The following is a 57,671-nucleotide window of genomic DNA, read 5'->3' as shown; positions in this document are numbered from 1 at the left end:
ACCTTCTGCATGAAACTTGTTAGGTTTAATGGATCCCACCCAGTGTGCGATGGATGCGAGATGAATAATCCGTGCTTGCGGAGATTGTTGTAAAACTGGAAGTAATTTTTGAGTTAGTAAAAAATGGCCTAAATAATTAACACCAAATTGCTGTTCGAAACCATCGACAGTCAGTTGTTTGGTTTTGGCAAATAACCCTGCATTGTTAATGAGTACATCAAGGCTACCATAGCGATCTGCAATCTCGTTGGCTGTCTTTCGAGTTAATTCAAGACTGTTTAGATCGAGAGAAACTAAATCGACTTGTCCTTGGTTGAGTGAGCGTAATTTATTTTGTGCAGCTTGAGCTTTTTCTGGATTTCGACACGCTAAAATAACATGTTGCCCTTGTTTAACGAGTTGTTCTGCTGTGGCAAAGCCAATCCCTGTGTTGGCGCCCGTAATTAATATTCTCACTTTCTGTGCTCCGGTTATGCTATTTATTGGTGAGGACTTCAAGAGTTTGTATATTGCTGTAAATTTGACAATTTGTCATGTCAAATTTAGGTAAGACCGACGATCAGTTCTTATATAACTAAAGCCAAAGAGTTAATTCGAATGTTTTTTTGATACTGAGGGTGTGAAATGATTACTGGAAATCAAAAAAGTCATACGCGAGAAATTCATGGCAGAACAAAGTGTCCTTGTGAAAGCGGGAGAACATACGCGCAGTGTTGTAAACAAACTGATCTAAAGTGGTGTGTTAATGATAATGGGGTGGTATTGAAAAAAATTCCATTAATAGACGAGGCAATAAAACTTTTACGACAAGCTGAAGAACACTTCTTGCAAGTATTTGAGAGAAAGCCTCACAAAAATGATCCAGTATTTCTTGCTAAATATCTGCTGTCAGATGTTGATATACAGCGTGAAATGGTTAGGGGTATGGAGGAGGCTAAAATAGCACCTGAATTCATTTACGCATATCAAAAGACTGATGGGCTTTTATTGACAGAGGAAAATGAAAAGCTAGCAACAGGCAAGGATTTAGAGGATTGGAATAATGCAATTGATGAGTATTTTAGTGGAGTTTCAAAAAAATTAAGTAAATTAGAGGTTTTATTCCAGTCTTTTACTGAGGAGGTTTCCGCTTGTATTATTTGTATTGGTTATATTTTGGAAAATGAAATATTAAAGTCAGCAATAAAAGAAAAAAGTTCGAGTAAATTTTTTACTGTGGATGACTATGTGCTTTTACATGTAACACAGACTGCAAATGCTCTTCGAGCTATTGATGTATTACTAAATGAAAGAATGAGTAGTAATAGTCTGCCTTTGGTAAGACATATATATGAAAATTATATCCATATTGTTTTTGCAGTGAATTGTCCTGATCAACTTATAAATTTAATTGATGTGCCTGTGGGGTTGTCTCAGGGATTGTATGTATATGCTAAAAATAATAAGGGAGATGAGGATAAAAGAGTAATTATTAGGAAGTCTGATGGAAAGAAATTTAAGGGATATATTTCGAATTATTCAATGTTAAATAGTAGTAGGTATGAAGAAGATATTTTACTATTTGATTCTTTATATAAGTTTTTATCAGATTATACACATCCATCATTAACTAACCTTTCTTTAAGAATGGAAAAAGATGGTCGGATGGATCATTTGAAAAATGGTTTGGAAGGGGAGGCTAGATTCTATTCGATATGCATCTCTGGAATGGTTTTGGATCAAATGAGAAGCTTGAATTGTGTTTCAAAAAGAGCAAAAAAAGATATTAGGGTGATCGCTGGTAGAATTTCTAGAAAAGCTAATGAGTTGTTAGATCTACTATATGTTGAAGAAAAACCTGAGCATATCAATATACTACAAACTAGAATATCGAAATTGGGGTCTGGCTCTCCTTTTTAATTCTTATAACTAGCAAATAAATAAAAAAAGCGGCTCAAAAGAGCCGCTTTTTTTAAAAGCAAAATTTTAAGCAACCGACTCTGGAGCGGTACGCCATAAGCTTTCTAAATCGTAGAATTTACGAGCTGTTGGTAGCATCACATGTACTACAACAAAGCCGAGATCAATCAAGATCCATTCTGCATCTCGTTCACCTTCAACGCCAATCGGGCGGAAACCGGCTTTTCGAGCTTCTTCTGCAACATTGTCAGCGAGTGCTTTGACATGGCGAGTAGAAGTACCACTTGCAATTACAATAGCATCAGAGACATTGCTAATTGAGCTAACATCTAACTGGAGAATATCTTTTGCTTTTACATCAACTAAAGCGTCATGAACAACTTTGAGACAAGTCTGTACGTCTTTATTTGAGGTGTTCATTGCGAAATCGTGAGAATTAGACACGCTGGGCGATGGTTCTAAATTCATATAGGGTACATTTTCCTGACAATTACTCACTATCTAATATAGTGGTTTTCGCGCTAAATTTCAATCAGAAGTCGTAACAGTTTATATATTTACATCATCCGAAAAATACTTTTTCTTCCAGGTAAATGACTGATTTGAAGTATTTTCAGGCTTATATTCTGCTGCAATATAGTTTTGATAAGAGCTTTGCTTTAACCAAGAAAATATTTGTTCATAAGGGATTTGGGCTGTATCTGGTTCATGACGGCCCGGACAGTCCGCAAATTGAATATGTCCAATTAAGTTAATATTTTCTTGCAAACCCTCAAGTACATCTTCGCCCATCATCGCCATGTGATAGCAGTCATATTGCATTTTTAGGGCAGGGTGATTGACCGCTTCTAGCATTTCTTGTCCCTGCGCAATGTTCTGCACCAAAAAGCGTGGCATATCTGTACCGTTAATCATTTCAAAAACGGGTTCTATACCGTGTTCACTAAGTAAGTTACAGGCAAGTTTTAAATTAGCTGCTAATGTTTTCAAACAAGGGAGTAGGTCGGCATCTAGAGGCTGTTTCCCTGCCAAAATGTTAACACGGGGAACTTTTAAAGCAGTGGCATAGCTAATCGCTAATTCTAAAGCTTCACGAAAAGCTGTTTCTTGACCGGGTACGCCAGCTAAACCATTTCCGCCTTGCATAAGATCACCAGCAGGCACATTGATTAGGCAGAGGCTAAGGTTGTAGCGTTCGAGTTGAGTTTGAATATCTGAAATAGCCAATTCATAAGGAAATTGAATTTCTACATATTCAAAGCCCTGTGCATGCGCCAGAGCAAAGCGTTCAATTAAAGGAACTTCGGTAAAAATCATGGATAAATTGACTGCAAGACGACCCATACTCAAACTCCGTTTATTTTTGCTCTATTAATTGAATCATAGTAGCTAAATCTTTCTCAGCAAAGCCATTTTTTTGGTGAGTTTGTAGCTGTAGTAGAGCTTTTTGTGCAACTGGGATGTCTAAATTAACATTGTTAGCCAATGTTACTGCGTTGTTAAGATCCTTGGATAATGTTTGAACTTTCCACTGAACTGGTTCAAAGGTATGAGTTGCCATGCGTGGAGTTAGAATTTGAAAGGGTTTGGAGTCAGCAAATCCACCAGCTAGAGCAGGAGCAAGCAAAGTTGTATCTACACCAGCTCGATCTGCAAGTGCGACAGCCTCTGCAATAAGAGCGCTGTTTGCTGCAACAATAAGTTGATTACAAATTTTGGTGGCTTGGCCAGTTCCTGTATCTCCCATGCGAGTCACACGTTGGGATAGAACATTATAAATAGGAGTTAATTCTGTAATGGTTTGAGCATCACCGCCTGCAAAAATGACAAGTGTGCCTTGTTCTGCACCTGCTGTTCCACCTGATACAGGTGAGTCAATCCATGTGACCTCATGGGTAGCAGCTGCTTGAGCAAGAGTTTTCGTTGCGGCAACAGATAAACTCGAGAAATCAACAATAACCTGTTTAGCTTTTAAGTTAGGCTGAATTTGCTCAAATACTGCTTCTACTGCTTTGTCATCTGCCAGACAGATTAAAATAACTGGATACTCACCAATATTTGAAAGTTCTAAAGGTTGTGCACCGATATCAATAAGTTCGTCACATGCAGAGACGGTTCGATTCCAAACAGCAACTTGAAAGCCAGCTTGAATAAGGCGGGTTGCCATCCGACTTCCCATAAGCCCTATGCCTAAAAAAGCAATAGGGGTGTTGCGATCAAAATTCATAATCTAAGCTCTTATTTATATTGGCGTGGTAAAAAATTAACTTCCGGATGTTTGTCTTTTTTACGAGCAAGTTTGCTATTTTTACCAAGTAATAATTTAAGTTGCCAGATTTTTTCTAGACGTAATGACTTTTCTGGTTGATGTTCCATTGCGTCAAGTACACGTTTTGCCGCAGTGAGGGCATCAGGTGAGCGCTGCAACATTTCAGATGCAATCTCATTTGCTCTCTCTAAAGGAGAATCACTTAAATGAGTTACAAGACCAATTTCTTTTGCATAGTTTCCATCAAAAACACGGGCAGTTAAGGTGAGTTCTTTTGCAAGGTCAACGCTAATTAAACCTTTTAATGAGCGAGTAAGTCCCATATCAGGAACTAAACCCCAGCGGCTTTCCATAATCGACATTTTTGTTTCTGGATGAGAAATTCGAATGTCAGCAGCCAAGGCGAGTTGCATACCAGCGCCGAAACAATATCCTTCTAGTGCCGCAATAACAGGTACAGGTAAATTCTGCCAAGTCAGAAATGCTTTTTGAAAAAGACTTTGTCCTGGTTTTACAAGTTCCCAAATGGCAAAAGCAGAGTTTTTAGGATTGTTGAGGTCAGATAAATCAATGCCAGCACTAAACACATTTCCTTCGCCTGTCAAAATAACACAGCGAATATCTCTATCCTTTTTAATTGCTTTTGCAGTTGAAACTAATTCTTTTAATAAGGCAAAACTCATCGCATTGCGTTTGTCTGGACGGTTTAAATATACCGTTGCAATGCCATTATTTTTTTCAATACGTAAGAGTGCCATGAGATTCCCGCTTCTTTTTTTATAGATGAACGGAGCATAACATGGCTGTAATCTGGAAACATGACAGCTCAGTCATGCCTATTTGGTAGATATGTTAGTCAGGTATCACCAAGATCTGGTGAGCAGCACTTTCTACCTCTTTAACGACAAGACCTAATTCATCAAAGCGCTGTATAACTTCTTCAGTGAAGCCTTCATCTGCTATACGGCGTTCTTTACGTAACGTTGAAATAAATTGTTCAAAGTCACCTGTAACTTGCTGTAGTTTCGGGACACCTACATAGCGAGTGGCACCATACAGGCGATGTAAAACATGCTCAAGTTGAGGGAAGTCTTCAAGCTCAATGAGCTGCTGCATTTCGTCTAGCTCAGTTGGAAAACTATCAACTAACATTTTGAGTAGATCTTGTGCTAAGTCTTCTTTATTTGCTGCAAGTTGCAAACTTTGTTGCCAGTTTAAAATTTGCGGGTCTAAAGCTTCTGCAACTACGTGGTGGTCTTTATCTATGGCTTTTGCTGTAAAGTTGTTTTTAGTCCATTGCGTTAAGATCTGGATGATTTGCTCCATTTGAATTGGCTTGGTGACATAGTCATTCATGCCTACTTTAAGAAGCTTTTGCTTTTCATCGGCAAGGGCATGGGCCGTTAACGCAATAATTGGAAGCTGCATTTCTCCATCGAGCGTTGACTCTAAAGAACGGATAGCACGTGTGGTATCAATGCCCGACATAACCGGCATTTGGATATCCATAAATACCAAATCAAATGGTTTAAGTTTTTGGTCAATTCGTTCTTGAATAAGGTTAAGCGCTTCTTGACCACTTAACGCTTTAGTTGTTTTAACGTTTAATTCACCCAACAAAGCTTCTAAAACAATTAAGTTTGGTAAATGGTCATCTACTGCCAGAATGTGTAAACCCTGACCATTAAAATCTTGTTGTTCTTCTTCAAAAATAGGTTGGTTGCTTAATAATTGAATGAGTCCACTACGGCTTAATGGTTGATATAGAGGACGAGCACGATATTCACTGAGCATGTTTGGCTCAAGCGTCATTTGATAGCCATAGACGGCTAAATTGCCTTGATAACGGCTACGGATTTCTTTTAATAACGCTTCGGTATCACCGCTATGATCAACGATAAGCCACGTATTATCTTTTTGATCGAGATGTTTTAAACGACTAAACAAGTCCAGAATCGATTGTGTTTCGATATGAGGAACATGGTAGTTTTCAAGGTAATAACGTAAAACACTTGCTGTAGCAGGGTGAGCAAGATAAGACACCACTTGTAAATGCTCAAAGTGCGGATGTTCGATTTCGTAATCTTCATCTACCACAAATTGTGCGGTAAACCAGAACGTAGAGCCTTTTTCTGTCGGTGCACGTTCTTGATTGTCCTCAAAACCAATTTGACCATGCATCAGATGAACAAGCTGTTTAGAAATGGCAAGGCCTAAACCAGTACCTCCAAATTGACGTGTAACTGATGCATCACCTTGCGAGAATGATTCAAATAATTTTTTACGATCTGTACCACTTAAGCCAATACCACTATCTTGAACACTAAAATGAAGCAGACATTGCCCAATATCATCATGTTCCATACGAACACGAACAATAATCTCACCATCTGGAGTGAACTTGATTGCATTAGAAATCAAGTTGGTCAGAATTTGCTTGAAGCGTAAAGCATCACCAATCACTTGTTGTGGAATATTGTCGGCATAGTAAAAAGCCATGGCGATATGTTTTTGAGCAGCCAAAGGAGACAGCATATCCATGACATCAAAAATGGCTTCTTCTAAGTCAAATGGCGCTGTTTCAAGCTCTAACTTACCTGCATCAATTTTTGAGAAATCTAATACATCGTTAATTAATGCCAATAAATGGGCAGATGACTTGCGAATGGTTTGTAAATAAAGATTTTGTTCATTATTTAAATTTTGCTGACGAAGCAATAAATGAATAAAACCATCAATACTGTTGAGAGGCGTTCGAAGCTCATGACTAATATTGGCAAGGAAAACTGACTTTGCCTGATTTGATGAAATCGCTTGGTCACGTGCTTGGCGATAGGTAATGTTTTGGACTTCTAAGGTATCTAATGTTCTGCGTAAGTCTTCTTCTGTCTGTTCAGTGTGTTCTTTTAATTCTAAAAAGCTAAAGTGCAATCGCTTAACAACGTTTGCGATGTCTCGCTGTAGTAAGCGTAGTTCCCCAGTACTATTAATGACTAGGTGCTGGTCTAGAGTATCTGCATTTAGACGTTGTAACTGCATGCGAATTTCATACATCGGCGCAATCCAGCGACGAGAATAAAAATTCAAGCAAAGTAAAAGTAACAGTAAGGTCATTAATCCAGTAATGACGAGAGCAATCATAATGCGATAACGTGCCAACTCTAGGGGCTGGTTATCCATTTCAATCACTAACCAGACAGGCGCTTTTCCAGCTTTATTACTAATCTGTAGGCCATAAATATTGTTGTGGTTATAAGAGATTGGACCAAAAAAACTATTACTACTGGGAAAGCTAGGCCAATAACGATTATCACGGTAACCAATACTTAAATAAGTCTGTCCGTTGTTATCGATGAGTACTGCGCGTTTAAGATTTTTTTCGCTAAACATGCTTTGCATGATGTGCTGAGCATGATCGTATTCATCGGGCTGTAGTTCGACCAGCGTATACAAATCTTTCGCAATTTGATTGTAGCGAGCTAAAATTGCTGAGGCATGATGTAGCTGTTGTTGTTTTACCGAATGTGACGTTTCAGTTAAAACCAGAAAAGCACCGACCCCTGTTAAAATCATAATCGGCACAAAAATTAGAGCAATCAATTGCCCATATGCATGATTCAGACGTAAGCGTTTCGATAAGGTTTTATTGAAATTAGACATGGCTACATCAGATTTATCTCTCTGTACGGCATCTTATCACGCTTTATTTTAAAACAGACGGCATTTTATAAATGACCGCGCTTTAATCGCTTTCATGAAAAAGCATATTGAAATGGGTGCAGTACCGAGCATTTTTTCATACAATAGGCCCACCTCGATATAGGTGTTGATCATGAGTAATACACAACCTGACTTTTTAGCTGACGAATTTTTGTTAGATCACTATGTAGGTAAGACACCTCTAGTTCGTTTGCAGCGATTGGCTTCTCATACGCAAGCGACGGTTTTAGCAAAATTGGAAGGTAATAATCCGGCAGGTTCTGTAAAAGACCGTCCTGCATATAACATGATTATGCAGGCAGAAAAACGTGGTCAAATTAAGCCAGGTGACACTTTGATTGAGGCAACCAGTGGTAACACGGGTATTGCTTTGGCAATGGTTGCTGCAATGCGTGGCTATAAAATGAAACTTATTATGCCAAACAACATGAGTCAGGAGCGTAAAGATGCGATGCTGGCTTATGGTGCAGAGCTGATTGAAGTAACACCGCAGCAAGGCATGGAAGGTGCACGTGATTTAGCCTTGCAAATGGAAAAAGAAGGTAAAGGTCATGTTTTAAATCAGTTTGGTAATCCCGACAATGTTGAAGCTCATTACTTAACGACTGGTCCTGAAATTTGGAAACAAACAGGTGGGAAAATTACCCATTTTGTAAGCTCAATGGGTACGACTGGTACCATCATGGGTGTTTCTAAATATTTAAAAGAACAAAATCCAGATATTCAGATTGTTGGTTTACAACCAGCGGATGGATCAAGTATTGCTGGTATTCGCCGTTGGCCAAAAGAATATTTACCTACTATTTTTGATAGTAGCCGTGTGGATCGTACCATTGATATCCCACAAATTGATGCTGAAAAAACCATGCGTAAATTAGCACGTATGGAAGGCATCAGTGCGGGTACATCCTCAGGTGGTGCGGTATGGGCATCCATCAAAATTGCAGAAGAAAATCCAGATGCTGTTATTGTTTGCATTATCTGTGACCGTGGCGACCGCTACTTGTCTACAGGACTGTTTTCAGTACAGGACGATAACTCATAATTGAGAGAAATAATGCGTTTCCCAACCTTAGTTTTTGATATTGAAACTTTAACTGATTTAAAAGCGGGAGCGCATTTATATCATCTTGATTTGCCAGAGGCTGATGTAGAGCAAGCATTGACTAAACTGCGCCGTCAAGAATCTGGCATGGATTTTCAGCGCTTACCATTGCACGAAATTGTTTGTATTTCTGGTCTATGGATTGATGAGTCTGGTTTTAGATTGTTTTCTTTTAGTCGGGAAAACTATTCTGAAGCCGAGATTTTGCAGAAATTCTTGTCAATTTTTGATAAGCGTCATCCGACTTTAGTGAGTTGGAACGGCTCACAATTTGATTTACCCGTTATTCTATTTCGCGCAATGTATCATGGGCTTTCTGCACCGGGCTTGTTTGATCAAGGTGAGATTGATAGCCAGAAGCGTTTTAATAATTACCAAAACCGTTATCACCATCGTCACATTGATTTAATGGACGTGATGGCAATGTTTAATGGGCGTAATTTCCAAAAACTTGATGATATTGCCTGCATTTTAGGTTTGCCGGGTAAGCGCGGCGAGTCGGGTTATCATGTGCCGGAATATGTCCGTACGCAGCAGTGGTTAAAACTGACCAGCTATTGTGAAGGAGATGTACTTAATACATGGTTCGTCTATGTACGTTGGTTGTTATTAAAAGGACAATTAACTGTAGATGAGCATAATGATTGGGTAAACTCTAGTATTGATTATTTGAAAAATATTCCTCAGCAAGCAGATTTTCTTGAAGTATGGGAACGTACCTCAAAACATACTGAATTTACTTCACATTATTTTAATCCTTTAGATTTTTAGGTTCATCCTTTGAAACAACAAGCCAAATCTCGCAAGCCCCAACAACCTGAATATATTTTTCAGGTTGAAACACTTTCTCATGAGGGGCGGGGAATTGCGCATTATGGTTCTCATCCTGATCATCCCGCAGATAAGCATGGCAAGAAAGTTTTTATTCGTTATGCATTGCCCGGAGAAACTGTAAAGGCCAAGATTACCCATCAAGCAAAGCGTCTTGAAGAAGCTGAGATGGTGCAGTTGTTAGGAGAACCGTCAACTCATCGTATAGATGCAATTTGTCCTCATTATGGTATTTGCGGTGGCTGTAGCATGCAGCATATCCATCCTGATGAACAAATCCGTTTAAAGCAAAGTGTACTCCAATCACATTTACAGCATTTTGCAGGTATTCAACCTGAACAGTGGCTAGAACCGATTCGGTCTTTACAAAGTGATTATCGCCGCCGAGCACGAATTGGTGTGCGATATTTGCCGAAGTCAGATCGCTTAATTATGGGGTTTCGTGAACATCATAGTAATCGCTTAACTTCTATCCATAGTTGTAGCGTTTTGGATAAAAATTTATCAAATAGTTTGCCTGAGTTACGCACTTTACTCCAAAGTCTAAAAGGCAAAGCGCATATTGGTCATGTAGAATTAGCAAAAGGTGATCATGAAATTTCTTTATTGGTTCGTCATGTAGAAAAATTAAACAATTCTGATGTCAACCAATTAAAGCAATTTGCGTTAGAAAAAGGGTGGCAGTTGTATTTGCAACCTAAGGGCCCTGAAAGTATTCATCGTATTGATGATGAAAAAGGCGCTTCACGTTTACATTATGCTTTAGAGAGGTTTAATGTAAATTTTGCTTTTTCGCCATTGGATTTTACGCAGGTCAATGCCACAGTAAATGAACAAATGGTTCAATTGGCATGTGAATTGCTTCAATTGCAATCAGGTGAAAAAGTACTTGATCTATTTTGTGGTTTAGGCAATTTCTCACTCCCGTTAGCACGATGTGTTGGTGAGAGTGGACAGGTTGTTGGTGTGGAAGGGAGTGAAGAAATGGTGAAGCGAGCAACAGCTAATGCAAAATGCAATAGTTTGGTGCAGGCAACCTTCTTTTCACAAGATTTAACAAAAGATTTTTCGCATCATTCTTGGGCAAATCAAGGATTTGATGCATTATTGATTGATCCTCCTCGTGCTGGTGCATATGAAATTATGCAGTATGTATCAAATTTTGGAGCAAAAAGAATCGTTTATGTGTCATGTAATCCAGCTACACTGGCAAGGGATGCAGGTGTTTTGGTCCAATATGGTTACCAGTTAAAAAAAGCAGCGGTGATGGACATGTTTACGCACACAGAACATGTTGAATCCATTGCACTATTTGAAAAAATTCAAGAGATAAACGATTAAAAACATGAGTTACATATTGAGGAGAATGGTATGGTCACAGTACGTGAACAGTTACCTGAACAACTAACTGAGTTGTCCGAGGAAACGACTGTAGAGCATGCCGCCGAAACGCAAATCGGTTTAGCCTCATGGTTGGATCGGGTGCGTGAAATATTAGATGGGGCGAAGCTTGAACAGCTTGAAAAAGTTGCGAATGAAACCCTGCAAAAAGAGTTAGCATCAACGGTTAATCATCGGTCCAATACTTTCGCTACTGGCGTTGGAATGGCCGACATTTTGGCACATCTCCATGTAGATGAAGATACTCTATCGGCAGCTATGCTCTATCGTAGTGTGCGTGAAGACATTACTGATATAGAAGAAGTAAAAAAGAAATTTGGAGATCAGGTCTATAACCTTGTCAAAGGCGCTTTGGCAATGGGTAAACTCTCGGAACTCATTGAAAAAAATAAGCGGTTAGAAGACCACTTCAATAACAATCAACGAGAACATTTAAGTGGCATTTATAAAATGCTGATTTCGGTCACCGAAGATGTTCGTGTTGTTTTAATTAAACTTGCTGAACGTACCTATTCTTTACGAGAGCTGGCAAATTCCTCTCGTGAACGTCAAGAACGTGTAGCACGTGAAATTCTTACTATTTATTCGCCATTGGCACATCGACTCGGTATTGCTCAGCTTAAATGGGAACTTGAAGATCTCGCTTTTCGCTATTTAGCTCCAGATCGTTATAAAGAAATTGCGTCATTACTGAATGAAAAACGTTTAGAGCGTGAACATTATATTCAGTTCGTGATTGATCGTTTAAAAAATGAGTTGGCGTCTTACGGAATCGAGTCAGAAATCACAGGTCGGGCAAAGCACATTTATTCGATTTATCGAAAAATGAAAAGCAAAAACCTGAGTTTTGATCAGCTCTATGATATTCGTGCCCTACGTGTGTTGGTTAATAGTGTCCCAGAGTGTTACCACTCTTTGGGTATTGTTCATCAAATCTGGCGTCATATTCCTCATCAGTTTGATGACTATATTACCAACCCAAAAGCAAATGGTTATCGCTCTTTGCATACTGCTGTAATTGCTGAAAATAAATCGCTTGAAGTACAAATTCGTACTCATGAGATGCATGACGAAGCAGAGTTGGGTGTATGTTCGCACTTTAACTATAAAGAAGGTTCAAAGAATACCGACCATTCCTTTAACCATCGTTTGCATTCATTGCGTGCCGTTCTAGAACACTACCAAGAACGCAATGAAACGACAGTACATCAAAACGAAGATGAAACAGAAGGCTTTGATCAACTACAAGATTTTGAAGGTTTTGAGAAGATTTATGTTTTCAGTCGTGATGGTGATATTAAGGAATTGCCTCGTGGCTCGACAGTTTTAGATTTTGCTTATCATGTGCATACGGAAGTAGGGAACAAGTGTTACGCAGCGCGAGTTAACCAGCGTTATGTGCCATTAACCTATACTTTAAAAACTGGCGAACAGGTTGAGATTTTAACTAAAAAAGATCGTGATCCAAACCGAGATTGGTTGGTGAATTCTTTAGGTTATATTAAGACCTCTCGTGCTCGTGACAAGTTGCGTCATTGGTTTAGACAGCAAGATCGTAGTAAAAATCTTGAAGTAGGCCGTGAACTTCTTAATAAAGAGTTAGCTCGTCTAGCGATTCACCCAAAAAGTATCGACCTAAATGATTATTCATCACATTTTAATGTAAAAACAGGTGATGACATTTTGGTGAGTCTGGTAAGCGGTGATATTAGCTTACATGCCTTGATTAATCAGGTGAACCGCCAAATGCATCTAGATCAGGATGAACCTGAACTAGTGCTTAAACCAGCATTAAATCCACGTGCTAGCCATACGTTGTCGGCTCATGGAATTTTAATTGATGGTTTAGACAATGTAGAGTTGCACATCGCTCAGTGCTGTCAGCCCGTGCATGGTGAGTCAATCGCTGGATATATTACTTTGAACCGTGGTGTCAGTATCCACAAAGTCATTTGTTCAGATTATCAGCGTATGATTAAGCAGGAACCAGAGCGTGCTGTTGAAGCCGATTGGGAAATGCAGCCAACACGTGGTCAAAGCGTTCAAATTGTGGTGGAAGCTTATGATCGTCGTGGTCTGCTTAAAGACTTAACTCAAGTGATTTTCTCTGACCAAATCAATATTCGTCAGGTTAATACAATTTCTGAGGCAGATGGTATTGCCAATATGAAGTTGTTAATTGAGGTTAAGGGTTTAGCACAGCTTTCTCGCTTATTGGCACGCTTAGAGCAGCAACCTGGGATTATTAGTGCGCGACGCATGATTCAAGGTGTTTAAATAAATTGAGTAAAAAGGCTGTCAAATGACAGCCTTTTTAATTCGAATTACTTTCTTGATAAATAAATGTTAGTGAGTCGATTTAAAAACTGTGGGCTTAAAGTCGAAAGTTGATAAAGTAGTTTGGTTTTTATGCCAACTGGAGTGTGAGTTGGCGTCCAGAAATGAGCCTTTTTCTCTACAAGCGTAAGCACCTGCTGAGCAATATCATTTGGAGTTAAATCTATCCCCATATTTTGAATAGTGCCTGCATCCATATTGTTAACCATTGCAGTTTGTACGAATAGCGGCATCACATCTAAAACACGAATACCGTATTTCTTCCATTCCACATCTAAGCCTTCAGTAATTCCGCGAACAGCAAATTTACTAGCTGAATAAGAAATCAAATCGGCCTGCCCATAAATTGCAGAAGCTGAAGAGAGATTGATGACTCGTGCAAAAGAAGCTTGCTTTAAATAGGGGAGTGCAGCATGACAGCCATTGATGACACCGTTTACATTAATATTTATTGTTCTTTGGTGGGATTTAATATCAGTCGTTTCAAATGCACCAGAATATAAAATACCGGCGTTATTTACCAAGATGTTAAGTTCACCAGCCCAGTCAGTAAACTCTTTTAATATGTGTTGCCATTGGTTGTAATCACTTACATCTAGATAGCCAGCACATGCATTTGGCCCTAAGTCACTTGCAAGTTTTTGAGCAAGCGACTCATTAATATCATAAATGCCTACTTTATATCCCTGTTGGTAAAATACACGTGCAATTTCTGCCCCAATACCTTGAGCGGCACCACTAATCAGAATACTGTGTCTCATCTTTTTTCTCTTTGTCAGTACAATAGTGCGACTGATTTAATCGCTTTGATTTTGATCATAACAAATTAAAATCTTAGTTTTACTGACCGACTTTTTAAACTTGAGGGTTACCATGGATAAATTGCTTAAAATCATGCAAGAGTTACGAGAAAAATGTCCGTGGGATCAAGAACAAACCCCAATGTCACTGACTAAATATGCGATTGAAGAAGCATATGAAGTTGAGGCTGCTGTCCGTCAGGGTAATATCGATGAAATCAGAAATGAGCTAGGCGATTTGTTATTACAAGTCGTGTTTCAATCACAAATGTTTAGTGAGCAAGATGCTTTTAACTTTCAAGATGTTGTTGAGGCAATAAGTGAAAAGTTAATTCGCCGCCATCCACATGTTTTTCAGGCAGATCAATTTAATAACTTAACGCCAGAGCAAGTAAGTGAGCTTTGGAAACAAATTAAACGGCAAGAAAAACAAGGCAAGCCGCAATCAAGATTAGATGAAATAAAGCATGGACCAGCCCTATTGCAGGCACAAGAAATTCAAGAAAATGTAGCAAAAGTTGGGTTCGACTTTGAAACCGTAGAAGATGCTTATGGAAAACTAGAAGAAGAGCTAGACGAGTTCAAACAGGCACTAAGAAATCAAAATATTGATGAAATTCAAGATGAGTTTGGAGATTGCCTGTTTTCATTAGTCAATGTTGGACGTAAACTTGCAATTTCAAGTGAAACATCACTTTTATCAACAATACATAAATTTAGAAGCCGTTTTGCTTTTATTGAAGATCAAGCGAAAAAACAGCAAAGAACATTAGAAGACATGACCTTGTCTGAAATGGATGAATTGTGGAATCAGGCAAAGCGGCAGTTAAAGTTAGGGGAAAAAACACATGCAGCTCAGCATGAATCTTTGGAAGAGTAAGTATTATATTTTTATTGTTTTATTTTGGAGCCTGATTTCATCGACACTGATTCAGGCCCAATCTTTCGATCAAAATTTTAAGGAGTGGAAAGCTAAACAGCAGATGTATGATCAGAAGTTAAGTACGCAACACTCATCTCATTCTAATGTCTCAAAAAGTTCAACAATGACTGATTCTTCAGGGCAAGTTCACTTGAATCAAGCCAATATTGATGAGCTTCAAAAGCTAAAAGGGATTGGTGAGAAAAAGGCTCAGGCGATTGTAGAATACCGCCAAAAGAATGGCGGTTTTAAAAATATTGATGAATTTAAAAACGTAAAGGGCATTGGTCCAGCCATTTTTGAAAAGAATAAAACACGGTTGAGTTTATAAATCATCTGTTTGTCAATTGTCATTTCATGCGCAAACTACAGAGAATCAAATTGCCCTTTGTGTGCGTTAGAGCTATGATTAGCGACAACTTGTTATTTACGTCCTGACGTAGGAGACAGCGTCTTTTGCAAACCTTGCGAGCGTCAAAATGTGGTTTGTCCACAGCCCAACTTCCTTCTTCGATTTTAGATGTGATCGATAGCCTGACTAAAGCTGGCTATGAAGCTTATATTGTTGGGGGTGGTGTCCGTGATTTAATGCTAGGGTTTAATCCTAAAGATTTCGATGCAGTCACCAATGCGACACCTGCTCAAATTAAAGAAGTTTTTGGCCGACGTTGCCGAATCATTGGTCGTCGATTTGAATTGGCACATGTCTATTCAGGGCGTGAGCTGATTGAAGTTGCAACATTCCGTGCCCCTCCTAAAAAAGCAGTTACGAGTGCCTCAGGCATGATTTTACGTGACAATAACTGGGGTACCATCGAACAAGACTTTGCTCGACGTGACTTTTCTATCAATACCTTATATTACCAACCGCGTAAGGCTATTGTGCTCGATTTCTGCAAAGCAATTGACGATGTTAAAAACAAAACTTTGCGTTTATTGGGTGATCCAACACAGCGTTTTGAAGAAGACCCTGTGCGTATGCTGCGAACTCTACGCTTTGCAGCCAAGTTAAATTTCAAAATTGATTCAAATATTCTCGATATATTTGATGCCGAAATGACGCAATTATTGCGTGATGTCTCGCCGCATCGTTTATATGATGAATCTCAGAAGTTGTTCACAATGGGACATTTGGCGCGTGTTCTGCCAATGTTGATTGAGTTCGGTGTCTGGAAGCAACTTTTTGCCGATATTCAGCCTAATCTCACTGCATTTATTTTAAGAGCAGCAAAGAATACAGATCAACGTATACAAGTGGGTAAAACAATTAACCCTGCATTTTTCTATGCGGTTTTATTGTGGCAACCGTTTTTAGAGCGTTGTGAATTTTATTTATCTAAAGGTATTGTGCCAGCCGAAGCGCGTGCACAGGCTGGTTTAGATGTTTTAAAACGTCAAGCGACACGCACAGTTATTCCACGTTTTGCAGAAACTTTTATTCGTGAAGTTTGGGAAATGCAGACTCGTTTGCTCAATCCAAAACCACAGCAAATAGAAGCATTGGCAGGGCATGCTCGCTTCCGTGCGGGTTTTGACTTCCTATTACTCCGTGAAAAGTCAGGTGATGACACAACACAAGGAATGGGAAGCTGGTGGGAATCCTACCAAGAAATGTCAAATGACGAAAAAGAAGCTGCTATTAGCCAATATAATCGTCAGAAAGCTAGAAACCGTCGTAAAGCTGCTGCTGAGCCTATTGAAAATAATAAAGTTGAGACGGAAATTGAACCTTTGGTTGATATTCCGGAACCGCGCACTCGCCGTGGGAAAAAAGAACGTACTAGACAAGATCAGGCAGTAAGCCGATTTGTTGAAAAAGCGACTGCTTTGGACGCAGGCGTGATGGGCGATCATCCAATTTTAAAACGTAAGCGGGTACAACGCGATTTAAGCCAAGTTGTTTTTGGGCCAACGCAATGACAATAACCACTTATATTGGTTTAGGAAGTAATTTAGGCGATTCCCGTCAAATTTTATCTGAAGCCATTGCCAAGCTTAAAACCTTAGGAATGGTTAAAGTTTCTAGACTTTATCAAAGTCCACCTATGGGGCCTCAAGACCAGCCAAATTATTTAAATGCAGTTGCAGAATTAAATACGGATCTTGCGCCTTTAGATTTGCTAGATCATTTACAACGTTTTGAGCAAGAAGCTGGTCGTGTACGACTTCGTCGTTGGGGTGAGCGAACCTTAGATCTGGATTTGCTTATTTATGGCAATGAAAAAATTCACAATGAGCGCTTAACTGTGCCGCACATAGGCATTCTACAACGAGATTTTGTTGTAATTCCCTTATTAGATTTAGATGCTGATTTACGGATTAATGATCAGCCACTTAAAAATTTAGAACTGATACAGCAGCCAACGCTGACTGTACTTGCGGATGAGTCTTGGGCTTAAGCTCTCGATTCATTATGTTCTGCAAACTCCTGTAGAGGATATCATCATGATTAGTCTAAGTGACTTAAGAAAATTTAAAGCCGAAGGACGTAAGTTCTCTTGTCTAACTTGTTACGATGCAAGCATGGCAAAAGCAATGGAACTTGCTGAAATTGATACAATCTTAATTGGTGATTCTCTTGGAATGGCAATTCAAGGGCGAGATTCAACTTTGCCAGTAACCGTTGAAGATATGGCTTATCATACGGCAGCGGTACGCCGTGGTAATCAGCATGCCTTGATTATGACCGACTTACCATTCATGAGTTATGCAACCTTAAATGATGCTTTGCAGAACTCAAGAACAGTCATGCAGGCTGGCGCTCAAATGGTGAAAATCGAAGGCGGTGCATGGTTAAGTGAAATCGTGCAGGTTTTAACCCGTAATGGCGTGCCTGTTTGTGTACATTTAGGCTTAACACCTCAATCTGTACATGTATTTGGTGGCTATAAATTACAAGCTAGAACACGTGAAGCGGCAGATCAACTCATTGCTGATTGTACAGCAGTGGTTGAGGCGGGCGCAGCGGTATTGTTACTTGAATGTGTTCCTGCTCAGTTGGGTCAAGAAATTGCTGAATTATTCCCAAATACGCCTGTAATTGGTATTGGCGCAGGTAATGCAACCGATGGTCAAGTATTGGTTGTACAAGATATGTTGGGTTTAACTTTTGGTCGAGTTGCGCGTTTTGTACGTAATTTTATGAAAGAGCAATCAGGTGAAACTGCCATTTTAGATGCCTTTAAAGCTTTCCATGCTGCTGTGCAGGATCAGTCATTCCCTGCCAAAGAACATACTTTTCACGTTGAGCTGTAATTCATGAAAACAGAAACCACCATACAAGGTCTTGCAGCCTCTTTAAATCCTGCTAGAGCTGCACGTAAAATTATTGGTTTTGTCCCAACAATGGGAAATCTACATGAAGGACATCTCACACTTGTTCGTGAAGCGAAAAAGCTATGTGATGTTGTGGTTGTGAGCATTTTCGTAAATCCGACTCAATTTGGTCCAGGCGAAGATTTTGACAACTATCCTCGTACTTTAGAACAAGATAGTCGTCTGCTTGCCGATGTAGGCTGTGACATTATTTTTGCACCATCAGTTGAGCAAATGTACGGTACACAACCGCGTTTAACAAACATAAGTGTAAACCAGATTACAGATGCTTTATGTGGTAGTTCACGTCCGGGACACTTTGATGGTGTAGCTTTGGTGGTAACTAAGCTCTTTAATATTGTGCAACCTAACTACGCTTTCTTTGGACAAAAAGATTACCAGCAGTTAGCAGTTATTCGCCAGTTTGTACAAGATTTAAATATTCCTTTAGAAGTGATTGGTGTGCCAATTGTTCGTGCAGCAGATGGCTTGGCTCTTAGCTCAAGAAATGGTTATTTGAGCGATGAGCACCGTCAGGTGGCTCCTGTTATTTACCAAAGTTTGAAGCAGGCTGAGCAACAGTTACATCAAGGCAAAGATTTGCAACAAGTTGTAGAAGATATCAAAACTCAGTTGACAGATAATGGTTTTGTTGTTGATTATGTCGAAGCTCGTCAGACAAATCTGTTACCTGCTACTCAATTTGATCGTGATATTGTGTTATTTGTCGCGGCAAAACTGGGTGCAACCCGTTTGATTGACAATTTAGAAGTTGCCTTTACACCCCAATAAAGAGATCAAAGGACAGCCATGCCATGAAGCGTATACTTATCGTGACAGGACAGTCTGGTTCAGGAAAATCTTCAGCCCTTCAAGTATTAGAAGATTTGGGCTATTACTGTATTGATAATTTGCCTTTGGCATTGCTGCCTGAAATTGTGGCAAAGCTAGATCATGAAAATAACCTAGAGCAATTGGCTTTAGGTGTGGATGTAAGAAGTACTCGGGCAGATATGCAAGAGTTCGATCATGTGTTTGAGCAATTACAAAGACATGGGACGGTTGATGTTATTTACTTGACGACACAAGATCAGGATCTGATTGCGCGTTTTAGTGCATCGCGTCGTCCACATCCATTAGCCAACCGTTTTAAAAGTCTGTTGCAATGTATTCATGAAGAAAAGCAGTTGCTGCTTCCAATTCAGTTCCGCGCTACGGTTCATATTGATACAACAGATAAAAGCGTTCATGATTTAAAGCATATTTTACTGTCTAAATTGGGGCAGTCAGATAAGCTTATTGTCATATTGCAGTCCTTTGGATATAAACATGGCATTCCTTTAGATGCCGATTATGTTTTTGATGTACGGCATTTACCAAATCCGCATTGGGATTTAGAATTAAGACGTTTTTCTGGTTTGGATGAGCCAGTAAGACAATTTTTAGAAGCAAGTCCACAAGCAAACGAAATGTTTGATGATATTCTTCACTTCTTAAAAAAATGGCTTCCAGCATTTGCTGAAGGACATCGTCACTATATGACGATTTCTATTGGTTGCACTGGAGGTCAACATCGTTCGGTTTATATCGTAGATAGACTAAAACAAGCACTTGAGGCAGAATGGTCTGTTCAGGTCTTACACAGAGAAATGAAGCACTGGTCATGATAGACACAACTGTTGATGTAATTAATAAACTCGGTTTACATGCTCGTGCATCAGGAAAACTGATAGAGGTCACTACAAAGTTTCGTTCGTCGATCCAGATTGGAAAAGGCGATCATTTGGTAGATGCAAAAAATATTATGTCTTTGCTGATGTTAGGTGCAGGTAAAGGGACCACTTTGCGATTGGTCATTGATGGTACCGACGAAGAACAGGCATTAAATGAAGTACTGGCGTTATTCGCAGCAAAATTTTATGAGGCAGATTAATCGTGGCACGTGGTTCCCAACGTTATACTGAAGAAGATTTCGGTTCTTTAGAAGGACGTGCAAGCAAAACCGAACAGAAAAAAGCAGTGCAACGCATGGCTGCTTTAGGTGAGCAACTCGCACAACTTTCTATTAAACAAATTCAGAAACTTCCAGTTGATGAGCGTTTAATTGATGCTTTAATGGAAGTGCAGAACATTAGTTCTTTTGAAGCACGTCGTCGCCAATTTCAACGTATTGGTAAGTTATTGCGCAATGAAGATGAGACCGTTATTTTGTCTTATTTAACCCCGCAGCAAGGCGCAAAAAGACAGGCTCAATTAATGCGTTGGGTTGACCGCATGATTGAACAGGGTGATCCTGCAATTACTGAATTTAGTAAAATTTATAATGCATCGGAACGTCACACTTTGCGTCAGCATGTGTTGAGAATCAACCGCGATAAAACTCAACAGGCGAGTGAAGCAGATATCGAGGCATCAAAAGTTAAATTTGTTAACTATGTACAGCAAATTGCATTATTGTCTGATCAAGGCTAAATGCACTTAAATAAAAAAAGCGACGCTCAAGGCGTCGCTTTTTTTATTTATATATTCTCAGCGCGTTCTTTTGCCCATTCACGCAAAATGAATTTCTGTAATTTGCCGGTCGATGTTTTTGGAATTTCTGTAATGACCACATCTTTAGGAACTTTAAAGCGTGCTAACTCTTTTTGGCAATGTTCAATAATTTCTTCAGGCGTTGCCGTAGCACCCATCTTTAATTCAATAAATGCGCAGGGTACTTCTTGCCAACGGGCATCGGGTTTAGCAACCACCGCAGCGGTTAAGACAGCAGGGTGTTTATACAAAACATCCTCTACTTCTAAAGATGAAATATTTTCTCCACCAGAAATAATAATGTCTTTCGAGCGATCAGTAATTTTTGCATAACCATCGGGATGGCAAACTGCTAAGTCTCCCGTATGGAACCATCCACCAGCAAAAGCTTCTTGGGTTGCTTGGGGATTCTTTAAATATCCTTTCATGACAATATTGCCACGGAACATGATTTCTCCCATGGTTTGTCCATCGTTTGGTACAGGTTGCATGGTTTCTGGGTCTAATACACGCATACTGTCTTGTAATGGATAGGGCACGCCTTGACGGGAATGAAGTTGGGCTTGTTCAGCAATTGAAAGCTCATTCCATCCAGATTGCGAAGCACATAAGGCAGAAGGCCCGTAAGTTTCAGTTAAACCATACACATGGTTTACGTTAATCCCCATATTGCGCATACCTTCAATAATAGCAACTGGAGGAGCGGCTCCGGCAACCATTACTTCAACATGGTGATCAAAGTCAGTTTGCTTTTCTTTAGGTAAGTTAATAATCATTGAAAGAACAATAGGGGCACCACAGAAATAATCAACTTTATGTTTTGCAATGAGTTGCATGACTAATTCTGGGTCGACCTTGCGCAAACAAATATTGGTTCCACCACTAGCTGCAATACTCCATGCAAAACACCAGCCATTACAATGGAAAAGCGGTAATGTCCATAAATACACAGCACGAGGTTTCATTCCGCAGGCCAATATATTACTTGCAGCGTTTAAATAAGCTCCCCGATGATGATAAACGACGCCTTTAGGATTACCTGTTGTGCCTGAAGTGTAGCTTAAGCTAATTGCATCCCATTCATCATCTGGTAAATGCCATACAAAATTAATGTCGCCTTGAGCTATCCATTCTTCATATTCAAAAGAGCCAATAAACTGATTCTCTCCCTCATATTCATCATCAGCTACATCAATCACAATAATGTGTTGGTCGGGGATAAGAGAGAGGGCTTCTCTTGCCAGATTAACAAATTCAGGGTCAACCAAAAGCACTTTGCTTTCAGCATGTTCTAACATGAAAGCTATTGTTTTTGCATCTAAGCGTGTATTGAGCGTATTGAGCACAGCTCCGGTCATCGGTACTGCAAAATGTGCTTCGATCATCGCTGGCACATTAGGCAATAAAACTGATACCGTATCATTTTTACCAATTCCGAGTTGTTTGAGCTGAGAAGCAAACTGGCAACAACGTTGGTAAGTTTCTTTCCATGAAATTTGGCATTTACCGTGAATAATCGAAGCGTGATTTGGATAAATATAAGCTGCACGCTCTAGGTAGCGTAGAGGCGATAACGCAACAAAGTTTGCGGGTGTGCGTGGCAATTCATCATAAGCACTAACCATGTGAAACAACTCCGTGTTCTATTTTTAATTCATTCTTTGAAAATATGACTTAATACTCATCAAAGCATTTATGCTTTAGTCTTAAAGGGAAATACCCTCCAGTCAGAAAATGAGCAAAAATGCTATTTTCTTCATCTTAAACCACTTGTGTTGAACATGTTTAAAAAATCATCTCAATATGTTTTTAAGTCATTTATTGCTGTTTACCTCATAAGCAAAATGTATTTATGATTTTATGGGCTCAAAGGTTTTCACTTTGCTTGAACAAGTGTAAAATCTTTCAGGTTTTTTAATTTTGATTTACACCGTTTTTATATTTTGAGGTTCGCCTCGATCATAATCTCGCGGTGAAATGCTCCTTCGTATAGGGCATCACTCCTTAAGGATTTTTTTATGCCAATTATCACATTGCCAAATGGCGATCAAAAGAATTTTGATCACGCTGTATCTGTTATGGAAGTTGCCCAAAGTATCGGGCCTGGTCTAGCAAAAAATACTGTTGCTGGACGTGTGAATGATCGCTTAGTTGATGCATGTGACTTAATTACCGAAGATTCGACCTTACAAATTATCACTCCAAAAGATGAAGAAGGTCTTGAAATTATTCGCCATTCTTGTGCACACCTTGTCGGACATGCTGTTAAACAGCTTTTCCCTGAAGCCAAGATGGTGATTGGTCCAGTCATTGAAGAAGGTTTTTACTACGACATCTGGATGCCACGTCCTTTTACATTAGACGATATGGCAGCTGTCGAAGAGCGCATGAAAAAGCTCATCGATCAAGATTACGATGTTGTTAAAAAAATGACACCACGTGATGAAGTAATTGCTGAATTTACTGCACGTGGCGAAGAATACAAATTACGCTTGATTGCAGACATGCCTGAAGAAACACAAATGGGCTTGTACTACCATCAAGATTATTTAGATATGTGTCGTGGTCCACACGTACCGAACACTAAATTTTTAAAATCGTTTAAGCTGACAAAAATCTCTGGCGCTTACTGGCGTGGTGATGCGAAGAACGAACAGCTTCAACGTATTTATGGTACTGCATGGGCTGATAAGAAACAGCTTGCTGCATACATCAAACGTATTGAAGAAGCTGAAAAGCGCGACCACCGTAAAATTGGTAAAGCTCTAGACTTGTTCCATATGCAAGAAGAAGCACCAGGTATGGTGTTCTGGCATCCAAACGGTTGGACGATTTACCAAGTTCTTGAACAATACATGCGTAAAGTTCAGCAAGACAATGGTTACCTTGAGATTAAAACACCACAAATCGTAGACTTTACGCTTTGGGAAAAATCAGGCCATGCAGCGAACTATGCAGACAACATGTTTACGACTCATTCTGAAAGTCGTAATTATGCAGTTAAACCAATGAACTGCCCATGTCACGTGCAAGTTTTCAATCAAGGTTTGAAGTCTTATCGTGATTTGCCAATTCGTTTAGCAGAGTTCGGTTCTTGTCATCGTAACGAACCATCTGGTTCTTTACACGGCATTATGCGTGTACGTGGATTTACACAAGATGATGCACATATCTTCTGTACTAAAGAACAAATCGGTCAAGAAGTTGCAGATTTTATTAAACTGACGCTTGATGTTTATAAAGATTTTGGCTTTGAAGAAGTGCAAATGAAACTTTCTACACGTCCAGAAAAACGTGTGGGTGATGATGCACTTTGGGATATGGCTGAGAAATCTTTAGCAGATGCTTTAGATGCAGCAGGGTTAGAATGGGAATTACAACCTGGTGAAGGTGCGTTCTACGGTCCAAAAATTGAATTCTCATTGAAAGACTGTCTCGGACGTGTATGGCAATGTGGTACTATTCAGTGTGACTTCAACTTACCAGAGCGTTTAGATGCGTCTTATGTGACTGAAGACAATGATCGTGATCAGCCTGTTATGTTGCATCGTGCAATTCTTGGCAGTTTTGAGCGTTTTATTGGTATACTAATTGAACACTACGCTGGTTTCATGCCACCTTGGTTGTCACCGTTACAAGCATGTGTCATGAATATCACGGACTCTCAAGCTGAAGCTTGTGAGAAAGTCGTAGCAAAACTCAAAGAAAATGGTCTTCGTGCCATTTCTGACTTGAGAAATGAAAAAATCGGATTTAAGATTCGTGAGCGTACTCTAGAGCGTATTCCTTACTTGTTAGTTCTTGGTGATCGAGAAGTTGAAGAAGGTACAGTGAATGTACGTACCCGCTCAGGAAAAAATTTAGGTACTATGTCAGTAGATGCATTCATTGACTTAGTGAAGTCTGCCGTCGCCGAACGTGGCCGGTATATTGTGGAGTAAGAAAGATTAAACAGCCTGACCGTAACCAACAACAAGGTGCAAAAAGCAACCGTCCAGCAATTAATGATGAGATCCGTGCAAAAGAAGTACGCCTCGTCGGTGCTGAAGGTGAGCAAAAAGGAATTGTTTCATTAAGTGAAGCACTGCGTGCTGCTGAAGAGGTTGAACTTGATCTTGTTGAGATCGTTGCAAACGCCGAGCCGCCTGTTTGTAAAATTATGGATTACAACAAGCACTTGTTTGACCTGAAGCAGAAGCAAAAAGATGCGAAGAAAAAACAGCATCAAGTGCAAGTGAAGGAAATCAAACTGCGCCCTGCAACTGATGTTGGTGATTATCAAGTTAAGCTTCGTGCTATTTTGAAATTCCTTGAAGAAGGAAACAAAGTGAAGATTACTTTACGTTTCCGTGGTCGTGAAATGGCTCACCAACAGCTTGGCTTAGCTCAATTACAAAAAATTGAAGCAGATGTAGCCGAGTTTGGGGTTGTGGAACAAGCACCAAAAATGGAAGGCCGTCAAATGGGTATGTTACTTGGACCGAAAAAGAAAAAGTAATACTCAAAAAAAGCACTGCAAAAGCAGTGCTTTTTTTTACCCACATATCAATAAAAAAAGATCATTTAAATTTTCTTTATTCAGTTTTATTTAAGACAATTGGTATATTTTTTTAAGAAATTCAATTCACGAATTTTATGTATTTTTTAGTGTTGCAAATCTAATCGTCTCTCTTAAAACATGATATAAACCAAGACGCAGTCATGATAACGATGAGTAGGAAAATAGAATGATTGATCTATATTATTGGGGAACTCCCAATGGACATAAAATCACAATTGCCTTAGAAGAAATGGGACTAGATTACACCCTTTACCCAATCAATATTTTAGAAAATGATCAATTTCAACCAGACTTCTTGAGAATTTCTCCGAATAATAAAATTCCTGCGATTGTTGATCAAGATGGACCCCGTGGTGAGCCAATTTCTATATTTGAGTCAGGCGCTATCTTGCAATATTTAGGTAGAAAAACTGGATTGTATTATCCAACTGATGAACAGGAGCGAGTTGAGGTTGAGCAATGGCTCATGTGGCAAATGGGTGGTTTAGGGCCTATGCTTGGGCAAAATCATCATTTCAATCGTTTTGCCCCAGAAAAAATCCCCTATGCGATAGACCGCTATATTAATGAAACTAAACGTTTATATAGTGTACTTAACAAACAACTCATTGGTCAGAAGTTTGTCGCTGGTGAATACTCTATTGCTGACATGGCAATTTTACCTTGGATTTTACGTTATGAATGGCAAGGTATTCAGATTGAAGACTATCCATACGTACAAGAATATATTGTGCGTTTAACAGCACGTCCAGCAGTTCAGAAAGCACTATCAATTAAAGTGGTTTAATTTCTTGCTTGGATTTAGTGAATACTTAAAGCAAAAAGTCGTTTGGTGTGATTGATTATGCTGAGTTACTTTTTGCTTTTTATTAGTGCTTTTGGCGCTGCGACATTACTACCTCTACAGTCTGAAGCGGTATTGGTAACCTTATTATTAAAGGGGCAATATTCAGCTTTGCTTTTAATTAGCATAGCTACTTTGGGTAATGTATTGGGTTCTTGCGTTAATTGGTGGCTAGGCTTAAAGATAGAACAATTTAAACATCGTAAGTGGTTTCCAGTTTCTGAAAAGCGTTTACAACAAACGCAGAGCTTTTACCATAAATATGGATTTTACTCCTTACTTTTGAGTTGGACGCCTATTATTGGCGATCCCATTACTTTGGTTGCTGGGCTGTTCAAAGAAAATTTTTGGCGCTTCCTTGGTATAGTCCTTATTGCCAAAGCAGGGCGCTATTTGTTTATTTATTGGGTAGTAATGGGTTTTATTTAAAATAAAAAAAGCATCCGAAGATGCTCTGATTTATACCTATTTGAATTAATCTTCTGAGCTTTTGGTAATGTCTACTTTAAATAGATCATTCGTTTTGAGCCAACAGAAAGTCACAACAACAAGCGTCATACACCCACCAAAAATAGTCGCTGTAATAGTTCCCAAATATTTAGCCGCTAAACCAGATTCAAAGGCACCGAGTTCATTACTCGAAGACACAAACATGCCATTTACAGCGGCTACGCGTCCCCGCATATTTTCTGGTGGGAAAATTTGCAAAATGGTTTGTCTTACAACAACAGAAATACTGTCACATGCACCTGTCATAGCAAGAGCGAAAAGAGATAACCACATATTGTTTGAGAAGGCGAATAGGATGGTGAATATTCCAAAACCTGCTACAGCAAGTAACATGTTACGCCATGCATGTTGAGTAGGAGGGAAGCGGGTTAAGGCAATCATGGTAACAAGCGCACCAATAGATGGAGCCGCACGTAAATATCCAAGCCCTTCAGGACCGACTTTTAATATATCTTCTGCAAAAATGGGTAATAACGCGATGACACCCCCAAATAAAACAGAAGCTAGATCAAGAGAAATGGCCCAAAGAACAATTTTGGTTTTCCAAATAAAACGGAAACCATCTCCTAGACTTTCTAAAATATTGTCAGTTTCAATTTTAGGGAAACTACGTTTATGCAGTAAGTTAATTAAAATAAAGCAAATAGCGAGTAAAGCAGCCACACTAAATAGGCTGGTTTCCCGTCCTAAATAAGCAAGCATAAAGCCACCAAGCATTGGACCGATAATTACACCACTTTGCCAGCCTATCGTTGTCCATGTCGCACCATTTGCATAGAGTTCACGTGGAATTAAAAATGGTTTTAATGATGTTGCAGACGGATTGTAGAAACCGCGGATTGTTCCTAAGCCAAAAATGACTGTATAAATGCCCCAAGAAAGGAAGTTAACACTGATGTGTTCTAAACCATGTAAGTGGAAAAGTAACCATAAAACCAAGGGAAGAGGAACCGAGAAAAATAAACAGATTTTCATAATAAGCTGTTTATTAAACCTATCTGCGAAATAACCTCCCCAAAGAGAAAGGGCAATAAATGGAATTGCTTCTGCAAGTCCGATTAAACCTAAGGTCAGTGGATCTTTGGTGATTTGATATAATGAGTAGGCAACAATAATTTCTTGAATCAAAATTGCGAGCGTTAAGCAAAATTGATTGATCGTAACGATAGAGAAATCCCGATACCGTAATGCAGCGAAAGCATCATTTTGTATATTCATATTCTTTTGAATTTAAGCGATTGCACTTATTATAGGGGATGATTTTATGGATTTTCTCGTAATTTGATAATTGATTATAGAAAATAACGTTTATATAAAATAGACAGTTTAATATCAAAAAATGAGCATTTTACTTTTGTTTTAAGTTGGGATGCTTTAGAATATCGGCTCCCTTACCTGCAGGTCGTTTTTGCAATGGTGCAAACGTTCCGAACAGGTGTTCAAAAGAGGTTGTTATGCCTAAGATGAAAACTCGCCGTGGTGCTGCTAAACGCTTCAAAGCGACTGCACACGGTTTTAAGCGCAAACAAGCATTTAAGCGCCACATTTTGACCAAAAAATCTGCTAAACGTATCCGTCAATTACGCGGCTGTGTAATGGTTCATGTTTCTGACGTGAACTCAGTTCGTCGTATGTGCCCATACATCTAAGGAGATTATAAATGGCTCGTGTAAAACGTGGTGTAGTGGCTCATCGTCGTCACAAAAAAATTCTTGCTCGCGCTAAAGGTTACTATGGTGCTCGTTCACGCGTTTACCGCGTAGCGTTCCAAGCGGTAATCAAAGCTGGTCAATACGCTTATCGTGACCGCCGTCAAAAGAAACGTCAATTCCGTGCTCTATGGATTGCGCGTATCAATGCTGGTGCTCGTCAAAACGGTTTGTCTTACAGCCGTATGATCGATGGCTTGAAAAAAGCTCAAGTGATCATCGACCGTCGCGTATTAGCTGACATCGCTATGCATGATGCAGTAGCATTTGCTGCTTTAGCTGAAAAAGCTAAAGGCGCATTAGCTGCATAAGCTTAGAGATTCAAAAAGAGGCCGCTTTTTAGCGGTCTTTTTTATTTTTAGTGGTTCTGTTTTAAAAAAGATAATAACCAGAGATAAATTATGAAAGATGAAAATTTTTTAGATGACTTAATTCAAAAAGTGCAAAAAGGTGATCAGTTTAAATATTTATATTTTTGGGGGCATACTCCTAAGCAAGCTGATCTTATTGATAAGAGTTGTTTTAGTCAGTGGTATCCAGTGCAATTTAAAGATGAAGGTATTGAATACTTTACTGCTGAGCACTATATGATGGCGCAAAAAGCAAAATTATTTAATGATGAAGAAATCTTTGCACAGATCTTGCAAGTTAAACATCCGAATGAAGCAAAACAACTAGGTCGTAAAGTGCGCAATTATGATGAAAAGATATGGCAAGAAAAACGTTTTGATATCGTGGTGCAGGCGAACTTTGCTAAATTCTCTCAGCATCCTGAATTGAAAGAATTCTTATTAGCTACGAAAGATCGTATTTTGGTTGAAGCATCTCCAGTAGATAGAATTTGGGGAATTGGTATGGTGCAAGATCATTTATATATTCAAGACCCATTTCAATGGCAAGGTTTAAATTTATTGGGCTTTGCTTTAATGCATGTTCGGGAGCAGCTTTGAGCTCAATAAATTTGTATTAAAAAATGATACTTAATTTTAAAAAGTAGTGATGTGCGGGGAACGAATTGAAATCATTAAATGGAAGAGAAATTCGTATAGCCACTTTTAAGGATGCATTATCTATTGCAGAAGTGCATGTACAGTGTTGGAAAGAAACTTATACAGGTATGCTTAAGCAAGAAATATTGGATGAGCTTAAAGTATTAGATAAGGAGCTACTGTGGAAAGAAATAGCCAAAAGCCCTGATCATAAGTTATTTATCTATACTGAACATGGGGTGGTAAAAGGCTTTCTCGATGGTTATCTGAACCCAGAGAATAACACTGCTGAAATTCTTGCCTTTTATCTTTTGAAAGAAATTCAAAGGCAAGGTATAGGCCGTGAGTTATTTCAAAAGTTCTATCAATGTGCATTAAATCAAGGTTACGCTTTTATTCGTTTAGATGTTTTTAATAAAAATCCAAGCCGTTTCTTCTATGAAAAAATGGGAGCCAAAATAATTGGCGAAACCGAGCTGCCTGAGTTCGGTTTCGAAATAACAGAATTACTTTATCAATGGGAATTGTAATCTTGATTAAAGGCCAAAATAATAAGCCAAGGCACAAATAATAATCGTTAAAACAATCAGCTTAATCACGCCTGAACCAGTGCCTTTATGGTGGTGAGATTTCAAATGTTGTGGATTTTCATTTGATTGCTCGAATGGAGAAGCCTTAATGACTGGAATTATTTGAGCTGTTTGGTAGTGATTAGCCGTCTTAACAATAAGCTTGGCAAACAAATCATCAGTTTTTTGCGTAAAATTTCTTAAATTAATGAGTTGTTCTTGGTCTAGCTCTTCTCCTAAAGGATCATTTGCAAGTCGCTTCTTTTGTTCTAAATAGTTGGTTAATGCTTGAGTACGACATAAAAGCTGGTGAGCATAATCTGCAGGATAATTCTCTGGAATTAAAGCAAGTTTTGGTGCTTGGCTCGTAATGTTTGTACCATCAAAATAAGCTTTTTGAAACTCTGGTTCTTCAAAACCTGCTGCATATTTACTACGAAATAATTCACTATCCATAAAGTCCGCTATTTCTTGCCATGGCGGATTTTTTAAATCTGCTTCAATTTTTTTTGATAATTTTTCAGTTAGTTCAAAACGCCAGAAAGTTTCTAAACGAAGTTCGCAGGTTTGTGAAGGAGGGGCTTCAAACTCATTGTCATTGTTATACCATTCAGCAAGTTCATAGCCGAAAATCCATGCAAATTTCTTATTATTTTCATGGCTCACAATAAAATGAGTATAAGGTAAAAGCTCAACATTGCTGTTTGGATTTTGCTCTTCATTTAGAAGGCTTGATAAATGTAAGCTAAGCTGAGTGGTGCCTTGTTTTTTTAAAGCTTCCAACCAAACTTGAAAGTGTTGGGCAAGCAAATGCTGAGAAGCTAAGTCACGAAATTGAAAACTATGGTGATCAAAAATATGATGTTGTCGCCATTGGTTAAAGCTTAAATTCTGGCAGAGGTATTCATTCCCATACGTCACAAGCGTAAGTTGTTGTTTCCAAATCTGATTGAGCGCCATAATAGTTGATCTCATTGACGATGCTATTATCTTATACGTTTTATCTTTTTGTTGCCTAATACATTTTTCATGATGGATAAACTTCATCAATTCGATGAAAAACTGTTAGAATGCAGTGTTTTATTATATTTTTTTAATTTGTTGCTTTGAGAGTTAATATGTCACTGGAAGCCCTGACCACAGAAGCGCTTGCTGCCATTGCAGCAGCTCAAGACCTTGTTGCACTTGATCAGGTACGTGTGCAATTTACAGGGAAAAAAAGCCAGCTTGCAGAACAATCGAAAGCATTAGGGAAAATGGACCCTGAAGAACGCAAAGTACAAGGTGCTGCGATTCATGCTGTTCGAGAAACAATTAATACTGCTTTAACAGAACGTCAAGCAGCATTACAGCAGGCAGCACTTGAGCAAAAGCTAGCAAGTGAAACGATTGATATTACTTTGCCGGGCCGCGGTCAGCGTGTTGGTACAGTCCATCCTGTTACCCAAGTACAAGAAAGAATTTGTCAGTTCTTCACTAAAGCTGGTTTTACAGTCGCGACTGGTCCGGAAGTTGAAGATGACTATCATAATTTTGAAGCATTAAATATTCCTGGTCACCATCCAGCGCGTGCTATGCACGATACTTTCTATTTTGATGCCACTCATTTACTGCGTACGCATACTTCTGGTGTACAGATTCGTACAATGGAAACAAGTGAACCGCCAATTCGTATTGTATGTCCTGGGCGTGTTTATCGTTGTGACTCAGATCAAACACATTCACCTATGTTCCATCAGATCGAAGGTCTATACGTTGCCGAGAACACCAGCTTTGCTGAGTTAAAAGGTTTATTGATTAATCTGCTTAATGAATTTTTTGAAAAAGATTTAAAGGTACGTTTCCGTCCATCATATTTCCCGTTTACTGAACCAAGTGCGGAAGTAGATATTATGGATGAACGTGGCCGTTGGTTAGAAGTTTTAGGCTGTGGCATGGTACATCCAAATGTATTACGTGCTGCTGGTATTGATCCTGATAAATACAAAGGCTTTGCTTTTGGTTTAGGGGTAGAGCGTTTTGCAATGTTGCGTTATGGCATTAATGACTTGCGTATGTTCTATCAAAATGATGTGCGTTTCTTACGCCAATTTGCCTAACAGTTTTTCAGGATTAAATAAGGTTTATAAAGATGAAGATTAGCGAAAATTGGTTACGCACATGGGTTAACCCAGCAATTGATAGTGATACATTGTCTGATCAGTTGACGATGCTTGGTCTTGAAGTTGATGAATTAGCACCTGTGGCTAAACCATTTACAGGTGTTGTAATCGGTGAAGTATTAACTGTTGAGCAGCATCCTGATGCAGACCGTCTGCGTGTAACAACTATTAATATTGGTTCAGGTGAGCCTCTGCAAATTGTATGTGGCGCACCTAACGTTCGCGTTGGAATGAAAGCTCCAGTTGCAACCATTGGGGCCGTATTGCCTGGCGATTTTAAAATCAAAAAAGGTAAGCTTCGTGGAGTTGAGTCACAAGGGATGCTTTGTGGTGCTTCTGAGATTGATCTTGAAGATAAAATCGATGGTTTGCTCGAACTGCCAGCGGATGCTCCAGTAGGAGTAAATATCCGTGAATACCTCAAACTTGATGACAATGTCATTGATATCAGTATTACGCCAAACCGTGGTGACTGTTTTAGTATTCGTGGTATTGCCCGTGAAATTTCAGTTATTAATAAGCTAGAAATGATTGAGCCTGTAATTAATACGGTTGCTGCCACCATTGCTGATGAGAAAAAAGTAGTTATCAGTACTGAAGGCGCTCCGCGTTACTTAGGGCGTGTAGTTAAAAACGTTAATATAAAAGCTGCTACTCCCGAATGGATGCAACAGGCGTTATCGCGTTCAGGAATTCGTACTCATAGTATTTTGGTTGATGTGACCAACTACGTCTTAATGGAATTGGGTCAACCAATGCATGCATTCGATTTGTCTAAAATCGAAGGGACTGTACATGTTCGTCAAGCAACACAACAAGAAAAGTTACAACTTCTAAATGATCAAGAAGTTGAGTTGCAAGAAGATATTATGGTGATTGCTGATGACCAAAAAGCTTTAGCAATTGCTGGAATTATGGGTGGTTTAGCATCAAGTGTAACCGATGACACGACTGATATCTTCCTAGAAAGTGCTTGCTTCGCGCCACTCGCGATTGCTGGTCGTGCTCGTCGTTTTGGTTTGCATACAGACTCTTCGCAGCGTTATGAACGTGGTGTAGATTTTGAATTGCCGTTAATTGCGATGAACCGTGCTTCGCAGCTTATTCAAGAGTTAGCGGGTGGTGAATTTGGCCCAATTACTGTAGCTGAAAAAACTGACTTACTTCCAAAACGTGAAGCCATTGAACTGAAACAAGTTCAGGTAGATCAATTATTGGGATATCAAGTTGCGGGTGAGTTCATTGCAGATGCTTTAACCCGACTAGGGTGTGAGGTAACTGTTAAAGCTGAAGGTGAGTGGAGTGTAGTTCCACCATCACATCGCTATGATATGGCAATTTATCAAGACTTAATTGAAGAAGTTGCGCGTATTGATGGCTATGACAATATCCAGATTAGCTTACCAAGCATGGATGTTAAATTTGCTAAATATCAAGATCGCTTTGAGCTCGCTGAGCTGCGTCAAACGATTGTGACATTAGGTTATCAAGAAGCAATTAGCTTTAGCTTTGCAGATGCTAAACTTGAAAAGCAATTAAATCCAGAAGTTAAGCCACTGATGCTAGCAAATCCAATTTCAAGTGATTTGGCTGCAATGCGTAGTACTTTACTTTCTAGTTTAATTCCTTGCGTACAATATAATCTCAACCGTCAGCAAAGTCGTGTTCGTTTCTTTGAATTCGGACTGCGTTTTGATTATCAAAATGCTAAGAGTATTGAAGACTTGCAACAGACTCCTACCTTGGCTCTAGTGGCAGTAGGCTCGCAAGCACCAGAATCTTGGCATGCTAAGCCTCAACCAATGGATTTCTTTGATTTCAAAGGTGAAGTAGAGGAGATTTTGGCTGCTGGGCGTGTAAGTGTTGAATACGTTCGTTCAGAACGTGCGTGGTTGCACCCAGGGCAATCGGCTGAAATTTTAGTAGATGGTAAGTCAATTGGTTATTTGGGTCGTTTGCACCCCTCTCTAGAAAATGAGCTAGATTTAAGCACAACTTGGGTTGCAGAGCTTGATCAAACAGCAGTTTTGCAATCTTATGTATCTAATTTTACAGAATTATCACGTTTTCCTTCGATTAGACGTGATATTGCGCTTTTAATCTCTGATAATATAAATGTTAGAGATATTCAGCAGTTAATCGAAAAAACTGGTGGAGAGCTTTTAGACTCTACATGGTTATTCGATGTGTATACGGGGCAGGGTGTCGAAGATGGTAAGCGCTCATTAGCGTTTGCACTATTGTGGCAACATCCTTCACGTACGCTTGAAGATGCTGAAATTAAATCTGGTATGGACAATATTATCCAAGTGTTAGAAAACACTTATCAAGCGACATTGAGGGCCTCATGACAGCATTAACTAAAGCAGACATGGCTGATCATTTAAGTGAGTTAACCAGCTTAAATCGCCGTGAAGCAAAACAAATGGTCGAGTTGTTCTTCGACGAAATTAGCCAAGCACTTATTGCAGGGGAGCAGGTTAAGCTCTCTGGTTTTGGTAATTTTGAATTAAGAGATAAACGCGAACGTCCAGGACGTAATCCGAAGACAGGCGAAGAAATTCCGATTTCTGCTCGCCGTGTAGTGACCTTCAGAGCGGGTCAGAAATTTAGACAACGCGTTGGAAATGAGCAGATCGATTGATCTGCTTTTTTTTATTTATATGTTAAATAGCTTTATATAATCTTATTTAACTTTAATGATGTCCCGCTTTAGAGTGGCATTGTAAGCGGGGGGATTGTTAGAACTTAAAATTTAGGCATAAAAAAAGAGGACAAAATGTCCTCTTTTTTCTAATCTAGTATATAGATTAGTGTGCAGCAGAAGCAGCAGCTTCAGAAGCAGCAGGTGCAGAAGCAGCAGCAGCAGAAGCTTCAGAAGCAGCATCAACAGCTTCAGAAGCAGCAGTAGCAGCTTCAGAAGCAGCAGTAGTAGCTTCAGAAGCAGCAGCTACAGCTTCAGAAGCAGCAGCAGCAGGAGCTTCTTCTTTCTTAGAACAACCAACGAAAGCTAAAGTAGCAGCTACAGCAGCAGCAACAGCAAATTTTTTGAATAACATGGCATCACTCTCACAAAAAAGATTTGAGATTAAAAAAACCTAAGTTGGACTGTTTTGCTTTTATTATTCCTAAAACGTAGCTAGGTAACAACGCATGGAGCAGTCTAACTGGTCTGCCGCTATGCTATCACTGCAAATGCTGAAATACTACTGCTGTCTGTCAAAAAAACGTATGAAAAAGAGAAAAACAGTCTGTTTTTTAACAGAAAAAAACAATCAATCAGCCCGAGTACATTGGAAAAGGTGGAGGTAAGCCACTAAAAAACTTAATTTTTTTAATTCAAAAATATTTATTATCAAAATCTTATAAATAATTTTACATAAAAAACTGCAAAATGTATTTTTGTGTAAAGCTTGTCAACCAAATAAAAAGCCACTCAAAAGAGTGGCTTTTTATTGAAGATTAATCGATTAAGTTGAAGCTTTACGTTTCATTTGATCGAAGAAATCATCATTTGTTTTAGTTTCTTTCATGCGATCAAGTAAGAATTCCATTGCCGCCAACTCATCCATAGGATGAAGAAGCTTGCGGAGGATCCATACTTTACGTAGGTTATCATCATCCATTAAACGCTCTTCACGACGGGTGCCAGATTTCTTAATATTCATAGCAGGGAAGACGCGTTTTTCAGCAATACGGCGATCAAGAGTAATCTCTTGGTTACCTGTACCTTTGAATTCTTCATAAATTACGTCATCCATTTTACTGCCTGTTTCAATCAAAGCAGTTGAGATGATCGTAAGAGATCCGCCTTCTTCAATATTACGTGCAGCACCGAAGAAGCGTTTAGGGCGCTCTAATGCGTGAGCATCTACACCACCAGTTAATACTTTACCTGATGAAGGAATGACAGTGTTATATGCACGCGCTAAACGGGTAATAGAGTCAAGCAAAATCACAACGTCTTTTTTATGTTCAACAAGACGTTTTGCTTTTTCAATCACCATTTCTGCAACTTGTACGTGGCGAGCAGGAGCTTCATCAAAGGTTGAAGCAATGACTTCACCGCGAACAGTACGTTCCATTTCGGTTACTTCTTCTGGACGCTCGTCAATTAATAGAACAATCAGGAATACTTCAGGATTGTTTCTAACAATAGATTGAGCAATATTTTGAAGTAACATTGTTTTACCCGCTTTTGGCGGTGCAACAATAATAGAACGTTGACCTTTACCAATTGGCGCAACTAAGTCAACCACACGAGAAGTTAAGTCTTCTGTCGTACCATTACCTAGTTCCATAACCAATTGTTCGGTTGGGAAAAGGGGGGTTAAGTTTTCAAATAGAATTTTATTTCGAGAATTTTCTGGCGTGTCATAGTTAATCTGGTTAACTTTGAGCAACGCAAAATAACGCTCACCTTCTTTTGGAGGGCGAATAGTACCTGTGATGGTATCGCCTGTACGCAAGTTAAAGCGTCGGATTTGTGAGGGACTCACATAAATATCATCCGGACCTGCTAAATACGAACCTGCGGCAGAGCGCAAAAAACCAAAACCATCAGAGAGAATTTCAAGAACGCCATCACCAAAAATTTCTTCGCCATTCATTGCATGGCGTTTCAAAATGGCAAAGATAATATCTTGCTTTCGGTTACGAGCCATACCTTCCAGGCCCATAAATTCAGCAATTTTAATTAATTCACCAATTGGTTTTTTCTTGAGTTCAGTTAAATTCATAAGGGTCAGAATTAGGAAAGAGTAGAGTGTGGTTTAAAAAGAAGAAAAATCGCTCGCATACAAAAAAGATTATCGCAATTGTATTTACACAATAACAATTCAGAAGTCTGATTGATTGTTTCGAAGAAAAATGTGAAAAAACAATTTCTGTTGCCGAGTGGCGATCTTTATGTTTGTGTCTTGTAAGAAGCCGGACGAAGATGATTCCCTTCAGTGCCTCTTGAGCATGTAATATAAGCCAGCTTAGTTAATTTGTCAATTTATAGCCGAAAAAAATACGCTATAAAAAAGTATAGCGTATTTTCATTCTTAGCATTTTGACTTAAACATTTTCATCAATAAAGCTAACAAGTTTAGAGCGAGGTACAGCGCCAATTTGTTGAGCTACGACTTCACCATTTTTGAAAAGTAATAAAGCAGGAATATTACGGATATTGTATTTCACCGCAATATCTTCGCAAGAAGTCACATCAACTTTAACAATTTTTACTTTACCAGCATATTCACTTGATAAGTCTTCAAGAACAGGTGCAATTGCTTTACAAGGTGCACACCAACCTGCCCAGAAGTCAACAAGCACAGGTGTTTCAGCGTCTAGAACATCTGCTTGGAAGTTATCATCAGTTGTATTTACAATAGTCGCAGACATGGTACGGCTCCAATTTTTAGAAAAAAGTGCTATTACTACAGGAGAAAATTATCTCTATCAGTATTACATAGCTACTTAGTTCAATGTAAGGGTTTGATGCTATTATTCAAGGCTTAACTAAATTTGTCTAATGGATGCTCACGATATTCATCATCGACTTGTACAATCAACTCATAAATAGAAAAATATAAATGACAGTTAATTGATGATGAAAATGGCTTTTCAATTGCATTCTTGTGAATTACTCTAGGCGTGAATTGTTATGGGTTTAGTTCAATAATGTCTGACTTTCTGATTGATGAAGAATTACTTGCCGCCATAGATATGGGGTCGAACAGCTTTCACCTTGCAATTGCACGGGTAGATCACGGTGAAGTTAAAAAAGTTGCTTCGATGTCAGAAAAAGTACAGCTTGCAGCTGGTTTAGATGAGAATAAAAATTTAACAGAAGCAGCTCAGCAACGTGGTTTGGCATGTCTAGCGCGTTTTGTTGGAAGATTGAGTTCTGTTCAACCTAATCGTTTACGAATTGTGGCTACTAATGCCTTGCGTCAGGCAAAAAATGGTCATGAATTTATCCAAAAAGCTGCAGAAATTTTACCTAAACCTATTGAAATTATTGCAGGGCGAGAAGAAGCTCGTCTGATCTATTTGGGTGTATCGCATACCATGGCTAATGGTGGACGTCGCTTAGTTGTTGATATTGGTGGGGGTTCTACTGAATTCATTATCGGTGAAGAGTTTGAACCGATTTACACCGAATCATTACAAATGGGTTGTGTGGCCTATACAACAGCTTATTTTGCTGATGGGGAAATTACTCAGAAATCATTTGATAAGGCCGTAGTTGCTGCCCGTAAAGAGCTTTCTGCTATTGCAACGACTTATAAAATGGAGGGGTGGGATACTGTCGTTGGTTCGAGTGGAACGATTAAAGCCTGTCGCCAAATTATGGTTAATATGGGCTTAAGTGATGAACAAGAAAATGTCACTCGAGAAGGGTTATACAAACTTAAAGATAAATTACTTAAGTTTAAAAATGTTTCTGAAATTGATTTTGAAGGATTAAGAGAAGATCGACGAGCAGTTTTGCCAGCCGGATTGGCAATTTTGTACGCAGTTTTTGAAGTTCTAGAAATTGATCGTTTGGCATATTCTGATGGTGCATTACGCGAAGGTGTTATGTATGACCTATTAGGTCGATTTAAACATGAAGATATCCGCGACCGCAGTGTACAAGCTCTAATGGGCCGTTATAATGCCGACCCTAAACAAGCAGAACGTGTTGTCAAGACAGCACAACAATTATTTGATGGTGTTGCTAAATCTCTTAATTTAACGAGTGAAGACAGTGACTTACTGCGTCGGTCAGCTTATTTACATGAAATTGGTTTAGCAATTAGTCATGGTGGTTATCATCGCCATGGTGCTTATTTATTACAGCATTCTGATATTCCGGGTTTCTCGCAAATTGATCAAAATCATCTTTCACATTTAGTTGCTCATCATCGTCGTAAATTACGAAATGATGTAAAAAACGAAATTTTGAAGGCTGGTGGTCATAAATTACTTTACTTAAGTTTATTGCTTCGCCTAGCAGTTTTACTCAACCATAGTCGAAGTGATCAGATGCTTCCTGCCATTGAACTGACCATCATAAATGATCAACAATGGCAGCTTAGTGTTTCTGGTGATGCCAAACAATGGCCATTGTTAGTTGCCGACTTGCATGATGAGCAAGAGCAGTTTAAGCATTGGGACATTGAATTGAATATTCAGTCGGAAAAATTTATCGATTAAAGGGATAATATTCGACCTATGAAAAAATCTACTCAGTCCAAAGCTTGGACAACGGTTCAAATTGCACGTCATCCTGAACGTCCGCAGTTTCTAGATTATGTCGGTGAAATCTTTACAGAGTTTGACGCCTTGCATGGTGATCGTTTGTTTGGTGACGATGGTGCGATGGTAGGTGGTCTTGCTCGTTTTGACGGTCAACCTGTGATGGTCATTGGACAACACCGTGGTCGTAGTACCCGTGAAAAATTAAAGCATAACTTCGGTATGGCTAATCCTGAAGGTTACCGTAAATCTCAACGCCTATTAGATATGGCTGAGCGTTTTAATCTTCCGGTTTTCACGTTTATTGATACTATGGGTGCTTACCCAGGTGTTGGTGCTGAAGAGCGTGGACAAGCCGAAGCAATTGCAACTAGCCTTGCTCAACTTTCACGTTTGAAAGTTCCTGTTGTTGCAACAGTACTGGGTGAAGGTGGTTCTGGTGGTGCTTTAGGTATTGGTGTGGCTGACAGAGTAATTATGTTGTCGCACAGTATCTATTCTGTGATTTCACCAGAAGGCTGCGCATCTATTTTATGGAAAACTGCTGAAAAAGCGGCTCAAGCGAGTGAAGCTTTAGGTTTGACAGCAGACAAATTACAATCTCTAGGTATTGTTGAATATGTAGTAGATGAAGGCGAAGGGGCACATTTAGACCCTGAGCAAGTCATGCAAAACCTAAAAGTAGTTTTGAAGCAAGCTTTGGATGAATTGCTACCACTGGATGCAAATGAACGATGCGAAGCACGTTATCAACGTTTAATGAAGTTTGGCAGCGCAAATTTAGGCATAATGTCTTAAAGCAGGCTCAACTGTTTTCAGAAAATAGTTCTTTTCTTATTGGATGTAGTGGTGGCATGGATTCAATGCTGCTACTACATTTGATGTCTCAAATTTTCCCTCAAAAGATCCGAGCGATTTATATCGATCATCAACTGCAATCACAAAGTGCAGAATGGGGGAAACTCGTTTCTAAACAAGCTACTCGCTTAGATATTCCTTATATTATTCAAAAAGTTCAAGTTACCGACGGTAATTTGGAAGCTCAAGCACGTCAGGCACGTTATCAAGCTTATCGACAGCATTTACAAGCCAACGAAATTTTAGTGCTTGCTCATCATCAGCAAGATCAGGCTGAAACGTTAATTTTGAGGTTGTTATCGGGTGCAGGTGTTGATGGATTGGCTGCCATGCAATCTATTGATTATCGTGCAGACATGACAATTTGGCGTCCTTTTTTAGATTTAACTCGGGAGCAAATTGCCGATTGGACTACTCAACTTGAAATTGAGTATGTAAATGACCCTACAAATTACGATATTCATTATGATAGGGCGTGGTCACGTGAGGAACTTTGGCCTTTTTTACAAAACCGCTTTCCTAAAATGCAGCAAGCACTTAGTCGAACCAGTTATTTGATGCAAGATGCTTCTGAAATTTTAGAAGAAGTTTTGATAGTCGATTTAAAACATTGTGGCACCGCTGAGTGTTTAGACTTAACTAAACTTTTAGATTTATCGGTTGCCCGTCAGCGCCAGTTGCTTTCGGTTTGGATGAAAGGTGATGGACAATATCGACCTGCATTTGAAATGGTCGAGCGCTTAAAAAATGAAGTGATTGATTCAAAGTCTGATGCACAAGCTGCATTACACTGGAATCAGTTTTACTATGTCCGTTATCAACACCATCTTTATAGATTGAGTAAGCAGGCTTTTTTTGCTGAAACATTAAGTCCAGTTGAAGCTGAATCGGAGCATCATTTCCAAATGGGAGAAATAGTGCATTACGCTTCAGGAAATTTTCAGATTAAACAAAAAAAAATCGGTTTGGCTTCATCTTTATTAAATGAAAAATTGAGAATAATTCGACGTCAAGGTGGGGAAAAAGTCCATTTATATGGTCGTGTTGGTCAATGGCCATTAAAAAAAGCAATTCAAGAAGCACATATTTTGCCTTGGCTTCGTCATACAATTCAAATATTAGTCATAGATAATGTTATGCTTGGGGTTTTTACACCGAAAGGATTTTGGTTGGCTCAGTCTCCGTATTGTGAGCAAGGAGGATGGCAACCAGATTTAATTTCTCATTCTTGTAATCTGGTAAATGGCGAATATGGTTATGGCAAGTGCAGTAAATTGTAATATCTGTTTTATTGGTGGCGGTAATATGGCCCAAGCTTTAATTGGCGGGCTCGTTTCAAGAGGTTTACCACCGACACGTATTACAGTTTCAGATCCTGTTGAACAGATCCGTCAATTATTACAAGAGAAAGAAGTCCACGTAACACAAGATAACGTGGCTGCAATTCAAAATGCTGATGTTGTCGTATTGGCGGTAAAGCCTCAAGTTCTGGCGACTGTTTTACGTCCCTTAAAAGGTCTGTTATCAGATAAATTGGTCATTTCAATTATTGCTGGTGCTGAAATTCAAACAATATCAAATTTAATTGATAGCGATCGAATTGTGCGAGTTATGCCAAATACACCAGCTCTGGTTCAAACTGGCGCGCATGGTATCTATGCAAATGATGTAGTGGGTACTTCGGATCGTGAATTAACAAGTCAGATTTTAGCAGCCACAGGCTTAACAATTTGGGTAAACTCCGAAGCTCAAATTGATGCGGTAACAGCAGTTTCTGGCTCAGGTCCTGCATATTTTTTCTATCTCATGGAAAGTATGATCCGTGCGGGTAAAAATTTAGGACTAGATGAAAAAGTTGCAACCGCTTTGACTCTTCAAACGGCGTTAGGTGCAGCTCAAATGGCAATTACCAGTTCAAATACTCCATCTGAACTTCGTAAGAATGTGACATCGCCAAATGGTACAACACAAGCTGCACTTGAAGTTTTTGACCGTGCACAAATCTCCCAAAATATTCAATCTGCATTGGCTGCTGCACAGAAGCGTAGCCAAGAATTGGCTCAAGAATTGAGTGACAGTGCGAAATAGCTTAAATAGGATAAGACAACTATGGGTGCAAATTCTGCGCTAATTTTTGGAATTTTAATTAATGTCGCGATTTTATTGGTCTTTTTCCGTTTTTTAATGCAATTAGCGGCAGTAAGTCCTTATAATCCTGTGGTTTTATCGACCGTAAAAGCGACTAAGATTGTTGATATTTTTGGCCGAATTTTTCCGACGGTCGCAAAAGGCCGATTTAATTTGGCTGCGTTGGTTCTTTTAATTACATTGTATTTACTGAAAATTTTCGGTGTGATGTATCTTTCTGGTTCTATGCCAAATAGTCCGATTCATTTACTGATTCTGACATTTGTAACCATGATTCAGGACTTGATTCGTTTCTGCCGTTATTTAATTTTCGCAACAATCATTTTGAGTTGGGTGGTCATGTTTACTCAATCGCGTTCACCTTATATTGAGGTGATTCAAGATTTGGCTGAACCATTACTCGCACCATTCCGCCGTTTATTGCCTAATATGGGAATGATTGACTTATCTCCAATTTTGGCATTTTTGGCACTCTATATTGCCGAGATATTGATGAATGAAGTAGCGAAAGTTCTATTAACAGGACTTTAAGCTGACTCAATAAAAAAGGGCTGTATTTCACAGCCCTTTTTTATTTCTGTTAATTAATGAGCATCATCCCAGTTTAGACCTTGTCCTACCTCAACCACTAAAGGCACAGAAATTTCTACAACTGATTCCATGACTTTTGCGATTTGTTTGGAAAGTTCTTCAGCAATGTTTTGATCGGCTTCAAAAACTAATTCATCGTGTACTTGAAGTAGTAACTTGGCTTGATCTTTTGGCAAGATTTTATCAACTTCAATCATCGCAATTTTAATAATATCAGCCGCACTGCCTTGTAAAGGTGCATTGATCGCAGCACGTTCGGCAGCCTTACGCACCATCACATTTCGTGCATCAATATCTGGTGTATATAGACGACGGCCTAAAATAGTTTCAACAAAGCCTTGCTCTGATGCAACTTGACGTGTGCGTTGCATATATTCATAGATGCCAGGATAGCGTTGGAAGTACTGTTTGATATAGTTCTGCGACTCTTGACGTGTGAAACCTAACTGACGAATCAAACCAAACTCAGACATACCATACAGTAGACCAAAGTTTACTGCCTTAGCTTGGCGACGCTGGTCATTAGTCACATCTTCAATTGCAATACCCAATACTTCTGCTGCAGTTCTACGGTGAACATCTTGTCCATGCTGGAACGCATGTACTAACGCATCATCTTGAGAAAAATGTGCCATTAAGCGTAGTTCAATTTGCGAGTAATCGGCAGCCAATAGAACTCGGCCTTCTGGTGCAATGAATGCTTTACGAATTTGACGACCAATTTGTCTACGAATTGGAATATTTTGTAAGTTAGGGTCAGAAGAGGAGAGGCGGCCTGTTGCTGTTAAAGCTTGATGATAGCTCGTATGTACACGATGCGTGTCGTTATGAGATTGCTCTACTAGACGGTCCGTATAGGTACTTTTTAGCTTTGCCAATCCGCGATGTTCTAAAATAATTTCTGCTAAAGGATGTTCAATTTTTTCTAAAACACTTTCGCTTGTACTGTATTGCCCAGTTGCGGTTTTTTTACCACCTTTGATTCCTAATTTATCAAATAGTATTTCGCCTACTTGCTTAGGTGAAGCAATATTAAAAGTTTCATCTGCAATTTCCATGGCCTGATTTTCAAGACCTTCCATAGTTTTTGCAAATTCAACACTTAAGTTATCGAGGAATGCATGATCTAAACGAATGCCATCTTCTTCCATGCCTGATAAAATTCGGGCAACTGGCATTTCGATGTTATATAAAATATTTTCTAGCTCAGGGAATGGCTTAAGTTTATTTGAAAGTACTTCATATAAACGATAGGTGACATGTGCATCTTCTGCTGCATAGTGGGCAGCGACTTCAATCTCAATTTGATTAACTGTTTTCTGCTTTGCACCTTTACCAGCAATTTGCTCAAAAGTCGTTGTTAAGTGACTTAAGTAGACACGAGCAACATCATCCATGCCATGACGAGTCGCTGCCGCATTCAATACGTAAGATGCCAACATGGTATCGAAATACCAGCCTTTTAGCTCAATACCGTGGTTTGCAAAAATGTGTGCATCATATTTAAGATGATGGCCAATTTTTTTAACCGCTTCATTTTCTAGTACAGGCTTAATTTGAGCCAGAATTTGCTCACGGTTCAGTTGCTGTGGAGCATTTTCATAATTATGCGCTAAAGGCACATAATAAGCGTCTTGTGCATCAAAGGCGATTGAAAAACCAACCATCTCGGCAATGCGGTAATCAAGGCTTGTAGTTTCTGTATCAATGGCAAAATGATCAGCATTTTGCATGCGTTGCAAGAGTTGATCCCATGTTTCTTGAGTTAAAACAGTGTGATAATTTGCAGTTCCAAGCTGGTCATCTTGACTGGTTAAGCTTGCTTGATCTTCGGTTTCTATAGATTCAGCAGGTTTAACATCATTTTGAACAACAGTCTGTGAAGCTTGTTGTTTATAACTAGAGCTGTTCGGATTATTTGGATGATCAAGCGACTGTAACTGATTTCTAAATTCAAGCTCAGTATATAGGTTGCGCAAAGCATCAACATTTGGGTCGATAAGCTTTAATTCATGCCAATCGAGTTCTAAAGGAAGATCGCACACAATGCTTGCTAACTGGTGATCAAGCTTAATATTGTCTAAATTATCTTTGATATTCTGGCTAATCTTGCCTTTAAGTTGGTCTGCATTGGCAATGATATTGTCTAAAGTGCCATATTCAGTCAGTAACTTAGCTGCTGTCTTTGCACCTACACCTGGTACACCCATAATTCCGTCAGATGCATCGCCCATAAGGGTTAGGTAATCGATAATCTGATTTGGCCAAACTCCAAATTTTTCAAAAACACCGTCAGTGTCCATTACGCGATCTTTAAAGCTATCTTCTAACTTTACATGATCATTAACTAATTGAGCCATGTCTTTATCTCCAGTCGAGATAAGTACATGGTGGCCTTCGAGTACGGCACGTTTAGCAAGTGTACCGATAATGTCATCTGCTTCTGCGCCAGGGAGACTATATAGAGGAATACCTTGAGCTTTAATCAATGCATGTAAATATGGAATTTGTTGAGACAACTCTTCGGGCATGCTCGGGCGGTCACCTTTATAGATCGGTGAAAGCTTATGACGGAAGGTTGGTTCGGGGGTATCAAAAATTACAGCCATATGCGTTGGTTGCATACGACGCATCAATTTTTGAATCGCAGAAATTGCTCCACGTATTGCATTGGTATGTAACCCTGTAGAGGTCGTCAATGGTGGTAATGCATGATATGCACGAAATAAAAAATAGGACCCATCAACCAAGACAAATGGTGGCATTGAACAATTCCTTAATCTGAATTACGGGTATTTTACGTGAAAACGGATATGAATGCAGATTTATGATTTTTGCAGTATTTTGTATGTATAAATATACGCTTGTATTTGCTTAAAGTAAGATGACATGTAATGAAGGTGTCATATTGCTAAGCCCATGTATAAAAAAGACAAACAGGGAATGATCATTGTTTTGATCGCTTTGACTTTGTTTTTAGCCATGTCAATTGGTTTTAAATTTCATAGTGCCGTTGTTGTTTTATCTATTGCATTTATCGTAATACTGGTTCAGTTATTGTCAAATCTGCATCAGCGTCTGACTCATTTAGAACAACAGTTTTCTCATCAAGCAACTCCTCTTTATTCTATTCGTATGCAAACAACAGCAATTTATGCAGCCGCTTTGGTTGCATTAGTTGCTTATATGAATCACTGGATGTGGATTGCTGGCGGTGCATTACTGGTTTTATTGTTATGTTTGGTCCAAACGATTAGTGCATTTCATACTCGACTGTTGTATCTCGAGTCGGCAAAACAAACTGTTCATGTAAATGAAGTTGTAAATACAGATGCTGTAACACCCGTACTAGAGCCAATCGATCCAAACAATATGATCAAGCCAACTCTACCTGCAACGAACACTTTAGATCAAAAAGAAAATCTAGTTCCTGTACAAACTGCATGGTGGCAACCAGCAATAGATTGGATGGTACATGGCAATCCAATTTTAAGAGTTGCTGTTGCTGTGCTCATGGTTGGGGTAGTGTTATTACTGCGTTTTGCAAGTGAACATTGGCAGCTGAGTTTAGGTGTGAAACTTGGATTTATCGCTATTGCTGGAGGTGTATTAACGGCATTTGGATATACCTTACAAAAGAAAAATCAACTTTTTGCTGTGGCATTGCAAGGTGTCGGACTGGCAGTTGTGTTCTTAACACTTGTGTTCTCACATCATTTTGGTGTGATTGCCAATCTAACTACAGCAAGTATTCTGTTTGCGATTTTATTAGCAATCACTGTATTTTTAAGTTTAAAGCAACAGGCGATTTATTTAGCTATTTTAGCACTCGGCATGGCTTATGCTGCCCCATTGGTGATTCCGCAATATCGCCCTGATGTGGTTTTCTTATTCAGCTACTATTTGGTTATTAATCTTGCGGTTGCCGCCGTTAATTTTATTCAACCTTGGAAAATCTTAAATCAAATCGCTTTCTTTGCCACGATGTTTATTGGTGGTACTGCAATCGCATTTTATGCAGAACCTGCAAAATTTGACACATTAGACTGGATTTTATGGCTACATATAGCCCTGTTTATTTGGCTTAGTGTTCGTTATAGCCAAAATATATCTCGAGTTTCAGCACGTGAACAACAAGAAGGCATTCGTTTACCACCACTGTTAGATGTTGGTCTTATTTTTAGTGTGCCTGTACTGGGTTTCACACTACATGCCTATTTAGTACATGAGTCTACACAAGTGTTGACGATTGGTGCTGCTGTTTTGGCTAGTACCTATGCGGTATTAAATTTCTGGATCAAAAAGAGTCATCCTCAACTTTCAGTACTAGCAAAAAGCTTTTTCATTCTTGCCGTTGCATTCTTTGCCTTAATATTTCCACTTGCGAAAGGGGCACATTGGACTGCAATTGGTTGGGTTGCTCAAGGTACGGCCCTCATTGTATGGGGAGTAACTGAGCGCTACCGTTTAAGCCGATATATTGGTGTAGTTTTAGTCTTACTCAGCTCTCTTGCACTGTTTTATCAGATTTGGGCGAATGCAGAGTTTCCGACTCTAAGCACAAGCATTTATGCAATTGCCCAATTCATTTCGGCCTATTATTTATTGCAATACAACACTAAAGAGCAACACTATTTTAGTGCCAGCATGTTTAGCGGTATTTTCTTATGTTTAGGGATGTATGCAGGTGCTGTAGCGGGTGTAGAAATAATGGCATGGCACCATCATGGTTTGAGTCCGTATTTGATGATTGCTATAGCTCTAATAGCAATATTTAGTTTAGTTGTGCACTATAAATTACGTGTGCAATGGCAAAGTTTGCAGTTAATTTTAGTTAGCCTGTTACTGTTGTTAATTTTTGGTGAGGTCTTTTCCAGCCAAGTATTCACCATGTTTAAATGGCCGAGTATATTGCAACAGGGCACTTTCCTTGTTGCTGCAATTGCTCTTAGTGTCTTATTTATTATGGCTCAACCGCAGTCAGGTCAGTCTGGATATCTAAAGGTCTGGTCTGGTTTAGGTTGGTTGGCATTAGCAACGGTGGGACTGGCGATCTTTCCGCAAATGCCAATAGTTGCTTTGGCTTTTGTACCCGTAGTTTATTCACTCTGGGCATATAAGTCTCATAAAACTGCTTTGTTACATCAAATTCCGGTGTGGTGTTTAAGTTTACTTTGGTTGCTTGTGGTGAGTGTCGATATCCATTCTGCTGAGTACTTTTATTTTGTTCCTTTGCTTAACTTAACTGATTTCCTTTCAATTGCAGTATTTGCAGGTCTTCTCTTTATTATCTATAAACATGCTTTTGATCAAGATAAATCGCTTGAGTGGACTTTTAAAATTACAACAATTCTAGTGGGATTATTAGTATTCAGTAGTGTGGTGGTCAGAGGTTTGCACCATTACTGGGCGACACCACTATGGAGCGCTGCAATTTGGACAAATGGTCTAGTGCAGTTAAGTTTGACATTGCTTTGGGTTGTATTAGCGTTCATTTTAACCACATTCTCTAGCCGAAGAATGATTCGTCAATTATGGTTTGTGGGTGCTGCGCTTTTGGGAATTGTAGTATTAAAACTAATTTTGCTTGATCTATCGCAAAGTGCGACATTAACTCGAGTCATTTCATTTATTGGGGCGGGTGGGGTAATGCTAATTATTGCTTATCTTGCACCATTACCACCGTCATCCTCTGTACAAAAAAATGAAGAGCCTAAGCTTTAGGCTCTCGTTTTAACTCATTTTGATTACTATATTGATCAATATCATCTTCATTAAAAACAGTAGGTGGTCGATCAATCAAACCCATTTTAGGAACAGGAATTTCAATCTGATTATCTAAAAATCCATTTCGAATTCTTTCTTGCATCTCATCTCGGACTTTTAAAGAATTTTCTTGTCTACACCACATTGCAAATAAAAGTTCAATTGATGATTCACGAAAGGCCGTAACCGTAACAGCAGGCTTTGGGTCATCTAACACAAGCGGATAATGAGCTGCTACATTAAGTAGAACTTCGCGAACTTTTATGATGTCTTCATGGAAGTTAATTGCGAGTGTAATTGGAATACGCCGTATTGGGTATTTAGATAAGTTGTGTACAGGCGCGCGAATAAGCTGTTCATTTGGCAGACGAATATAAACATTGTCGAGTGTAAGTAATTTCACAGAGAGTAAGTCGATTGAGATCACTTCACCTTCAATCGTATTTCCACGAATGAGGGTAATCTGGATCGTATCACCGACTTCAAACGAACCTTCGCCAATCAAAAATAAACCACTGATTAAGTTGCTGGCAGACGTTTGCGATGCGAAACCGAGTGCTACTGTTAGAATCCCTGCGGCACCAAGGAATACGCTCAGTTTAAAACCAGCTTCTTTTAAACTCGTCATAATGAAGAGTAAGAAAATAAAATAAAAAATACCACGACGCCACACAAGGCGTTGATGGGCATTAAAACGTGAGCCAATAGTTCTAATAAATGTATTTGAAATAATACGGGCAAGAACAAAACCAATAAAGCAAAGCACAACAGCGACTAAAATTTCACTAATACGCTCGGTATTGATATTGGTAAATATACTTTTGAGGCTATCAGCGATATCTTTAGGAATATTTGAATCAGCCATATAAACCTCTTAAAAGAATGAATCAAACATATTAAATAGTGCTCCACCAGGTGAACGTGGTGGGTGAACATAAGTCACTTCACCCGCAAGTGGTGGAGTGCGGTTTTCAATACGAATGCGTGCAGGACGGTCAGAGCCTTCATAGAAAACTTTAATTTGAGATGTCCATAAACGCCCTGTACTTTCACTATAAAAAAGAGGTAGGGCGGTAACTGGCACGTTCATGCGATCAAAACGTAATTGATGATTACTGGTATTGTGAAAATCAATTGGTGTAACTGCACGAAACGCACGGGGGGTTAACAGGTTCAAATCGGTACGCCCATCTACGGAAGTGGCATAACAGATTTCGCCTTGCTGGGCATTTGGACCAAACCATGTATCTTTAGGTTGAATCACAGGAATTTCAAACAAAGGCTCATGCTGACTTTCAACTAAACCAGCAATCCATAATGGTGTACTAATATAAAGAGTTCCGCGTTGCCCCGCTGGAATGTAGATAGGATCAACGGGTTTAATTACTACGGAACGGTCTGCCAGACGTGGCATAAGTAGAAATTCTGGATTAGTTTTCCGGAACATGTAGCGTTCTACTTGAACAGTATGCGGAAAGGCAAAATTCGGATCTGCGATTGGGTGCCAATCTTGCTCATTATCGTCCTGAAGAGATGGACGATAATATTCGATACGCCATTCTTTTATGCCGCGCGTTAGACGAAAAAGCATTGAACCGAATTGCCATGCTTTAGCCTGATTAATTTCAAAGTGCTGTTCGCCCCACCATTTTAAAGAATTCTGGGGACGAGGCTGATATTCATTATTTTCAAACAAGACGCAAAATTCCTCTACCGAGTTGTTAAACAGACTTCACGCTGTAATCTGCTTAGAGTACACTCAAAATCATCTTACTCATCATTATAAATTGTGATGCAAATATTGAAACAAATACAAGTTCCATATAGTTTTGCCAAGCGTCATGGTGTTTTATTTCGTTATGACGGTGATCAAGTATTTATTATTAGACGTCAAAACACTGAAAAAATTGCATTGCAGGAAGCAAGACGAATTCTAGGTAAGCCAGCTCACTACCAATTATGTACTGAACAAGAATTTAATGCACTGCTTAGTACAAGTTATGCGCGAGATACAGGGGAGTCACAAGAAGTTGCAGCAGGTTTAGAAGATCATCCTGATTTATTAAGCTTGGCCGATCAGGTTCCAGAAACAGAAGATCTGATGGACCAAGAGGATGATGCACCTATTGTCCGTCTTATTAATGCGCTACTTTCAGAAGCAATACGGGTAGGAGCTTCTGATATTCATATTGAGGCTTTTGAAAAGAAATTATCTGTACGACTGCGTGTAGATGGTCAATTACGTGAAATTGTACAGCCACGCCGTGAGTTGGCACCTTTGCTGGTTTCACGTATTAAAGTCATGGCAAAACTCGATATTGCGGAAAAACGTGTACCGCAAGATGGGCGTATTTCTTTACGTCTTGCTGGACGTGAAGTAGATGTACGTGTTTCGACTTTACCTTCATCGCATGGTGAAAGGGTTGTAATGCGTTTGCTTGATAAACAAGCTGGTCGTCTTAATATGATCCATTTGGGTCTGATGGCAAATGACTATGAGCGTTTAACTCAGTTAGTACATCGTCCGCACGGGATTATTTTGGTAACAGGTCCTACAGGCTCGGGGAAAACGACGACCTTGTATGCAGCCTTATCGGATCTAAATGACAATACGCGTAACATTTTGACAGCTGAAGATCCGATTGAATATCAACTTGAAGGTATTGGGCAGACACAAGTCAATACTAAAGTGGATATGACTTTTGCTCGTGCTCTAAAGGCAATGTTGCGTCAAGATCCCGATGTAGTCATGGTTGGTGAGATTCGTGATTTAGAAACAGCAGAAATTGCAGTACAAGCATCACTAACAGGTCATTTGGTTTTATCTACACTGCACACCAATACAGCTATTGGTGCGGTCACCCGACTTAAAGATATGGGGATTGAACCATTCTTATTATCGAGCTCTTTAATTGGAGTGATTGCTCAACGTTTAGTTCGTACCTTATGTCAACATTGTATGACATGGCGTGAAGCAGATACTTTCGAAAGACAGGTATTTCAGCATATTCATAGTGAGTCTATGTTGAAGTTACCACAGGCTCAAGGATGTGATCATTGTTCGCATTTAGGTTTTAATGGGCGTACAGCTATTTATGAAATCGTGCCTGTTGATGATTCTATGCGCCGTCAGATTCACGGAAATGCGGCTGAATATGAATTAGAAAATCATGCTCGTCAGTACTCTGGCTCTATTCGTGATGATGGTTTACGCAAAGTACTTACAGGTAAAACTACACTCGAAGAAGTGCTTCGAGTAACCAATGAAGCAAGTGAAGCATAATTTGTAACGTGCAAAAAAAATGCCCGATAAGATTCGGGCATTTTTTTTAAACTTAAAAAATTACTCAGTCACAATATTAAAGTTCACATCAATATTATTGCGAGTTGCATTTGAATATGGGCAAACGATATGAGCTGCTGCAACTAACTTTTCAGCTTCTTCACGATCCATGCCAACTAAGTAAACATTTAAAGTTACTTCAATACTAAAACCTGTAGGAATTGGGCCAATACCTACTTCGCCTTCTACATACGCATCTTTGCTAATATTAAATTTATCGCGGTTTGCAACAAATTTTAAAGCGCCTAAAAAGCATGCTGAATAACCAGCTGCAAATAATTGCTCAGGATTTGTTACAGCACCACCAGCGCCACCCATTTCTTTAGGTACGCCAAGTTGTACATCTAATACACCGTCTGATGAGGTTGCGCGGCCATCACGACCACCGGTTGCCTTAGCTTTTGCGCGATAAACAACTTTTTCTAATGACATCGTTTTTATTCCTAAAATAAATTGAATACAAATATATCGTACACGACTTAATTGTTTTGACAAGTATATTTTTTGAAATAATTGCTGTTTATTTGACTAGGTTTGTACGGAGTTTAGTAAGTTGATCTTTTAGGTCCAGTAACGTTGTCATATCACATGAACTTGCATCTAATACTTCGGCTGGGATATTCATTGCCTGATCTTTTAATTTTTTTCCTTCATCGCTTAACGTAATAATAACTTGGCGTTCATCTTGCGTTGAGCGAGTGCGGTGAAGAAAATGTAGGGCTTCTAATTTTTTCAGAATAGGGGTGAGGGTTGATGATTCTAAAAAAAGCTTGGCACCAATTTCTGAAACAGTAACTTCATCCTGTTCCCATAAAACTAACATCACCAAATATTGAGGATAAGTAATACCCAAAGGCGTTAGGAGTTTTCGGTAGAGCTGATTAAGAGCTAAATTTGTTGAATAGACGAGGAAACATAGTTGATTCTCAAGCTTTAAATTTTTACAGTCTTGGTCCATATATTCCTCAAAGAAACTAATATTGCTTTTGTAGTATATCGCGTTCTATTCAGTTTCTTAAATGTTCATAAGAATAGGTTATGAATAAAGTAAATTAAGGGGCATAAAAAATGGAATAATTAAATCAATTATTCCATAAGATAAAAATCTTTTAGATAAAATTTTCTACCATAGATCTGCAATTTTTTTCATTAAACGTGCACGATATTTAGCAGTCGGATTATTTACACTACGTTGTTGCTCTTGTTCATAAAAATTTTGCCAAGCAGTAATCATTTCAAGTGTTGTTCCTTGTTTTTTAATCATAGAGACATCTGCTGGTTGAATATTTTCTAAACGTTGTCTTGCACCTTCTGCGCCAGTTCCCCATCCAATTATTCTTTGGCCAAATGCAGGCAAAGGAATATCTTTAGGAGTAGAGGGAAGAATATCTGATTTGAGTTGTGCGGTTGGTGAAACGAAATGATTCGTTGTACCAAACTCTGCATAACAATGAATATTTGCCCCCAAGCAAAAAAAGCTAAATAAGTATTTCCACATGAATAATTAAACTTTTAATAGTGAATCAATTTACGGTGTGTCATTAGAGGCATTGAAGAGCGGACGAGATCTTGTGCTGTTAAATCAAAAGGTACAGTGATTAAACCATTCCCTTCATATCCAATCATACTTAAAATTTGACCACGACTATCTGTTGCCCCAGAGTGTCCCCAGGTTTGTCGTTTTTCACCATGCCAGCCCTGTTGTGCTGCACCTAAAACATAACATTGGCTATCCATTGCTCGAGCCTGTAGCAGAAGTTGCCAATGCATTTGTCCAGTTGTGTAGGTAAATGCAGCAGGAGCAGTAAGAAGATGAGCGCCTTGTTGTCTTAGTGTTAGAGCAAGCTCTGGAAAACGTAAGTCATAACATACCATTAAGCCAATATTGCCAAAAGGGGTAGATGTGACTACTACGTCTGTTCCTGGTTCAAAGAAACGAGACTCTTGATAACCACCGACCGCATCACCAACTTGTACATCAAATAAATGGATCTTGTCATAACGTGCTTCTGTACGCTCAGGGCTGATACAGAGGCTAACTGTTCGGACGCGACCATCTTGAATCGTAGATCCATTTGGACGGAATGGACATGGTAAGGTTCCAGCCACAATCCAGATTTGATATTGATGTGCTAGTTGCTCAAGCCTTTGTTGAATAGATTCAAATTGCTCAGCAGTTTCACGTTGTTTTCCAGCAGCAAAACATACAAAGTTTTCAGGGAAAACAATCAGGCTAGCATTTTGCACCTTGCTTTGTTGAATCAAAGACTCAATGACTTGAAAATTATTTTCAATATCATCTTGAGAGTTCATTTGAGCAACAGAAACAAGAGTCATATTCTAATCCGGCTTAATCGTGAAAATCAGGCATTTTGCTTATCCGATACCTGTTCAAGCGTATCTTGTTCTTTCTGTAACTGCTTCACAAGTGGCTCAAACATATTCTGATTGTTTGCATTGAGTTTCATCAATGTCTTATGTGCATCCAGAACAGTTCTTAGCATTGCATTATGAGTGATTTGTTCATCTGTTAACGTTAACGTACAAACATTAGGATCACCACAGTAATTCAAAATGACAAAAACCTGCCCTAGCCCCATACTGTTGGCTAAGGTTGTGATATCTGGATTGGTAGATAGCATCACAGCTTGAATATGATGAGTCTGTTTCAGCTTTAAACCTAGCTTAGCTAAGATACCTAATACAGTACTATCAATAAATGTTGTTTGGGTTAAATCAACGATTGCACCAACAACATTCTCTTGCTGTTCAATTCTGTTTAAAAGTTTGTCTAGACTTATACAAGAATGGGCTCGCACTTCACCAATAAGTTTGAAAATATGCGTTCCATTTAAGCTTGCATATTCAACATGACCTGTTGACATATAAATGCCATTTTCAGAGAAGGATAGAAAAATTATCACATAGTGCCATCTCAGACTCAAGAGTCCTTAGGTCGTATATTATGTAATTAATTGATTCGTAAATTAATTCATTCGACAAAGACTGAAAATAGCAATATCATCGGCCACATGATCGGGTGCTTGAAATGATTGATTTTGCAAATGATGAACCAATTGTTGGAACTGATCATTCAAACCACCATCAAAGGGTTCGAGGGCTCCATCAGAGCAAACAATGAAGCGCGCATGGCGATTTAGTGTACAAACATGCTCTTCAACTTCGAGTTCATCCGTTAAACCTAGCGGAAAACTGCTCGTTGTTAGAATTTTAGGTGGTTGGTTGGGTTCGAAAATAATAGGAGGGGGGTAGTGCCCAGCGCTTGACCAACGAAGAGTGTGCGTTTCAAGATTTAAAATACCCACAACAATCGTAATGTGCTTTTCAATATTTTCTTGAACCAACATCCCGTTTAATTTTTTTATTAATTGTCTTGGGGTTTTAGATCGACCATGGAAAGCTGCCATCCATGATGTTAGCAAACTACTCGTTACACCATGACCTGAAACATCTGCAAGATAAAATAAAACTTCTTTATCGTTTAATTTCCAATAGTCATACCAATCACCGGAAAGATAAGCCGAAGGCTGAAAGAAAGTTTCGACTTCATAATTTAATAAATCGATTGGGTTTGGTAATAAGCGTTTTTGCAATTCAGCAGCCGAAGGTAAGTCACGGCTATCTTGATTACGTTTATATTGAGCATCAATTCTTGATAAGGCTTTGTTTAAATCGTTAGGTAGTTGATTCCATACCCAACCTGCAAGAGCACCTGCTTCCCATGCATGAGCTAAAGCGCCACCTTCATTTTCAAAGGCAATTACAATAGTCGGTAAATTCCACTTAAAAGTCAGGAAATCTTGTACATCTGCAATTGCAATAATGGTTGGATCATATAATTCTAAATCATCTATGTTAATGACTTGTAAGCCTGGTAGTTTATCCAAAGCTTGCTCTAAATAAGGGATAGAGCGTGTCGGTTTAATAAAATACATAGAAGATATGGTAGTCCTTTTATATGATCACTTTATTCATCATAGAGTATGTATCATCAAAATCAAGGTATTGCCGAATTCTCAATCCAAGCAATACCTTGATTTCATCTTTTAAGGGTTTTGATTCTCATCCGGTGTATCTTCTGAGTCATCATCAATAAAAGATACATCAGCCGAGTCGCCCTTTTTCTCTGCAATCTGGAATGCTTTACGTTGGAGGTATAAGTCTCGAATCATAGCGTATTGATCACCCTGTAAAGTTTGATCCAAGTCCAGATATTGAGCACGGGTATCAACAGCTTGTAATAAGTTACTCGACCAATAAATACCGTCTTGATCATCCATAACATATTTTTGTGGACGAGCTTGGGCATCTACTGCCAAACCAAAACCATCACGTAAAGTACTCGGCCCAAAGAAAGGTAGCATAAGGAATGGACCAGAAGGCACACCATAGTAACCGAGAGTTACACCAAAATTCTCTTCCTCAGTTGGTAAACCTAAGCGGCTGGCTGGGTCTGCCAAACCAAGAGTAGTTAAGGTATTAATTGTAAATCGACCTAAAGTTTTTGCTGCACGACTCGGGCGACCTTGAATAAGCTGATTAACAGCATTCCATGGTTCACCAAGATTTTTACGGAACTGGCGATAAGAGCCACGTACATCTTCTGGGGTCTTTTCTCTATATTGAACAGCAACAGGACGCAAAAAGTTTCGGTCCAGCATATCATTAAAAGAATAAATTGGACGGTTCAACGACTGCAAAGGATCTTTTACAGGATCTGGTTGTGCTGCATTTGCATTAATTTTTAAATCTTTAACTTTAATATTTTTTAAATCATTAATAATTTGTGATCGAACATGATGAGATCCAACTTCTGCTGCTGAGTTAGCATTAGGAGATTCACTTATCGTGTTTTCTTGAGCATATATAGAGGTACAAACACCTACAGATAACACGCTTAGTAAAATTAAATTAGAATAATTCATATAATTCCTTAACCGCCAGCCAGGCTAATACTTAATGTGCAGTTGGGTGGAGATATGTTTTAATACAAAATCGATAACCTATTATCAATGTAAAATTGATCAAATAATATAGATAATATGCTAAAATGGCTAAAAAGTAGCCATGCGATATGATTAATTTAAAAAAGGGGTTGCAAAGGGATCTTAATCCTCTATAATGCACATCCATCGGCGGTGATACAGATAGAAACTTGTTGAAAAACAGTTACTTGGAATTGGGTTGATTGCTTTGAGCAGTGGATTTGATAAGAAGTTGGTTTTGAGAATAAGTTTTA

General features: G+C 39.1%; 56 protein-coding genes (1 of these 56 running past the window's edge). 33 read left to right on the top strand and 23 right to left on the bottom strand.

Features of this window, described 5'->3' with window-relative positions; genetic code table 11:
• Positions 1 to 456, bottom strand: the 5' portion of a protein-coding gene (locus MKL38_RS17480; protein WP_270903920.1) for an SDR family NAD(P)-dependent oxidoreductase. The gene continues 366 nt to the left of window position 1, outside the view; 456 of the gene's 822 nt are visible here — the first part of the coding sequence; its start codon is at positions 454 to 456; its stop codon lies beyond the left edge, outside the window.
• 168 nt (positions 457 to 624) lie between these two features.
• On the opposite strand from MKL38_RS17480, the gene MKL38_RS17475 reads away from it, so the two are divergent.
• Positions 625 to 1,899 carry an SEC-C domain-containing protein gene (locus tag MKL38_RS17475; protein ID WP_270903919.1) on the top strand — a complete coding sequence of 425 codons (1,275 nt, stop codon included), beginning with the start codon at positions 625 to 627 and terminating at the stop codon, positions 1,897 to 1,899.
• A gap of 66 nt (positions 1,900 to 1,965) precedes the next feature.
• Here MKL38_RS17475 and rsfS read toward each other — a convergent pair whose 3' ends face one another.
• From rsfS to MKL38_RS17450, 5 genes are all read right to left on the bottom strand, one after another.
• On the bottom strand, positions 1,966 to 2,367 hold the full coding sequence (gene rsfS / locus MKL38_RS17470; protein WP_003654998.1) for a ribosome silencing factor: 402 nt from the start codon (positions 2,365 to 2,367) through the stop codon (positions 1,966 to 1,968).
• Positions 2,368 to 2,448: 81 nt separating this feature from the next.
• Entirely contained in the window at positions 2,449 to 3,243 is a 795-nt protein-coding gene (locus MKL38_RS17465; RefSeq protein WP_045126305.1) for a hydroxypyruvate isomerase family protein, read from the bottom strand.
• Between the two features lie 13 nt (positions 3,244 to 3,256).
• A complete protein-coding gene (locus MKL38_RS17460; RefSeq protein ID WP_270903918.1) occupies positions 3,257 to 4,126 on the bottom strand; it encodes an NAD(P)-dependent oxidoreductase in 870 nt (289 codons plus the stop codon).
• An 11-nt stretch (positions 4,127 to 4,137) separates the two neighbouring features.
• Positions 4,138 to 4,926: a crotonase/enoyl-CoA hydratase family protein gene (locus tag MKL38_RS17455; protein ID WP_005036819.1), complete on the bottom strand. Its 789-nt coding sequence runs from the start codon at positions 4,924 to 4,926 to the stop codon at positions 4,138 to 4,140.
• Between the two features lie 94 nt (positions 4,927 to 5,020).
• Positions 5,021 to 7,828 carry a GacS-like sensor histidine kinase gene (locus MKL38_RS17450; RefSeq protein ID WP_270903917.1) on the bottom strand — a complete coding sequence of 936 codons (2,808 nt, stop codon included), beginning with the start codon at positions 7,826 to 7,828 and terminating at the stop codon, positions 5,021 to 5,023.
• A 172-nt stretch (positions 7,829 to 8,000) separates the two neighbouring features.
• Here MKL38_RS17450 and cysM point away from each other — a divergent pair, with 172 nt between their 5' ends.
• Genes cysM through MKL38_RS17430 form a run of 4 tightly spaced genes read left to right on the top strand, consistent with a single transcriptional unit; the run spans position 8,001 to position 13,502 of the window.
• The gene (gene cysM / locus MKL38_RS17445) at positions 8,001 to 8,933 is read left to right on the top strand and encodes a cysteine synthase CysM (RefSeq protein WP_005036815.1); all 933 of its coding nucleotides are present in this window, start codon (positions 8,001 to 8,003) and stop codon (positions 8,931 to 8,933) included.
• A gap of 12 nt (positions 8,934 to 8,945) precedes the next feature.
• The gene (locus tag MKL38_RS17440; protein ID WP_005036811.1) at positions 8,946 to 9,764 is read left to right on the top strand and encodes a 3'-5' exonuclease; all 819 of its coding nucleotides are present in this window, start codon (positions 8,946 to 8,948) and stop codon (positions 9,762 to 9,764) included.
• 9 nt (positions 9,765 to 9,773) lie between these two features.
• Positions 9,774 to 11,165: a 23S rRNA (uracil(1939)-C(5))-methyltransferase RlmD gene (gene rlmD / locus MKL38_RS17435; protein ID WP_270903916.1), complete on the top strand. Its 1,392-nt coding sequence runs from the start codon at positions 9,774 to 9,776 to the stop codon at positions 11,163 to 11,165.
• Positions 11,166 to 11,195: 30 nt separating this feature from the next.
• Positions 11,196 to 13,502 (top strand): RelA/SpoT family protein, encoded by a 2,307-nt coding sequence (locus MKL38_RS17430; RefSeq protein ID WP_270903915.1) that lies wholly within the window; start codon positions 11,196 to 11,198, stop codon positions 13,500 to 13,502.
• A 47-nt stretch (positions 13,503 to 13,549) separates the two neighbouring features.
• Here the strand turns inward: MKL38_RS17430 and MKL38_RS17425 are convergent, their stop codons facing one another.
• The gene (locus MKL38_RS17425) at positions 13,550 to 14,323 is read right to left on the bottom strand and encodes an SDR family oxidoreductase (RefSeq protein ID WP_003655015.1); all 774 of its coding nucleotides are present in this window, start codon (positions 14,321 to 14,323) and stop codon (positions 13,550 to 13,552) included.
• Between the two features lie 112 nt (positions 14,324 to 14,435).
• On the opposite strand from MKL38_RS17425, the gene mazG reads away from it, so the two are divergent.
• The 9 genes from mazG to yjgA all read left to right on the top strand — a co-directional run bounded on the left by mazG (position 14,436) and on the right by yjgA (position 21,071).
• Entirely contained in the window at positions 14,436 to 15,242 is an 807-nt protein-coding gene (mazG, locus tag MKL38_RS17420; RefSeq protein WP_270903914.1) for a nucleoside triphosphate pyrophosphohydrolase, read from the top strand.
• A complete protein-coding gene (locus tag MKL38_RS17415) occupies positions 15,211 to 15,615 on the top strand; it encodes a ComEA family DNA-binding protein (protein ID WP_270903913.1) in 405 nt (134 codons plus the stop codon). The genes mazG and MKL38_RS17415 overlap by 32 nt, the downstream gene beginning before the upstream one ends.
• A 125-nt stretch (positions 15,616 to 15,740) precedes the next feature.
• Complete coding sequence (pcnB, locus tag MKL38_RS17410) at positions 15,741 to 17,204, top strand: polynucleotide adenylyltransferase PcnB (RefSeq protein WP_003655021.1); 1,464 nt, start codon at positions 15,741 to 15,743, stop codon at positions 17,202 to 17,204.
• Entirely contained in the window at positions 17,201 to 17,683 is a 483-nt protein-coding gene (folK, locus tag MKL38_RS17405; RefSeq protein ID WP_209831613.1) for a 2-amino-4-hydroxy-6-hydroxymethyldihydropteridine diphosphokinase, read from the top strand. The genes pcnB and folK overlap by 4 nt, the downstream gene beginning before the upstream one ends.
• Positions 17,684 to 17,729: 46 nt before the next feature.
• Positions 17,730 to 18,539 (top strand): 3-methyl-2-oxobutanoate hydroxymethyltransferase, encoded by an 810-nt coding sequence (panB, locus tag MKL38_RS17400; protein ID WP_231761908.1) that lies wholly within the window; start codon positions 17,730 to 17,732, stop codon positions 18,537 to 18,539.
• 3 nt (positions 18,540 to 18,542) lie between these two features.
• The gene (gene panC, locus MKL38_RS17395; RefSeq protein WP_005036795.1) at positions 18,543 to 19,391 is read left to right on the top strand and encodes a pantoate--beta-alanine ligase; all 849 of its coding nucleotides are present in this window, start codon (positions 18,543 to 18,545) and stop codon (positions 19,389 to 19,391) included.
• A 23-nt stretch (positions 19,392 to 19,414) separates the two neighbouring features.
• Positions 19,415 to 20,266 (top strand): RNase adapter RapZ, encoded by an 852-nt coding sequence (gene rapZ, locus MKL38_RS17390; protein WP_003655028.1) that lies wholly within the window; start codon positions 19,415 to 19,417, stop codon positions 20,264 to 20,266.
• Entirely contained in the window at positions 20,263 to 20,532 is a 270-nt protein-coding gene (locus tag MKL38_RS17385) for an HPr family phosphocarrier protein (RefSeq protein ID WP_013198928.1), read from the top strand. Before rapZ ends, MKL38_RS17385 begins: the two co-directional genes overlap by 4 nt.
• A 2-nt stretch (positions 20,533 to 20,534) precedes the next feature.
• On the top strand, positions 20,535 to 21,071 hold the full coding sequence (gene yjgA, locus MKL38_RS17380; protein WP_005036793.1) for a ribosome biogenesis factor YjgA: 537 nt from the start codon (positions 20,535 to 20,537) through the stop codon (positions 21,069 to 21,071).
• Positions 21,072 to 21,118: 47 nt separating this feature from the next.
• On the opposite strand, the gene MKL38_RS17375 is transcribed toward yjgA, so the two are convergent.
• Entirely contained in the window at positions 21,119 to 22,756 is a 1,638-nt protein-coding gene (locus tag MKL38_RS17375) for an acyl-CoA synthetase (protein ID WP_270903912.1), read from the bottom strand.
• Positions 22,757 to 23,149: 393 nt separating this feature from the next.
• On the opposite strand from MKL38_RS17375, the gene thrS reads away from it, so the two are divergent.
• The 4 genes from thrS (at position 23,150) to MKL38_RS17355 (ending at position 26,965) form a co-directional block, all read left to right on the top strand.
• Positions 23,150 to 25,072, top strand: coding sequence for a threonine--tRNA ligase (gene thrS / locus MKL38_RS17370; protein WP_003655037.1), 1,923 nt, complete (start codon positions 23,150 to 23,152; stop codon positions 25,070 to 25,072).
• A gap of 5 nt (positions 25,073 to 25,077) precedes the next feature.
• Positions 25,078 to 25,629: a translation initiation factor IF-3 gene (gene infC / locus MKL38_RS17365; protein ID WP_080592984.1), complete on the top strand. Its 552-nt coding sequence runs from the start codon at positions 25,078 to 25,080 to the stop codon at positions 25,627 to 25,629.
• Between the two features lie 229 nt (positions 25,630 to 25,858).
• A complete protein-coding gene (locus MKL38_RS17360) occupies positions 25,859 to 26,479 on the top strand; it encodes a glutathione S-transferase N-terminal domain-containing protein (protein ID WP_270903911.1) in 621 nt (206 codons plus the stop codon).
• A gap of 57 nt (positions 26,480 to 26,536) precedes the next feature.
• On the top strand, positions 26,537 to 26,965 hold the full coding sequence (locus MKL38_RS17355) for a YqaA family protein (protein ID WP_270903910.1): 429 nt from the start codon (positions 26,537 to 26,539) through the stop codon (positions 26,963 to 26,965).
• Positions 26,966 to 27,010: 45 nt separating this feature from the next.
• Here the strand turns inward: MKL38_RS17355 and nreB are convergent, their stop codons facing one another.
• Positions 27,011 to 28,264, bottom strand: a complete 1,254-nt coding sequence (nreB, locus tag MKL38_RS17350) for a nickel resistance MFS transporter NreB (protein WP_270903909.1) — start codon at positions 28,262 to 28,264, stop codon at positions 27,011 to 27,013.
• Between the two features lie 236 nt (positions 28,265 to 28,500).
• Here nreB and rpmI point away from each other — a divergent pair, with 236 nt between their 5' ends.
• The 4 genes from rpmI to MKL38_RS17330 all read left to right on the top strand — a co-directional run bounded on the left by rpmI (position 28,501) and on the right by MKL38_RS17330 (position 30,274).
• Complete coding sequence (gene rpmI / locus MKL38_RS17345; RefSeq protein WP_003655048.1) at positions 28,501 to 28,695, top strand: 50S ribosomal protein L35; 195 nt, start codon at positions 28,501 to 28,503, stop codon at positions 28,693 to 28,695.
• Positions 28,696 to 28,706: 11 nt separating this feature from the next.
• On the top strand, positions 28,707 to 29,066 hold the full coding sequence (gene rplT, locus MKL38_RS17340) for a 50S ribosomal protein L20 (RefSeq protein WP_000124858.1): 360 nt from the start codon (positions 28,707 to 28,709) through the stop codon (positions 29,064 to 29,066).
• A 90-nt stretch (positions 29,067 to 29,156) separates the two neighbouring features.
• Positions 29,157 to 29,705: an NADAR family protein gene (locus MKL38_RS17335; RefSeq protein WP_270903908.1), complete on the top strand. Its 549-nt coding sequence runs from the start codon at positions 29,157 to 29,159 to the stop codon at positions 29,703 to 29,705.
• A gap of 65 nt (positions 29,706 to 29,770) precedes the next feature.
• On the top strand, positions 29,771 to 30,274 hold the full coding sequence (locus tag MKL38_RS17330; RefSeq protein ID WP_270903907.1) for a GNAT family N-acetyltransferase: 504 nt from the start codon (positions 29,771 to 29,773) through the stop codon (positions 30,272 to 30,274).
• Positions 30,275 to 30,280: 6 nt separating this feature from the next.
• On the opposite strand, the gene MKL38_RS17325 is transcribed toward MKL38_RS17330, so the two are convergent.
• Positions 30,281 to 31,273, bottom strand: a complete 993-nt coding sequence (locus tag MKL38_RS17325) for a hypothetical protein (protein WP_270903931.1) — start codon at positions 31,271 to 31,273, stop codon at positions 30,281 to 30,283.
• 158 nt (positions 31,274 to 31,431) lie between these two features.
• Here MKL38_RS17325 and pheS point away from each other — a divergent pair, with 158 nt between their 5' ends.
• The 3 genes from pheS to MKL38_RS17310 are packed head-to-tail and all read left to right on the top strand — an operon-like array spanning position 31,432 to position 35,119.
• Positions 31,432 to 32,412, top strand: a complete 981-nt coding sequence (gene pheS / locus MKL38_RS17320; protein ID WP_003655056.1) for a phenylalanine--tRNA ligase subunit alpha — start codon at positions 31,432 to 31,434, stop codon at positions 32,410 to 32,412.
• A 32-nt stretch (positions 32,413 to 32,444) separates the two neighbouring features.
• Positions 32,445 to 34,826 (top strand): phenylalanine--tRNA ligase subunit beta, encoded by a 2,382-nt coding sequence (pheT, locus tag MKL38_RS17315; RefSeq protein WP_270903906.1) that lies wholly within the window; start codon positions 32,445 to 32,447, stop codon positions 34,824 to 34,826.
• Positions 34,823 to 35,119, top strand: coding sequence for an integration host factor subunit alpha (locus MKL38_RS17310; RefSeq protein ID WP_000126166.1), 297 nt, complete (start codon positions 34,823 to 34,825; stop codon positions 35,117 to 35,119). Before pheT ends, MKL38_RS17310 begins: the two co-directional genes overlap by 4 nt.
• 166 nt (positions 35,120 to 35,285) lie before the next feature.
• Here the strand turns inward: MKL38_RS17310 and MKL38_RS17305 are convergent, their stop codons facing one another.
• Positions 35,286 to 35,534, bottom strand: coding sequence for a hypothetical protein (locus tag MKL38_RS17305; protein ID WP_270903905.1), 249 nt, complete (start codon positions 35,532 to 35,534; stop codon positions 35,286 to 35,288).
• A 94-nt stretch (positions 35,535 to 35,628) separates the two neighbouring features.
• On the opposite strand from MKL38_RS17305, the gene MKL38_RS17300 reads away from it, so the two are divergent.
• Positions 35,629 to 35,787 (top strand): hypothetical protein, encoded by a 159-nt coding sequence (locus tag MKL38_RS17300; protein ID WP_270903904.1) that lies wholly within the window; start codon positions 35,629 to 35,631, stop codon positions 35,785 to 35,787.
• Between the two features lie 158 nt (positions 35,788 to 35,945).
• Here MKL38_RS17300 and rho read toward each other — a convergent pair whose 3' ends face one another.
• Positions 35,946 to 37,214: a transcription termination factor Rho gene (gene rho, locus MKL38_RS17295; protein WP_003655059.1), complete on the bottom strand. Its 1,269-nt coding sequence runs from the start codon at positions 37,212 to 37,214 to the stop codon at positions 35,946 to 35,948.
• A gap of 322 nt (positions 37,215 to 37,536) precedes the next feature.
• Positions 37,537 to 37,863, bottom strand: a complete 327-nt coding sequence (gene trxA / locus MKL38_RS17290; RefSeq protein WP_003655060.1) for a thioredoxin — start codon at positions 37,861 to 37,863, stop codon at positions 37,537 to 37,539.
• Between the two features lie 279 nt (positions 37,864 to 38,142).
• Between trxA and ppx the strand changes: the two genes are divergently transcribed.
• From ppx to MKL38_RS17265, 5 genes are read left to right on the top strand one after another with little or no spacing between them, the layout of a single operon-like run.
• Complete coding sequence (ppx, locus tag MKL38_RS17285; protein WP_017388337.1) at positions 38,143 to 39,663, top strand: exopolyphosphatase; 1,521 nt, start codon at positions 38,143 to 38,145, stop codon at positions 39,661 to 39,663.
• A gap of 18 nt (positions 39,664 to 39,681) precedes the next feature.
• Positions 39,682 to 40,503, top strand: a complete 822-nt coding sequence (locus MKL38_RS17280; RefSeq protein ID WP_003655062.1) for an acetyl-CoA carboxylase carboxyltransferase subunit alpha — start codon at positions 39,682 to 39,684, stop codon at positions 40,501 to 40,503.
• Positions 40,440 to 41,843 carry a tRNA lysidine(34) synthetase TilS gene (gene tilS, locus MKL38_RS17275; RefSeq protein WP_270903903.1) on the top strand — a complete coding sequence of 468 codons (1,404 nt, stop codon included), beginning with the start codon at positions 40,440 to 40,442 and terminating at the stop codon, positions 41,841 to 41,843. The genes MKL38_RS17280 and tilS overlap by 64 nt, the downstream gene beginning before the upstream one ends.
• Entirely contained in the window at positions 41,815 to 42,651 is an 837-nt protein-coding gene (gene proC, locus MKL38_RS17270) for a pyrroline-5-carboxylate reductase (protein WP_080026326.1), read from the top strand. Before tilS ends, proC begins: the two co-directional genes overlap by 29 nt.
• A gap of 21 nt (positions 42,652 to 42,672) precedes the next feature.
• On the top strand, positions 42,673 to 43,242 hold the full coding sequence (locus tag MKL38_RS17265) for a YggT family protein (RefSeq protein WP_003655065.1): 570 nt from the start codon (positions 42,673 to 42,675) through the stop codon (positions 43,240 to 43,242).
• Positions 43,243 to 43,295: 53 nt separating this feature from the next.
• Here MKL38_RS17265 and polA read toward each other — a convergent pair whose 3' ends face one another.
• Positions 43,296 to 46,067 carry a DNA polymerase I gene (gene polA, locus MKL38_RS17260; protein ID WP_270903902.1) on the bottom strand — a complete coding sequence of 924 codons (2,772 nt, stop codon included), beginning with the start codon at positions 46,065 to 46,067 and terminating at the stop codon, positions 43,296 to 43,298.
• Positions 46,068 to 46,221: 154 nt separating this feature from the next.
• Here polA and MKL38_RS17255 point away from each other — a divergent pair, with 154 nt between their 5' ends.
• The gene (locus MKL38_RS17255; protein ID WP_270903901.1) at positions 46,222 to 49,026 is read left to right on the top strand and encodes a DUF2339 domain-containing protein; all 2,805 of its coding nucleotides are present in this window, start codon (positions 46,222 to 46,224) and stop codon (positions 49,024 to 49,026) included.
• On the opposite strand, the gene MKL38_RS17250 is transcribed toward MKL38_RS17255, so the two are convergent.
• Together MKL38_RS17250 and MKL38_RS17245 are read right to left on the bottom strand one after the other, a co-directional pair.
• Positions 49,016 to 49,933, bottom strand: coding sequence for a mechanosensitive ion channel family protein (locus MKL38_RS17250; protein ID WP_003655068.1), 918 nt, complete (start codon positions 49,931 to 49,933; stop codon positions 49,016 to 49,018). The two genes, MKL38_RS17255 and MKL38_RS17250, sit on opposite strands and share 11 nt — an antisense overlap.
• A 9-nt stretch (positions 49,934 to 49,942) precedes the next feature.
• The gene (locus MKL38_RS17245; RefSeq protein WP_209831625.1) at positions 49,943 to 50,764 is read right to left on the bottom strand and encodes a hypothetical protein; all 822 of its coding nucleotides are present in this window, start codon (positions 50,762 to 50,764) and stop codon (positions 49,943 to 49,945) included.
• Between the two features lie 96 nt (positions 50,765 to 50,860).
• Here MKL38_RS17245 and gspE point away from each other — a divergent pair, with 96 nt between their 5' ends.
• On the top strand, positions 50,861 to 52,351 hold the full coding sequence (gene gspE / locus MKL38_RS17240; RefSeq protein WP_004641278.1) for a type II secretion system ATPase GspE: 1,491 nt from the start codon (positions 50,861 to 50,863) through the stop codon (positions 52,349 to 52,351).
• 60 nt (positions 52,352 to 52,411) lie between these two features.
• On the opposite strand, the gene MKL38_RS17235 is transcribed toward gspE, so the two are convergent.
• The 7 genes from MKL38_RS17235 to MKL38_RS17205 form a co-directional block, all read right to left on the bottom strand.
• The gene (locus tag MKL38_RS17235; RefSeq protein ID WP_003655074.1) at positions 52,412 to 52,843 is read right to left on the bottom strand and encodes an organic hydroperoxide resistance protein; all 432 of its coding nucleotides are present in this window, start codon (positions 52,841 to 52,843) and stop codon (positions 52,412 to 52,414) included.
• An 88-nt stretch (positions 52,844 to 52,931) separates the two neighbouring features.
• Positions 52,932 to 53,369 carry a MarR family winged helix-turn-helix transcriptional regulator gene (locus tag MKL38_RS17230; RefSeq protein WP_003655075.1) on the bottom strand — a complete coding sequence of 146 codons (438 nt, stop codon included), beginning with the start codon at positions 53,367 to 53,369 and terminating at the stop codon, positions 52,932 to 52,934.
• A 165-nt stretch (positions 53,370 to 53,534) separates the two neighbouring features.
• Positions 53,535 to 53,909 (bottom strand): DUF4951 domain-containing protein, encoded by a 375-nt coding sequence (locus MKL38_RS17225; protein ID WP_151744283.1) that lies wholly within the window; start codon positions 53,907 to 53,909, stop codon positions 53,535 to 53,537.
• Positions 53,910 to 53,923: 14 nt separating this feature from the next.
• Complete coding sequence (locus MKL38_RS17220; protein WP_270903900.1) at positions 53,924 to 54,748, bottom strand: carbon-nitrogen hydrolase family protein; 825 nt, start codon at positions 54,746 to 54,748, stop codon at positions 53,924 to 53,926.
• 26 nt (positions 54,749 to 54,774) lie between these two features.
• The gene (gene gigB / locus MKL38_RS17215) at positions 54,775 to 55,296 is read right to left on the bottom strand and encodes an anti-anti-sigma factor GigB (protein ID WP_002117273.1); all 522 of its coding nucleotides are present in this window, start codon (positions 55,294 to 55,296) and stop codon (positions 54,775 to 54,777) included.
• Between the two features lie 102 nt (positions 55,297 to 55,398).
• Positions 55,399 to 56,367 (bottom strand): RsbU family protein phosphatase GigA, encoded by a 969-nt coding sequence (gene gigA / locus MKL38_RS17210; protein WP_270903899.1) that lies wholly within the window; start codon positions 56,365 to 56,367, stop codon positions 55,399 to 55,401.
• A gap of 111 nt (positions 56,368 to 56,478) precedes the next feature.
• Positions 56,479 to 57,357, bottom strand: coding sequence for an MlaA family lipoprotein (locus tag MKL38_RS17205; RefSeq protein WP_270903898.1), 879 nt, complete (start codon positions 57,355 to 57,357; stop codon positions 56,479 to 56,481).
• Between the last annotated feature and the right edge of the window lie 314 nt (positions 57,358 to 57,671).

It is taken from the genome of Acinetobacter sp. AOR14_HL (assembly GCF_027855175.1).
GTDB lineage: Bacteria > Pseudomonadota > Gammaproteobacteria > Pseudomonadales > Moraxellaceae > Acinetobacter > Acinetobacter calcoaceticus.
This window is presented reverse-complemented; position numbering and strand designations above follow the sequence as displayed.

Bases quoted from the DNA above. Each gene is read 5' to 3' on its own strand.
- MKL38_RS17475 (WP_270903919.1), top strand. From the start codon at position 625: ATGATTACTGGAAATCAAAAAAGTCATACGCGAGAAATTCATGGCAGA.
- rsfS (WP_003654998.1), bottom strand. From the start codon at position 2,367: ATGAATTTAGAACCATCGCCCAGCGTGTCTAATTCTCACGATTTCGCA.
- MKL38_RS17465 (WP_045126305.1), bottom strand. From the start codon at position 3,243: ATGGGTCGTCTTGCAGTCAATTTATCCATGATTTTTACCGAAGTTCCT.
- MKL38_RS17460 (WP_270903918.1), bottom strand. From the start codon at position 4,126: ATGAATTTTGATCGCAACACCCCTATTGCTTTTTTAGGCATAGGGCTT.
- MKL38_RS17455 (WP_005036819.1), bottom strand. From the start codon at position 4,926: ATGGCACTCTTACGTATTGAAAAAAATAATGGCATTGCAACGGTATAT.
- MKL38_RS17450 (WP_270903917.1), bottom strand. From the start codon at position 7,828: ATGTCTAATTTCAATAAAACCTTATCGAAACGCTTACGTCTGAATCAT.
- cysM (WP_005036815.1), top strand. From the start codon at position 8,001: ATGAGTAATACACAACCTGACTTTTTAGCTGACGAATTTTTGTTAGAT.
- MKL38_RS17440 (WP_005036811.1), top strand. From the start codon at position 8,946: ATGCGTTTCCCAACCTTAGTTTTTGATATTGAAACTTTAACTGATTTA.
- MKL38_RS17430 (WP_270903915.1), top strand. From the start codon at position 11,196: ATGGTCACAGTACGTGAACAGTTACCTGAACAACTAACTGAGTTGTCC.
- MKL38_RS17425 (WP_003655015.1), bottom strand. From the start codon at position 14,323: ATGAGACACAGTATTCTGATTAGTGGTGCCGCTCAAGGTATTGGGGCA.
- mazG (WP_270903914.1), top strand. From the start codon at position 14,436: ATGGATAAATTGCTTAAAATCATGCAAGAGTTACGAGAAAAATGTCCG.
- MKL38_RS17415 (WP_270903913.1), top strand. From the start codon at position 15,211: ATGCAGCTCAGCATGAATCTTTGGAAGAGTAAGTATTATATTTTTATT.
- folK (WP_209831613.1), top strand. From the start codon at position 17,201: ATGACAATAACCACTTATATTGGTTTAGGAAGTAATTTAGGCGATTCC.
- panB (WP_231761908.1), top strand. From the start codon at position 17,730: ATGATTAGTCTAAGTGACTTAAGAAAATTTAAAGCCGAAGGACGTAAG.
- panC (WP_005036795.1), top strand. From the start codon at position 18,543: ATGAAAACAGAAACCACCATACAAGGTCTTGCAGCCTCTTTAAATCCT.
- rapZ (WP_003655028.1), top strand. From the start codon at position 19,415: ATGAAGCGTATACTTATCGTGACAGGACAGTCTGGTTCAGGAAAATCT.
- MKL38_RS17385 (WP_013198928.1), top strand. From the start codon at position 20,263: ATGATAGACACAACTGTTGATGTAATTAATAAACTCGGTTTACATGCT.
- MKL38_RS17375 (WP_270903912.1), bottom strand. From the start codon at position 22,756: ATGGTTAGTGCTTATGATGAATTGCCACGCACACCCGCAAACTTTGTT.
- thrS (WP_003655037.1), top strand. From the start codon at position 23,150: ATGCCAATTATCACATTGCCAAATGGCGATCAAAAGAATTTTGATCAC.
- MKL38_RS17360 (WP_270903911.1), top strand. From the start codon at position 25,859: ATGATTGATCTATATTATTGGGGAACTCCCAATGGACATAAAATCACA.
- MKL38_RS17355 (WP_270903910.1), top strand. From the start codon at position 26,537: ATGCTGAGTTACTTTTTGCTTTTTATTAGTGCTTTTGGCGCTGCGACA.
- nreB (WP_270903909.1), bottom strand. From the start codon at position 28,264: ATGAATATACAAAATGATGCTTTCGCTGCATTACGGTATCGGGATTTC.
- rpmI (WP_003655048.1), top strand. From the start codon at position 28,501: ATGCCTAAGATGAAAACTCGCCGTGGTGCTGCTAAACGCTTCAAAGCG.
- rplT (WP_000124858.1), top strand. From the start codon at position 28,707: ATGGCTCGTGTAAAACGTGGTGTAGTGGCTCATCGTCGTCACAAAAAA.
- MKL38_RS17335 (WP_270903908.1), top strand. From the start codon at position 29,157: ATGAAAGATGAAAATTTTTTAGATGACTTAATTCAAAAAGTGCAAAAA.
- MKL38_RS17325 (WP_270903931.1), bottom strand. From the start codon at position 31,273: ATGGCGCTCAATCAGATTTGGAAACAACAACTTACGCTTGTGACGTAT.
- pheS (WP_003655056.1), top strand. From the start codon at position 31,432: ATGTCACTGGAAGCCCTGACCACAGAAGCGCTTGCTGCCATTGCAGCA.
- pheT (WP_270903906.1), top strand. From the start codon at position 32,445: ATGAAGATTAGCGAAAATTGGTTACGCACATGGGTTAACCCAGCAATT.
- MKL38_RS17310 (WP_000126166.1), top strand. From the start codon at position 34,823: ATGACAGCATTAACTAAAGCAGACATGGCTGATCATTTAAGTGAGTTA.
- MKL38_RS17305 (WP_270903905.1), bottom strand. From the start codon at position 35,534: ATGTTATTCAAAAAATTTGCTGTTGCTGCTGCTGTAGCTGCTACTTTA.
- MKL38_RS17300 (WP_270903904.1), top strand. From the start codon at position 35,629: ATGGAGCAGTCTAACTGGTCTGCCGCTATGCTATCACTGCAAATGCTG.
- rho (WP_003655059.1), bottom strand. From the start codon at position 37,214: ATGAATTTAACTGAACTCAAGAAAAAACCAATTGGTGAATTAATTAAA.
- trxA (WP_003655060.1), bottom strand. From the start codon at position 37,863: ATGTCTGCGACTATTGTAAATACAACTGATGATAACTTCCAAGCAGAT.
- ppx (WP_017388337.1), top strand. From the start codon at position 38,143: ATGTCTGACTTTCTGATTGATGAAGAATTACTTGCCGCCATAGATATG.
- MKL38_RS17280 (WP_003655062.1), top strand. From the start codon at position 39,682: ATGAAAAAATCTACTCAGTCCAAAGCTTGGACAACGGTTCAAATTGCA.
- tilS (WP_270903903.1), top strand. From the start codon at position 40,440: ATGCGAAGCACGTTATCAACGTTTAATGAAGTTTGGCAGCGCAAATTT.
- proC (WP_080026326.1), top strand. From the start codon at position 41,815: ATGGTTATGGCAAGTGCAGTAAATTGTAATATCTGTTTTATTGGTGGC.
- MKL38_RS17265 (WP_003655065.1), top strand. From the start codon at position 42,673: ATGGGTGCAAATTCTGCGCTAATTTTTGGAATTTTAATTAATGTCGCG.
- polA (WP_270903902.1), bottom strand. From the start codon at position 46,067: ATGCCACCATTTGTCTTGGTTGATGGGTCCTATTTTTTATTTCGTGCA.
- MKL38_RS17255 (WP_270903901.1), top strand. From the start codon at position 46,222: ATGTATAAAAAAGACAAACAGGGAATGATCATTGTTTTGATCGCTTTG.
- MKL38_RS17250 (WP_003655068.1), bottom strand. From the start codon at position 49,933: ATGGCTGATTCAAATATTCCTAAAGATATCGCTGATAGCCTCAAAAGT.
- gspE (WP_004641278.1), top strand. From the start codon at position 50,861: ATGCAAATATTGAAACAAATACAAGTTCCATATAGTTTTGCCAAGCGT.
- MKL38_RS17235 (WP_003655074.1), bottom strand. From the start codon at position 52,843: ATGTCATTAGAAAAAGTTGTTTATCGCGCAAAAGCTAAGGCAACCGGT.
- MKL38_RS17230 (WP_003655075.1), bottom strand. From the start codon at position 53,369: ATGGACCAAGACTGTAAAAATTTAAAGCTTGAGAATCAACTATGTTTC.
- MKL38_RS17225 (WP_151744283.1), bottom strand. From the start codon at position 53,909: ATGTGGAAATACTTATTTAGCTTTTTTTGCTTGGGGGCAAATATTCAT.
- MKL38_RS17220 (WP_270903900.1), bottom strand. From the start codon at position 54,748: ATGACTCTTGTTTCTGTTGCTCAAATGAACTCTCAAGATGATATTGAA.
- gigB (WP_002117273.1), bottom strand. From the start codon at position 55,296: ATGTCAACAGGTCATGTTGAATATGCAAGCTTAAATGGAACGCATATT.
- gigA (WP_270903899.1), bottom strand. From the start codon at position 56,367: ATGTATTTTATTAAACCGACACGCTCTATCCCTTATTTAGAGCAAGCT.
- MKL38_RS17205 (WP_270903898.1), bottom strand. From the start codon at position 57,357: ATGAATTATTCTAATTTAATTTTACTAAGCGTGTTATCTGTAGGTGTT.